The sequence below is a fragment of the Burkholderia sp. AU38729 genome, assembly GCF_020419725.1.
In the GTDB taxonomy this organism is placed as follows: Bacteria; Pseudomonadota; Gammaproteobacteria; order Burkholderiales; family Burkholderiaceae; genus Burkholderia.
Genome location: NZ_JAIZQO010000001.1, coordinates 1 through 57671, shown reverse-complemented (window position 1 = coordinate 57671; position 57671 = coordinate 1). Strand labels below are relative to the sequence as shown.

At 66.6% G+C, this 57671-nt stretch carries 42 protein-coding genes, 1 pseudogene and 1 riboswitch (1 of these 44 running past the window's edge); of the genes and pseudogenes, 20 read left to right on the top strand and 23 right to left on the bottom strand.

The genetic code is table 11. The features are described from left to right. Both LGM56_RS00215 and LGM56_RS00210 read right to left on the bottom strand, forming a co-directional pair. On the bottom strand, positions 1 to 5 hold the 5' end (the start) of the coding sequence (locus LGM56_RS00215) for an ATP-binding protein (RefSeq protein WP_089441638.1). The gene continues 1318 nt to the left of window position 1, outside the view; the window shows 5 of its 1323 coding nt (coding positions 1-5); its start codon is at positions 3 to 5; its stop codon lies beyond the left edge, outside the window. Next, positions 2 to 742 carry a response regulator gene (locus LGM56_RS00210; RefSeq protein ID WP_089426714.1) on the bottom strand — a complete coding sequence of 247 codons (741 nt, stop codon included), beginning with the start codon at positions 740 to 742 and terminating at the stop codon, positions 2 to 4. The genes LGM56_RS00215 and LGM56_RS00210 overlap by 4 nt, the downstream gene beginning before the upstream one ends. A gap of 227 nt (positions 743 to 969) precedes the next feature. Between LGM56_RS00210 and LGM56_RS00205 the strand changes: the two genes are divergently transcribed. Next, positions 970 to 1551 carry a thioredoxin family protein gene (locus LGM56_RS00205; RefSeq protein ID WP_226202094.1) on the top strand — a complete coding sequence of 194 codons (582 nt, stop codon included), beginning with the start codon at positions 970 to 972 and terminating at the stop codon, positions 1549 to 1551. 55 nt (positions 1552 to 1606) lie between these two features. Here LGM56_RS00205 and LGM56_RS00200 read toward each other — a convergent pair whose 3' ends face one another. Then, positions 1607 to 2245, bottom strand: a complete 639-nt coding sequence (locus LGM56_RS00200; RefSeq protein ID WP_226202092.1) for an FMN-binding negative transcriptional regulator — start codon at positions 2243 to 2245, stop codon at positions 1607 to 1609. A 123-nt stretch (positions 2246 to 2368) separates the two neighbouring features. On the opposite strand from LGM56_RS00200, the gene LGM56_RS00195 reads away from it, so the two are divergent. Continuing rightward, positions 2369 to 3883: a PLP-dependent aminotransferase family protein gene (locus LGM56_RS00195; RefSeq protein WP_226202090.1), complete on the top strand. Its 1515-nt coding sequence runs from the start codon at positions 2369 to 2371 to the stop codon at positions 3881 to 3883. 194 nt (positions 3884 to 4077) lie between these two features. Continuing rightward, positions 4078 to 6306 (top strand): penicillin-binding protein 1A, encoded by a 2229-nt coding sequence (locus LGM56_RS00190; RefSeq protein WP_226202088.1) that lies wholly within the window; start codon positions 4078 to 4080, stop codon positions 6304 to 6306. A gap of 46 nt (positions 6307 to 6352) precedes the next feature. On the opposite strand, the gene LGM56_RS00185 is transcribed toward LGM56_RS00190, so the two are convergent. From LGM56_RS00185 to LGM56_RS00175, 3 genes are all read right to left on the bottom strand, one after another. Next, complete coding sequence (locus LGM56_RS00185; RefSeq protein WP_226202086.1) at positions 6353 to 8269, bottom strand: WG repeat-containing protein; 1917 nt, start codon at positions 8267 to 8269, stop codon at positions 6353 to 6355. Positions 8270 to 8600: 331 nt separating this feature from the next. Next, positions 8601 to 9701 (bottom strand): adenosine deaminase, encoded by a 1101-nt coding sequence (gene add, locus LGM56_RS00180; protein WP_226202084.1) that lies wholly within the window; start codon positions 9699 to 9701, stop codon positions 8601 to 8603. A gap of 46 nt (positions 9702 to 9747) precedes the next feature. Next, entirely contained in the window at positions 9748 to 11097 is a 1350-nt protein-coding gene (locus LGM56_RS00175) for an NCS2 family permease (protein ID WP_226202082.1), read from the bottom strand. Positions 11098 to 11191: 94 nt separating this feature from the next. On the opposite strand from LGM56_RS00175, the gene LGM56_RS00170 reads away from it, so the two are divergent. Next, the gene (locus tag LGM56_RS00170) at positions 11192 to 12103 is read left to right on the top strand and encodes a LysR family transcriptional regulator (protein ID WP_226202080.1); all 912 of its coding nucleotides are present in this window, start codon (positions 11192 to 11194) and stop codon (positions 12101 to 12103) included. A 6-nt stretch (positions 12104 to 12109) separates the two neighbouring features. On the opposite strand, the gene LGM56_RS00165 is transcribed toward LGM56_RS00170, so the two are convergent. The 4 genes from LGM56_RS00165 to LGM56_RS00150 all read right to left on the bottom strand — a co-directional run bounded on the left by LGM56_RS00165 (position 12110) and on the right by LGM56_RS00150 (position 17547). Further along, positions 12110 to 13162, bottom strand: a complete 1053-nt coding sequence (locus LGM56_RS00165) for a nucleoside hydrolase (RefSeq protein WP_226202078.1) — start codon at positions 13160 to 13162, stop codon at positions 12110 to 12112. A 10-nt stretch (positions 13163 to 13172) separates the two neighbouring features. Continuing rightward, the gene (locus LGM56_RS00160; protein ID WP_226202076.1) at positions 13173 to 14285 is read right to left on the bottom strand and encodes a porin; all 1113 of its coding nucleotides are present in this window, start codon (positions 14283 to 14285) and stop codon (positions 13173 to 13175) included. Between the two features lie 160 nt (positions 14286 to 14445). After that, positions 14446 to 15747, bottom strand: coding sequence for a hypothetical protein (locus tag LGM56_RS00155; RefSeq protein WP_226202074.1), 1302 nt, complete (start codon positions 15745 to 15747; stop codon positions 14446 to 14448). A 372-nt stretch (positions 15748 to 16119) separates the two neighbouring features. Continuing rightward, positions 16120 to 17547: an MFS transporter gene (locus LGM56_RS00150; protein ID WP_226202072.1), complete on the bottom strand. Its 1428-nt coding sequence runs from the start codon at positions 17545 to 17547 to the stop codon at positions 16120 to 16122. Positions 17548 to 17757: 210 nt separating this feature from the next. Here LGM56_RS00150 and LGM56_RS00145 point away from each other — a divergent pair, with 210 nt between their 5' ends. Continuing rightward, positions 17758 to 17982, top strand: a complete 225-nt coding sequence (locus LGM56_RS00145; protein WP_226203259.1) for a hypothetical protein — start codon at positions 17758 to 17760, stop codon at positions 17980 to 17982. 454 nt (positions 17983 to 18436) lie between these two features. Here LGM56_RS00145 and LGM56_RS00140 read toward each other — a convergent pair whose 3' ends face one another. Together LGM56_RS00140 and LGM56_RS00135 are read right to left on the bottom strand one after the other, a co-directional pair. After that, the gene (locus tag LGM56_RS00140) at positions 18437 to 19027 is read right to left on the bottom strand and encodes a hypothetical protein (RefSeq protein ID WP_226202070.1); all 591 of its coding nucleotides are present in this window, start codon (positions 19025 to 19027) and stop codon (positions 18437 to 18439) included. A gap of 15 nt (positions 19028 to 19042) precedes the next feature. After that, positions 19043 to 23683, bottom strand: coding sequence for an RHS repeat-associated core domain-containing protein (locus LGM56_RS00135; protein ID WP_226203207.1), 4641 nt, complete (start codon positions 23681 to 23683; stop codon positions 19043 to 19045). A gap of 466 nt (positions 23684 to 24149) precedes the next feature. Here LGM56_RS00135 and LGM56_RS00130 point away from each other — a divergent pair, with 466 nt between their 5' ends. Further along, complete coding sequence (locus tag LGM56_RS00130; RefSeq protein ID WP_226202068.1) at positions 24150 to 26597, top strand: DUF3772 domain-containing protein; 2448 nt, start codon at positions 24150 to 24152, stop codon at positions 26595 to 26597. Positions 26598 to 26702: 105 nt separating this feature from the next. Here LGM56_RS00130 and LGM56_RS00125 read toward each other — a convergent pair whose 3' ends face one another. Beyond that, entirely contained in the window at positions 26703 to 28214 is a 1512-nt protein-coding gene (locus LGM56_RS00125; protein ID WP_069252500.1) for an aldehyde dehydrogenase family protein, read from the bottom strand. 620 nt (positions 28215 to 28834) lie between these two features. Here LGM56_RS00125 and LGM56_RS00120 point away from each other — a divergent pair. From LGM56_RS00120 to LGM56_RS00110, 3 genes are all read left to right on the top strand, one after another. Next, the gene (locus tag LGM56_RS00120; protein WP_226202066.1) at positions 28835 to 30415 is read left to right on the top strand and encodes an amino acid permease; all 1581 of its coding nucleotides are present in this window, start codon (positions 28835 to 28837) and stop codon (positions 30413 to 30415) included. Between the two features lie 155 nt (positions 30416 to 30570). Continuing rightward, complete coding sequence (locus LGM56_RS00115) at positions 30571 to 31839, top strand: NAD(P)/FAD-dependent oxidoreductase (RefSeq protein ID WP_226202064.1); 1269 nt, start codon at positions 30571 to 30573, stop codon at positions 31837 to 31839. A 116-nt stretch (positions 31840 to 31955) separates the two neighbouring features. Next, complete coding sequence (locus tag LGM56_RS00110) at positions 31956 to 32630, top strand: TetR family transcriptional regulator (RefSeq protein ID WP_011353990.1); 675 nt, start codon at positions 31956 to 31958, stop codon at positions 32628 to 32630. A 75-nt stretch (positions 32631 to 32705) separates the two neighbouring features. Here LGM56_RS00110 and LGM56_RS00105 read toward each other — a convergent pair whose 3' ends face one another. Continuing rightward, positions 32706 to 34499: a phospholipase D-like domain-containing protein gene (locus LGM56_RS00105; RefSeq protein ID WP_226202062.1), complete on the bottom strand. Its 1794-nt coding sequence runs from the start codon at positions 34497 to 34499 to the stop codon at positions 32706 to 32708. A gap of 104 nt (positions 34500 to 34603) precedes the next feature. Continuing rightward, positions 34604 to 35362 carry a DeoR/GlpR family DNA-binding transcription regulator gene (locus LGM56_RS00100; protein WP_226202060.1) on the bottom strand — a complete coding sequence of 253 codons (759 nt, stop codon included), beginning with the start codon at positions 35360 to 35362 and terminating at the stop codon, positions 34604 to 34606. 208 nt (positions 35363 to 35570) lie between these two features. Here LGM56_RS00100 and LGM56_RS00095 point away from each other — a divergent pair, with 208 nt between their 5' ends. From LGM56_RS00095 to nadE, 3 genes are all read left to right on the top strand, one after another. Continuing rightward, on the top strand, positions 35571 to 35756 hold the full coding sequence (locus LGM56_RS00095) for a hypothetical protein (protein WP_006480515.1): 186 nt from the start codon (positions 35571 to 35573) through the stop codon (positions 35754 to 35756). 181 nt (positions 35757 to 35937) lie between these two features. Next, positions 35938 to 36807: a DMT family transporter gene (locus LGM56_RS00090; protein ID WP_226202058.1), complete on the top strand. Its 870-nt coding sequence runs from the start codon at positions 35938 to 35940 to the stop codon at positions 36805 to 36807. A 242-nt stretch (positions 36808 to 37049) separates the two neighbouring features. Next, on the top strand, positions 37050 to 37898 hold the full coding sequence (nadE, locus tag LGM56_RS00085) for an ammonia-dependent NAD(+) synthetase (protein ID WP_089475574.1): 849 nt from the start codon (positions 37050 to 37052) through the stop codon (positions 37896 to 37898). Positions 37899 to 37967: 69 nt separating this feature from the next. Here the strand turns inward: nadE and LGM56_RS00080 are convergent, their stop codons facing one another. The 3 genes from LGM56_RS00080 to LGM56_RS00070 all read right to left on the bottom strand — a co-directional run bounded on the left by LGM56_RS00080 (position 37968) and on the right by LGM56_RS00070 (position 42201). Then, on the bottom strand, positions 37968 to 39644 hold the full coding sequence (locus LGM56_RS00080; RefSeq protein ID WP_226202056.1) for a S10 family peptidase: 1677 nt from the start codon (positions 39642 to 39644) through the stop codon (positions 37968 to 37970). A gap of 75 nt (positions 39645 to 39719) precedes the next feature. Then, the gene (locus tag LGM56_RS00075) at positions 39720 to 41327 is read right to left on the bottom strand and encodes a protease pro-enzyme activation domain-containing protein (RefSeq protein WP_226202054.1); all 1608 of its coding nucleotides are present in this window, start codon (positions 41325 to 41327) and stop codon (positions 39720 to 39722) included. A gap of 247 nt (positions 41328 to 41574) precedes the next feature. After that, complete coding sequence (locus tag LGM56_RS00070; protein ID WP_226202052.1) at positions 41575 to 42201, bottom strand: LysE family translocator; 627 nt, start codon at positions 42199 to 42201, stop codon at positions 41575 to 41577. A 134-nt stretch (positions 42202 to 42335) separates the two neighbouring features. Here LGM56_RS00070 and LGM56_RS00065 point away from each other — a divergent pair, with 134 nt between their 5' ends. Further along, entirely contained in the window at positions 42336 to 42800 is a 465-nt protein-coding gene (locus LGM56_RS00065) for an Lrp/AsnC family transcriptional regulator (RefSeq protein WP_122476857.1), read from the top strand. Between the two features lie 129 nt (positions 42801 to 42929). On the opposite strand, the gene LGM56_RS00060 is transcribed toward LGM56_RS00065, so the two are convergent. Further along, positions 42930 to 43841 (bottom strand): LysR family transcriptional regulator, encoded by a 912-nt coding sequence (locus tag LGM56_RS00060; RefSeq protein WP_089498073.1) that lies wholly within the window; start codon positions 43839 to 43841, stop codon positions 42930 to 42932. A gap of 140 nt (positions 43842 to 43981) precedes the next feature. On the opposite strand from LGM56_RS00060, the gene speB reads away from it, so the two are divergent. The 3 genes from speB (at position 43982) to LGM56_RS00045 (ending at position 47993) form a co-directional block, all read left to right on the top strand. Further along, positions 43982 to 44938: an agmatinase gene (speB, locus tag LGM56_RS00055; RefSeq protein ID WP_011353980.1), complete on the top strand. Its 957-nt coding sequence runs from the start codon at positions 43982 to 43984 to the stop codon at positions 44936 to 44938. 54 nt (positions 44939 to 44992) lie between these two features. Further along, positions 44993 to 46318, top strand: coding sequence for an MFS transporter (locus LGM56_RS00050; RefSeq protein ID WP_226202050.1), 1326 nt, complete (start codon positions 44993 to 44995; stop codon positions 46316 to 46318). A gap of 172 nt (positions 46319 to 46490) precedes the next feature. Beyond that, a complete protein-coding gene (locus tag LGM56_RS00045) occupies positions 46491 to 47993 on the top strand; it encodes a purine-cytosine permease family protein (protein WP_226202048.1) in 1503 nt (500 codons plus the stop codon). A gap of 106 nt (positions 47994 to 48099) precedes the next feature. Here LGM56_RS00045 and metE read toward each other — a convergent pair whose 3' ends face one another. Then, the gene (gene metE, locus LGM56_RS00040; protein ID WP_226202046.1) at positions 48100 to 50394 is read right to left on the bottom strand and encodes a 5-methyltetrahydropteroyltriglutamate--homocysteine S-methyltransferase; all 2295 of its coding nucleotides are present in this window, start codon (positions 50392 to 50394) and stop codon (positions 48100 to 48102) included. A gap of 68 nt (positions 50395 to 50462) precedes the next feature. Here metE and LGM56_RS37000 point away from each other — a divergent pair. Then, positions 50463 to 50630: pseudogene (locus tag LGM56_RS37000) on the top strand (LysR family transcriptional regulator); the annotation flags it as partial. Between the two features lie 101 nt (positions 50631 to 50731). On the opposite strand, the gene LGM56_RS00030 reads toward LGM56_RS37000, so the two are convergent. Both LGM56_RS00030 and LGM56_RS00025 read right to left on the bottom strand, forming a co-directional pair. Beyond that, on the bottom strand, positions 50732 to 51454 hold the full coding sequence (locus LGM56_RS00030; RefSeq protein ID WP_089458900.1) for a CbtA family protein: 723 nt from the start codon (positions 51452 to 51454) through the stop codon (positions 50732 to 50734). Between the two features lie 13 nt (positions 51455 to 51467). Then, complete coding sequence (locus LGM56_RS00025; RefSeq protein ID WP_006488502.1) at positions 51468 to 51677, bottom strand: CbtB domain-containing protein; 210 nt, start codon at positions 51675 to 51677, stop codon at positions 51468 to 51470. 32 nt (positions 51678 to 51709) lie between these two features. Continuing rightward, positions 51710 to 51852, bottom strand: a riboswitch (cobalamin riboswitch). A gap of 45 nt (positions 51853 to 51897) precedes the next feature. Here LGM56_RS00025 and LGM56_RS00020 point away from each other — a divergent pair. The 3 genes from LGM56_RS00020 (at position 51898) to LGM56_RS00010 (ending at position 55317) form a co-directional block, all read left to right on the top strand. Then, a complete protein-coding gene (locus LGM56_RS00020; protein WP_226202044.1) occupies positions 51898 to 52485 on the top strand; it encodes a histidine phosphatase family protein in 588 nt (195 codons plus the stop codon). Between the two features lie 185 nt (positions 52486 to 52670). Next, complete coding sequence (locus LGM56_RS00015; RefSeq protein WP_089496182.1) at positions 52671 to 54263, top strand: inorganic phosphate transporter; 1593 nt, start codon at positions 52671 to 52673, stop codon at positions 54261 to 54263. 310 nt (positions 54264 to 54573) lie between these two features. Further along, positions 54574 to 55317, top strand: coding sequence for a 2OG-Fe(II) oxygenase (locus tag LGM56_RS00010; RefSeq protein ID WP_089498072.1), 744 nt, complete (start codon positions 54574 to 54576; stop codon positions 55315 to 55317). Between the two features lie 273 nt (positions 55318 to 55590). On the opposite strand, the gene LGM56_RS00005 is transcribed toward LGM56_RS00010, so the two are convergent. After that, the gene (locus LGM56_RS00005; RefSeq protein ID WP_226202042.1) at positions 55591 to 57015 is read right to left on the bottom strand and encodes a DHA2 family efflux MFS transporter permease subunit; all 1425 of its coding nucleotides are present in this window, start codon (positions 57013 to 57015) and stop codon (positions 55591 to 55593) included. Between the last annotated feature and the right edge of the window lie 656 nt (positions 57016 to 57671).

Genomic DNA, 57671 nt, shown 5'->3' with positions numbered 1-57671 from the left:
CTCATGGCGCACCGTCGACGGCAGTCACGGCCGACGAGAACACATAGCCCTCGTTGCGCAGCGTCTTGATGTAGCGCGGTTCGCGCGCGCCGTCGCGCAGGCGCTGGCGCAGCCGGCTCACGAGCAGGTCGATCGACCGGTCGAACGGATCGGACTGCCGACCCTGCGTGAGATTGAGCAACTGGTCGCGCGTCAGCACGCGTTGCGGGTTGTCGAGAAATACGCGCAGCAGCCGGTATTCGGCGCCGCTCAGCGCGACCAGCGTGCCTTCCGCGTCGAGCAGGTGGCGCCCGGTCGTGTCGAGCCGCCATTCGCCGAACGCAAGCATCTCCGCGGTTTCCGTCACCTGCATGCCGGGTGGCAGCATGCGCGCGCGGCGCAGCACCGAGCGGATCCGCGCGAGCAGTTCGCGCACCGCGAACGGCTTGGCCAGGTAGTCGTCGGCGCCCATCTCGAGGCCGATGATGCGGTCGGTTTCCTCGCCGCGGGCGGTGAGCATCAGCACGGGCACCGTGCGGAACTTGCCGGCGCGCAGGTCGCGGCACAGCGTGAGGCCGTCCTCGCCCGGCATCATCAGGTCGAGCACGATCAGGTCGGGCGCGCCGTCGTCCAGCACGTTGCGCATCTCGCGGCCGTTCGCGGCCAGCGACACGCGCATGCCGTTCTTCTCCAGGTAATCCGCGATCAGTTCGCGGATCGCGCGGTCGTCGTCGACGATCAGCACGTGGTCGATCTTGTCCATGAGTCGTGGTCGGTGTCGAGGTAGTCGGGCAGGTGATGTCCGCTTTTATACCGCACGGCGGGCATCCGTTTGTATCCCAATGTATCGCGCCGCCGTGACGACACACAACATTGCACACGCGCGGCGCGCCGGACACATCGCAGATACGTCGGCGCCGCTTAATGGGGCCTGTCGAAACCCGTCCGGCCGCCGCCACCGCGCGGCGGCCTCCCGCTCAGGAGAACGCCATGCTGCCCCGACTCAAGATCGCCGCCCTCGTCTTCGCCCTTGCCGCCACGGCCGGGCTCGCCGCCTTCGCGGGCACCCGCGACGACGCGGGCATGCCGACTTCGCAGGCCGGCATGGCCGCACCCGATTTCACCGGCATCGACCGCTGGCACAACAGCGCGCCGCTGACGCTCGGCCAGTTGCACGGCAAGGTCGTGCTCGTCGACTTCTGGACGTACTCGTGCATCAACTGCATTCATACGATTCCGTACGTGAAGGAGTGGAACCGGAAGTATCGCGACCAGGGGCTCGTCGTGGTCGGCGTGCATACGCCCGAGTATCCGTTCGAGCGCGACGCGGGCAACGTCGCCGACGCGATCAAGCGCTTCGGCATCCAGTATCCGGTCGCGCAGGACAACCGCTACGACACGTGGCGCGCGTACGGCAACCAGTACTGGCCCGCGCTGTACCTGATCGATGCGAACGGGAAGGTCGTCTATACGCGCTATGGCGAAGGCGGGTACGACAAGACCGAGGCCGCGATTCGCGGCGCGCTCGCGCAGGCCGGCGAAGGCGCGAAGGGCGCGACGCGCACGCAGTGACGGGCCGGCGTGCGGGCGTGGCGCTTGCCCGCGCATGCCTGCCCGTCGCGGGCGCTCACCCGCGCTTCGCGTCGGCCGCCGCGATCATCGCTTCCCCGATCGCGAGGCTGCCGTTCGCGACCAGCGCGTCGCCGGCGCCGCGGATATCGGCCTCGTCCTTGTTCTGCCCGAGCTTGCGCTTCCCGACGAGCCGCGTGATCTCGATCTGCAGCCCGACGATCGCCTGCAGCATCGCGTCGAGATAATCCGCCGGCGCGTCGCCCATCTTCCACGGCACCGGCTGCGACGCCTCGTGCGTGCGCGTCAGCCGGGCGACCACGCCGCGCACGAACTGCGCGTCGTCGCGCACCGTGATGCGGCCGTGCGCATGCACGACCACGTAGTTCCACGTCGGCACCTGCCGGTGTGCGACATGCTTGCTCGGAAACCAGGTCGGCGAGATATACGCGTCGCCCGCGCGGAAGATCACGAGCACCTCGTCGCCGTTCGCGACGTCCTGCCAGACCGGATTCGCGCGCGAGACGTGCGCATGCAGTTCGCCGAGACCGCCGTCGCCGGGCAGCAGCTCGAACGGGATGTGATTCGCGTCGAGCCCGCTCTTGCCGTGCGTGATCAGGCTGCCGAACGGATGCTGCACGATCAGCTCGCGCAGCGCGTCGGGGTTGGGTTCGTTGAAATCGGCGGGGACATACATGGCGGCTCCACGGTCAGGCGGGGGTGGGAATGGATCGGGCGCTGGCCCGTCATGCGCCGATTGTGGCGCCAAACTGGTTTATTCTGTAGAGCCGGTTTGAAACAATTTCAGCAGACCAGAATCATGGCAAGAACGGCCCGGAACGTCGACATCCCGTCGCTCGGCGCGCTCGATCGCGCGGCCGGCGACCTGAGCCGCCAGCTCGCGCAGGCGCTGCGCGACGCGGTGCGGCGCGGCGACGTCCACCCGGGCGACGCGCTGCCGTCCACACGGCTGCTCGCCGCGTCGCTGCAGGTGGCGCGCGGCACCGTCGTCGACGCGTATGCGCAGCTCGTCGCCGAAGGCTTTCTCGAATCGCGCGGCGGCGCGGGCACGCGGGTCGCGAGCGCGCTCGCGCTCGCCGAGCCGCCGCCCGTCAACGCGCCCGAACCGCCTGCCCGGCACCGCCCGCCGGCACGTATCGGCCTGCCCGAGCCGGCCGCCACCTTCGCGCGGATCGCCGGCGAATTCCGCCCGCTGCCGGCCATGCCGTTCGCGATCTCGGTGCCGATCGGCCTCACCGCGCCCGACGACATCTGGCGCCGGCTCGGCAACCGCCTGCGCGCGCGCGGCGCCGGCGCGCCGTCCGGCTATGCCGATCCGCAAGGCGCGCTGCCGCTGCGCGAGGCGATCGCCGACTACGTGCGCCGCTCACGCTCGGTGCGCTGCCATGCCGACCAGGTCGTGATCACCAGCGGCACACAGCAGGGGCTGCATCTCGCGAGCCAGGTGCTGCTCGGCGCGGGCGATCAGGCATGGGTCGAGAATCCGGCCTATCGCGGCATCACCGCGCTGCTCGACAGCACCGGGCGGCGCGACGCGATGGTGCGGGTGCCGGTCGACGCCGACGGTATCGACGTCGACGCCGGCATCCGTCTCGCGCCGCATGCGCGGGTCGCGTTCGTCACGCCGTCGCACCAGTATCCGCTCGGCATGCCGCTCAGCATGGCGCGGCGCAATGCGCTGCTCGCCTGGGCCCGTGGGCAACGCGCGTGGGTAGTCGAGGACGATTACGACAGCGAGCTGCGCTACGAAGGCCACCCATTCCCATCGCTGCAAGGGCTCGACCCCGACCGCGTGATCTACCTCGGCACCTTCAGCAAGATCCTGTTTCCGTCGCTGCGGCTCGGCTACGTGATCGCGCCCGACGATCTCGTGCCCGCGTTCTGCGGCGCCCGCGTACTGATGGATCGTCATGTGCCGACCGCCGATCAGCACGTGCTGGCCGCGTTCATCGCGGAAGGCCACCTCGACCGCCACATCCGCCGCGTGCGCGGTGTGTATGCGGAACAGCGCGCGCTGCTGATCGACACCCTCGGTGCGCGGCTGCCGCGCGAACGCGCGTGGGTGCAGCCGGGCGATCAGGGCATGCACGTCGTGCTGTGGCTCGCGGAAGGGATCGACGACCTCGACGTGGTCGAGCGCGCCGCTAAAGCCGGCGTCGCGGTGCGCGCGGTGTCGCCGATGTTCGCGCCCGGTACCGCCCGCCCGGGCCTCGTGCTGGGCTTCGGCGGGTTCGGTCGCGCGCAGATGGAGGCGGCCGCGCAGCGGTTGGCGGAGGTGGTCGCAATGGCCGCCGACGGCGCCGTGCCACGCTGACCGGACGGCTTCGAGCGCGGGCGGCGCCGGCCGCGATTCGTCGGGAGAATCACGCCAGGCCGCGCCGTAAAAGGTTGTCGATGGGCAACAAACGTAATCGTCTGTAAATCCTGCAAGCAAACGGCCGTTTTGGCGGGCGTCGCACGTGTGCCGTTTGCTAGGATCGCGCCTCTTCCATCCGCGCTCCTGCCGCCTTGAATCGCTTCGTGCCGCTTCTCCGAGACGCGTGGCTCCGTTGCCGCGCCCGCGTCGTACCGTTCGCCGCCGTCTGCGGCGCGCGCCTCCGCGCGCTGGGCGCCGGCGCGCTGCATCGCCTGCGCCATCCGACGCGTCGCGGCGTCGCGCTGACGCTCGCCGCGATCCCGGTGCTGGGCCTGCTGGTGCTGCTCGCGTTCGTCCCGTTCACGCCGAGCATCGGCGACATCCGCAAGGCGCGCATCGACCGTCCCGCGCGCGTGCTGTCCGCCGACGGCCAGCTGATCGCCGAGTTCCGGCCCGTCAACCGCGAATGGGTGCCGCTCAAGCAGATCTCGCCGCACATGGTCGACGCGCTGATCGCGACCGAGGACCACCGTTTCTACGCGCATCACGGCATCGACGTGCGCCGCACGCTCGCGGCCGGGCTGCACACGTTCTCGGGCGACCGCCAGGGCGGCTCGACGATCACGCAGCAGCTCGCACGCAACCTGTATCCGGATGAAGTCGGCCGCGCGCCGACGCTCACGCGCAAGGTGAAGGAGCTGATCACGGCGTTCAAGATCGAGTCGGTGTACAGCAAGGACGAGATTCTCGAGACCTACCTGAACACCGTGCCGTTCCTGTACAACGCGTACGGCGTCGAAATGGCCGCGCGCACCTACTTCGGCAAGTCGGCCGACCAGCTCGACATCGTCGAAAGCGCGACGCTCGTCGGGATGCTGAAGGGCAACAGCTACTACAACCCGGTGCTGAACCCGGAGCGCGCGGCACAGCGACGCAACATCGTGCTCGACCGGATGGCGCGGATGCACATGCTGACGCCGCAGCAGCTCGCGAAACTGCAGCGCCAGCCGCTGCGCGTCGACTTCGAGCCGCAGTCGGGGCAGCCCGGCCTCGCCCCGCACTTCGCGGTGCAGTTGCGCAAATGGCTGATCGCGTGGGCCGATCGCAACAACTACGATCTGTACTCCGATGGACTCGTCGTGCGCACGACGCTCGATGCGCGGCTGCAGGACATGGCGACGCAGGCGCTGACGCGGCAGACCGAACGGCTGCAGGCGATCGCCGACAGCGCGTGGCGCGGCCCGTCCGGCTGCGGGCTGCGCAACGACCTGTTCCGCGGCTTCATCCGCCAGACGCCCGACTATCGGCAGGCGCGCGACACGGGGCTGACCGACGTCGTCGCGCTGAAGCGGCTCGGCGCCAATCGCGATTTCATGCGCGCGCTGTGCGAGCGCAAGACGCAGGTGCAGGCCGGCTTCGTCGCGATCGATCCGTGCAACGGCGCGATCCGTGCGTGGGTCGGCAGCCCGGATTTCGGCAGCGAGCCGTTCGATCACGTGTCGCAGGCGCGGCGCCAGCCCGGCTCGACGTTCAAGCCGTTCGTCTATGGCGCCGCGTTCGCGGACGGCATGCGGCCGGGCGATACGTTCGTCGACCGCCCCGTCGCGATCCCGATCGACGGGCGCGCGGTCTGGCGCCCGACCGATGCCGAGCCGCCGACCGATGAGCCGATGACGCTGCGCGATGCGCTCGCGCTGTCGCGCAACCGCATCACCGCGCAGGTGATGCAGCACGAAGGCGCCGCGAAGGTCGCGCAGCTCGCCCGTGCGATGGGCGTGCGCGAGAGCCCGCTCGACGCGGTGCCCTCGCTCGCGCTCGGCACGAGCCCCGTCACGCTGAAGGAGATGGTGTCCGCGTACGGCACGATCGCGAACCGTGGCGTCTACGTCGCGCCGCAGATGATCACGCGCATCGAGGACCGCGACGGCAAGGTGCTCGCCGTCTTCGGCAGCGCACCGCCCGAACGTGCGTTGCCCGAGCCCGCCGCGCAGACGCTGGTCGACGTGATGCGCGATGTCGTCGATCGCGGCACCGGCGCCGACATTCGTTCACGGTATGGCATTCGCGTCGACGTCGCCGGCAAGACGGGCACGACGCAGGACAACGCGGACGGCTGGTTCATCCTGATGCATCCGCAGCTCGTGGCCGGCGCGTGGGTCGGCTTCGACGACGGCAGCGTGACGCTGCGCAGCGACTACTGGGGCGCGGGCGCGCACAGCGCGCTGCCGATCGTCGGCAGTTTCTACGAGGCGGCGCTGCGCGCGAAGGCGATCGATCCGCACGCGCAGTTCTCGCCTGATTTCCGGCCGCGCAGCGCGCCGGCGCCGCGGCGGCGCACGCCGCATCCGGGCCTGTTCGACTGGCTGAAGTTCTTCCGCTGATCGGGGTGCCGGCGCACCACGCCGGCCTCCACGACAACGGCTTGGCCTATCGAAGCGTCGTCGTCGCTTGCCCGTCCGCGTACAGCCATACGGGCACGCCGTCGTCGCGCAAGGCGGCGACCGGTTCGCCCAGGCTCCAGCTCCGCGCGACCGCGACACGGCGGACGAACCACGGCATCAGCATCGCGTGTCCTGCGGCGGCGGCGCGATCGTCGTCGAACAGCGCATCGTCACCGATGCGCGTGTAACGCGCCGGATGCAGCACGGTGCCGTCCGCGCGAAGCACCGTCGCACGCACGTCGTTGCCGCCCTCTTCCTCCACACACGCCAGCCAGCCGTGATCGGCGCCCCAGAACAGGCCGGCCACGTCGTCGTAGCGCCCCTGCACGAGCGTCGCGCCCGTCTCGAGATCGCAGATCGCGAGCTGCACCGGCTCGCCCGGCAGGACACCGATCGCGTAACGCGTGAACAGCTCGCCCGGCACGGCTTCGTCATCGGGCAACCACGGCAGCGCGCCCATGTTGACGAAGTCGAACGGCGTCAGCACGCGGCCCTGCCCGTCGACGATCGCGCAACGCCCGTCGTCGCGCCGCACGATATGGCGGATCGCGCCGAGCTCGGTCAGCATGTCCGTCCGTTCGTCGTCGGTCAGCCTGGCGACTTCCGCATAATGCGGCTCGACGACGACGCGGCCTTTCGCGTCGACGAGGCCGACGTGACCGTTGCGCCGCGCGACGAAGGCGCCGCATTCGGACGACCATTCGAGCGCGTCCCACTCGGGCTGCGCGCGCCATTGCCCGTCGCGCCCGATCAACCCCCACCGTTCGCCTTCGGATACCGCCGCGACGGTGCCGTTCTCGAATTCATGCGTATCGTCGAAACGCGGCGGAATCGCCCACGCACCGCGCGTGTCGACGAAGCCCCAGCGGCCGTCCAGGCTCGCGGACGCGACTCCGCCCGTGAAATCGCCGAAATCGTCGAGCGACGGTTCGAGCACCCACGTGCCGTCCGTACGCACGAGCCCGAATCGCTCGCCGACACGCACGCAGGCGACATCGCCGCTGAAATCCCACACGGCGTCGAACGACGGTTCGCGCACGATCCGCATCTCGTCGCCGTCGCGGTCGACATCGCCATCGGCGAACAGCAGGCCGACCTTCCCGTCGCGTTCGGCCCACAGGAGCCGGTCGTCGCGCGCGCCGCTCGTCCACAGGTTCGTCCACTCGGGCGGCACGATCACGTGCCACGCATCGTGGGTTTCACGTCGCACACCCCACAGCCCGTTGCGTGCGCGAAAGCTGAACGTGCCGTAGCCGAGCCGGCCGCCGTGCACTTCGCCGCCATCGAACAGCTCGGCAAACGTCACGCCGCGCGGCGGCTCCTGACGAACGAAATAGTGATGCAACAGGCCGCCGAACCCGAAGCCCCACGCCCAGTCGCGCCAGTCGGGCGGCGACTCGATCTCGAGCGCATCGCGCACGCCGCGCACGTCGCGGAAATCCATGCAGTTCGCGACCTGCCACCACAGCCGCGTGCAGGTATCGCGCTCCTGGTCGATGTAGTCGTTCGGATCGCCGCCGTCGAGCCACGACAACTCGTCGAGATTCGCGGAAAACCGGGGTGCGCCGTGCGCGTTGCCGAGCGCATCGATCGATTCGCCGAGATGCCGGACGACCGCATCGAACTGGCGTGCGAGCGCCGGATCGTCGCCGGGCAGCGGATACGCGACGACGAACGACGCGAGCCGGCTGAGTCGCGCAAGCGCGGCGCGCGCGTCGCTGGTGAGATTCGGCGTGCCGGCATCGCCGAACACGCGCTGATCGGTGATCGCGTCGCCCGCGCCGCCGTCGGCGAGCAGCACGCGCCACAGCAGCGGAAAGTGATTGTTGGATTCCGCGAGCGCGATCGTTCGCGCGTCGTCGCCGTCACCGGCCTGGAGATACAGCCATGATCGATTGCCCATTGGAAGGGTCGCCCTCGTCTTTATTGTTGCTGTTGTCGTGTCGGCGCTCATTATAGGAGCGCGCGATGACGAAGACGGTTGCCCTGTAGAACGCCAGACGCCGGATTAGTCCACCCGGACGAAGCGGACTTGCCGCGCGCCGCGCACCATCGTCGTCATCGCTCAACGAGGGGGAGCCCGCATGACCCACGGTGCAGTCGCGATCGCGATCCTGCTGTACCGCTACGCGGAATTGCTCGACGCCGGCGGCCTGCCGGGCGTCGCGAAGCTGTTCCGGCACAACGAGTCGCCGGCCGGTTGAAGCACCGGCCGGCGTATGACGCCGCCGCGCTCAGCCAGCCGCGAGCGTGGCAGCCAGCACGTCGAACTCCGACGCCCACGCCGCACGCCACGCGGCCTTCGTCGCGTCGTCCACCCACGCGCCGTCGATCCCGTTCAGCATGAACTGCTTCAGCTCGGCCACGGTGAAGCCGAAATGGCTGAACATCAGCTCCCACGCCTCCGACGGATTGACCTTGTGCAGCGTCGGATCGTCGGTGTTCGGATGGATCTTCAGCCCGAGGCCCGGCATCTTGCGCATCGGGTGAAGTTCCGCCCACTGATCCGGCGGCAGCGTGCGCAGGTAGTACGAATTCGTCGGCACGACGGTGAAGACGATACCGCGCTCCGCATAGCGCGCGCACAGCTCCGGGTTGTCGACGATCGTATAGCCGTGATCGACGCGATCGACCTGCAACAGATCGACGGCCGTCTCGACGTTGCGCCACGGCATCCCGAACTCGCCCGCATGCGCGGTCGTGCGAAAACCCGCCGCGCGTGCATTGCGGTAAGCCTTCCAGAACAGCTCCGGCGGCCGGTCGTTCTCGCGATAGTCGATCCCGAGCCCCGCCACTTCATCCGCGCGGTTCGCCCTCATCCATTCGACGAGCGCCACCGCTTCGTCGGGATCCTGCTCGCGGTCGATGCTCGGAATCAGGCGCGCGCCGATCCCGAAGTCGCGTGCGGCGTCGCGAATCCCCGTCACGATCGCGGCCTGCGCATCCGCGTACGCGATACCCGACACGCGCACCGTACCCGTCGGATTCCAGAAGAATTCCGCATGCCGGACGTGGTGCGCGGCCGCATCCTCCAGATACTCGTACGCGATCCGCCGCAGGTCGTCGGGCTGCGTGAGCAGATACCGGTCGAGCGCGCGCAGCACGTGCAGCACGCCGACCGGCTTCTCGCCGCGCGCATAGAACGCGTCGATCTCCGCGCGCTCGATCGGCGCGCCGCTGCGTGCCGCGAGCGCGACGAACGTGTCGTGCCGCACCGCGCCGAGCAGGTGGCAATGCAGCTCGACCTTCGGCAGCGCGTGGAAGAAGGCCCGATGGGCCGGCGTGATCTCGATGCCCGTGCGCGCGGCCGGGACGTTACCTGGTGTTGCCTTCATTGCAGTCTCGTTTTGGGTAGTGCCGATGCGTCGCGAAAGCCGTCTCTCAGTGCGGCTTCACGACGGTCCAGAAGTAGTAGCCGAGCGGAAGCGCGAGCACGACGAGCCCCCACGACACGTCGCGCAAGCGGCCGGCCAGCAGCTTGACGAGCACGTAGCACAGCAGCCCGCCCGCGATGCCGGTGCCGAAGCTGTTCGACATCAGCGTGAGCAGCACCATCGACATCACGGGCAACGCATCGGTGAAGTCGTCGAAATGCGTATGGCGGATCGTCGCGAACATCGACAGCCCGATCAGGATCAGCGCCGGCGCGGTCGCCTCTTTCGGGATCGCGAGCGCGACCGGCACGAACAGCAGCATCGCGGCGAACAGCACGGCCGCCGCCAGCGACGACAGCCCGCTGCGGCCGCCGGCCTCGACGCCCGCCGCCGATTCGATCAGCGCGGTCAGCGCGGGAATGCCGAACACGGGCCCGAGCGTCGCCGCGAGCGAATCGACGAGGAACGGCCGGTTGATGTTCGGCAGGTTGCCCTGTTCGTCGAGCAGGTTCGCCTTCGCGCCGACCGCGAGCGCGGTGCCGAGCGTCGAGAAGAATTCCGCCGCGAAGAACGCGAACAGGTACGGCGCGGCCGCGAGGCTCAACGCGCTGCCGATGTCGAGCTTGAACGCGATCGGCGCGATGCTGTGCGGCAGCGACACGAACGACGCGGGCAGATGCGTGACGCCGAGCGGCACGCCGGCCGCGGCTGCCACGAGGATCGCGATCAGGATCGCGCCGGGCACCTTGCGCGCCTGCAGCACGATCGCGACCGCCAGGCCGATCAGCGCGACGAGCGCGCCCGGCCGCGAGAAATCGCCGAGCGCGAACGCGTTGGTCTTCGCGTTCGCGACGACCATCCCCGCGTTGCGCAGCCCGAGCATCGTGACGAACAGCCCGATCGACGCGCCGAGCCCGAGCTTGATCTGCACCGGAATCAGCCGCACCACGACGCCGCGCGCGCCGAGGATCGTCAGCAGGAAGAACAGCACGCCCGACACGCAGGCGATGCCGAGGCCCGTTTGCCAACCGACGTGCTCGGTCGTCGCGAGCGTCACGCCGATGATCACCGAGCCGCCGATGCCGGGGCCGACGAGGAACGGCAGGTTCGCGTAGAGCCCCATCAGCGTGGTGAACAGCACGAACACGATGATCGTCGCGGTCGTCGCCGCACCGCGCTCCATGCCGCCCGTCGCGAGCAGCGACGGGATCACGACGAGCAGGTACGCGGCCGCGAGAAACGACGTGACGCCCGCGATCGTCTCGGTGCGCACGCTCGTGCCGCGCGCGGCAAGCGCGAAGCGGCGTTCGAGCCAGTTGACCGGCGCGCGCGCCGGCATCGTGTCAGTCGCTGACATGGTGGTTCTCCTGTGATTCCGAATATTGTCCTGTGTCGATTCACGCAGCGCGGTCTTATACTGCCGCGTACCGCATCCCGACCGTTATTGCCCGATGTCGTCCGACCGCTCGTCGCTGCTGCCCGCGCTCACGCTGCGGCAGGTCCAGCACTTCGTCGTGCTCGCCCACGCACGCAGCTTCACGCAGGCCGCGCAGGCGCTGTCCCTTACGCAGCCCGCGCTCACCGCGTCGATCCGCCAGATCGAGTTCCTGCTCGGCGGGCGCCTGTTCGCGCGCTCCGCGCACCGGCTTACGTTGACGTCCGCGGGCGAAGCCGTGCTGCCGCTCGCCGAACGCCTGCTCAACCAGGCGCGCGGCACCTTCGACGACATGACGCGGCTCATCGGCGAACGCATCCAGACCGTGCGCATCGCGTTTATCCCGTCGGTCGCGGGCCGCCTGCTGCCCGCGCTCAATGCACTGCGCGACGCGCATCCGACGCTGCGCTTCACCCTCACCGACCTGCCGAACAGCGCGCTCGTCGAAGCCGTGCGCGACAGCGTCGCGGATCTCGGCATCGGCGTGCGCGAACCGGACAGCGACGACGGCACGCTGCGCTACCAGCAGCTCTTCGAGGACGAGATCGTGATCGTCGTGCGGCGTGACGATCCGCTTGCCCGCGCGAAGAGCGTCACGTGGGCCAGGCTCGTCGACCGCGAGCTCGCGGTGTTCGTGCGCGGCAGCGTCAGCGAATCGCTGCATCGCACCGGCGGCGCCGAGAAGCTGCGCCTGAACGTCACGTACCGGATGGAATACACCGAGCCGCTCTACGCGCTTGCGCGCAACGGCCTCGCGACCGCCGTGCTGCCGAGCCTTTACACGATGCATCTGCACGATCCCGAACTCGTCGCGCTGCGCGTCGACAAGCCGCGCGTCACGCGCGCGATCTCGCTGATCTCGCTCACCGGCGACGATCGCGGCCCGCACGTGCGGGCGTGCCGCGAGTGGATTGCGAAGCACATCTGAACGCCTTCAGGGCAGCTTCGCGATGCGCTCGACGAGCGTCGCGTAGAAGCGGTCCGCATCGACCTCGTTGATCCACGTCGCGTTCGCCGCACGGCCGCTGCGCCCGTTCCAGTCGACGACCGTCTCGCCGAGCGTCCACTGCCCGGTCGTCTCGACCATCACGTTCACCTTGCGTCCGCCGAACAACGTCGGATCGACGAGATAGCCGACCGCGGTCGGGTCGTACATCGGCGCGTCTTCGACGCCGCGCCGCTTCTTGTTGTACGCGAGCTCGGCCTCCATGATGTCCGCGACGATCGCGCCGCAGCGATTGCCAAGCGCGCGGAACGGCGCGACGCGTGCCGGCGTGATCGGCGCTTTCACCGCGACGTCGCGCGGCAGCACGACGATCGGCACGCCGCTGCCGAATACGACTTCGGCCGCCTGCGGATCGACGTAGAGGTTGAATTCGGCAGCCGGCGTGATGTTGCCGCGCTCGAAGAACGCGCCGCCCATCAGCACGATCTCGCGCAGCGCGCTGCGAATCTGCGGCGCTTCGACCAACGCGGTCGCGAGGTTCGTCAGCGGGCCGAGCGCGCACAGCGTCACGCTGCCCGGCGCCGCGCGGCTCAGCGTATCGACGAGATAAGCCACCGCGTGACCGGCGGCAAGCGGTGCGCGCGGCTCGTGCAACTCGACGCCTTCGAGCCCGGTCTTGCCATGCACGTTCGCCGCCGTCACGAGGTCGCGCACGAGCGGACGCGGGCAGCCTGCATAGACGGGCAGCGTCTTCGTGCGGCCGGCCCAGTCGCGAATGATCCGCGCATTGCGTTCGGTCAGGTCGAGCGGCACGTTGCCGGCGACGGCGGTCAGCGCGCGCACGTCGAGCCTATCGTGCGCGCCCAGCGCGAACAGGATCGCGATGGCGTCGTCCTGCCCCGGGTCGGTATCGATGACCACCGTGCGGCGCGCGGCGTCGCCGCCGGCCGCGAACGCGCCCGTTTCAGGCAGCAGCGCGGTGCCGGCCAGCGCGGCGGACAGTTTCAGGAAGGTGCGGCGGGAGGCGATCGGATGGGTCATGGTCGGGCGCTCAGAAAACATGCCGGACGCCGAGCGTCGCCATCATCTGGCGTGTGCCGGTCGACCGTGCGTACGCGAAGATCTGCGCATGGTCCGCGTCGCCGGCCGCCTGCTGCGCGATCACCGTCAGCGCGACGTCGGTGCGTTTCGACAGGAAGTAATCGGCCTGCAGGTTCACCTGGTGCCATCTCGGCCGCTTGTCGATCACGTCGTACTTGCCGTTCGTGAACGCATACGCGGCGCCGAGGAAGAGTTGCGGCGTCATCGTGTAGACGACGTTCACGCCGAGGTTCTGCAGGTGCAGGTGCGAATTGTCGAGGTAATCGTAGCGCACGTCGGTCAACATCGCCGCGAACTGCGCGCGGCCGATCGTGTAGAAGCCGCCCGTGCCCGCGATCCGCTGCCGGCTCGCGTAAGCCGCCGGCGACATCGCGCTCTTGCTGAAAATCAGCAGCGGCGACGCATAGTCGTTCGCGATCGCGCCGTCCTGGTTCGTCGCACTGTACGGATGGTTGTACTGCGCGTAGACCACGCTCCAGCGCAGCGGGCCCTGCTCGTAGCCGAGCCCGAAGCTGTACGCGCTGTTGTTCGCGAAGCCGGTCGCGTTGCTGAACCCGTACAGCGCGGTGAATTTCAGGCCGTAGTAGACGGGGCTCACGTACTTCACCGAGTTCTGCACGCGGATGTCGTTGTAGCCGTTGTCGTTGTCGCCGATGTTCACGCCGTTGCTCGCGATGATCACCGGCCCGATGTAGTCGTGGATCGCGTCGTACTGGCGGCCGAACGTCAGCGCGCCGTAGGTGCGGTCGGCCAGGCCGACGTAGGCCATCCGCCCGAACTCGCGGCCGTTCTGCGCGGCCGTGCCGGTCATCACGTTGAAGCCGTTCTCCAGCTGGAAGACCGCGGACAGCCCCTGCCCGAGATCCTCCTTGCCCTTCAGCCCCCAGCGCGGGTTCTGGTTCGTGCCGGACAGCGCCTGCCAGGCGTTCTTGCCGCCCTGGTTGGTCGCGAACCCGACACCGGCCGAGATGAGACCGTACAGCGTGATGCTGCTTTGCGCACCGGCATGCGTCGCGAAGGCGCCGAGCATCGCGAGCGGAGCGAGCTTGTAGAGAGTTTTCATCGGGTCGTGTGATCGGTGGTGGTCCAGGCGCGGCAGGGTTCCGCGAAACTGGCCTCGACTATACGAACCCGGATCGGATAATAAAAGTTTGCTTTTATTATGGTTCAATAAAACGGATTTATTCTCATCCGCATCGCTCCCGTGCCCGCCTCGCCGGCCATCAGTCCGCCGTGTCGCCGCCCTTCGGCAGCTTCGACCATGCCTTGCGCCCCGGCAACGGCGACCACGCCGGCCGCGTCTTGCGTGCGCTGTCGATCACGACCAGGTAGCGGCCCGCGATCGGCGTGATGTCGCGATCGCGGCGCAGCACCCACAGCGACTTGCCGGCCTCGACGCGTGCCTGGTAGTCGTCGTCGAGCAGGCCGTGCCGGTCGAAGAACGTATTCAGCGACGCGGGAATGCGCACGCATCCTTTCGAGTGCCGGATGCCGAGCAGCGCTTCGAGGCGATCGGGATCGGTCGCATGCATCTGGAAGCGCATCGGCGACACGCCGCCCTTGCCCCACCCGCGCTCGCCGTCCACCCAGCCGAAGTCGTAGATGCGCATGTCGCGGTGCCCATAGCCGCGAATGCCGTTCTCGTTCGTCGTGCCTTCCGCGCGGAAATCCATGTTGTCCGGCGAGTGATGGAACACGCCGAGCGGCGTCAGGAAATGGTCGTACGTGCCCGGCAGCCCGGTGCCGACCGGCGATGCGCCGATCATCATCCACGCGTTGGCCGGCGTCGCGCGGAAGTAGATGAACAGCGCCTGGACGTTCGGCGCGCGGTCGACCATCGCGATGTATTCGCCGGCCAGGTCGCCGAGGTCCGCATCGACGAGCGCCTTCTGGAGACGCTCGCCGTACGCGCGTTGCTCGTTTGCCGGTACGTTCAGGCGCCGCGTGACCTCCTGCGTGAAGCGCTTGCGCATGTCGATCGCGCGCGCCGTCGCATTTTTTGCCTCTTCGGCCGACAGGGGCGGATGCTGGCGCGGCGGTGTCGGTGCGGGTGCCTCGGCCTCGCTGGCGGGCGCAGCGGAAGCGGCCGATGCAGGTGCGGCGGTGGAAGCTGCGGATGCGCCCGATGCACTCGATGCCGGGCTGGCAGGCTCCACGGGATGCGCGTGTGATGCGGCAGGCGCGGGCTTGGCCGCCGACGCACCCGACGATGCATGCGCCGCCGAAGCGGGATGCACTCGGGAAGCTGCCGACGCGGGTGACTCGACTGATGAGGATGACGTAGCGACGGGCGCCGATACGTCGGACGCCGCAAAGGCAGGCCGCTCGACGAACACGGAGATCGACAGTGCCGCGGCGATTCCAATACACGCCGTGGCGACACGGGCAAGACAACGCGGCTTCGCAAATCGCCGCGTGAAGCTGAAAGGCATCATACGTTCGAAGCCATCGGCCGATCCGGCCGCCGCATGCTGCTGTTGCGGGCGGCGCATCTTCCGCGCGAGCCATCGACACGTCCGGCGCATCGTGTGCGCCCGGCGCCGACGCCTCTTCGCGGCGGAGCCGTTCGCTATTGCAACGCGGTCGGTCCGATGGCGGCTAATGAGTCGTCAGGCCCTTCATTTTACGCGTCCCGGCAAGAATCGGCATGGGCGAACGTCGTGGTTTTGCGCTTCGTCACGCTTTGTTTCAACTCGTTGCCGCTTGCTTGTTCGTTACGTGGCAGTCTGATTTATTGGGCGTTCGCGATCTAGACAGAAAGCGGTGTGATTCGCCACGGCACGACTGGGTCTTCAAATCAATTCGGATGCCAGATCACTCCCGATACGCGGTACATGCCGTATGCGCGATGCAATCGCCATCGCACGCACCATGCTGCATGCGTGCGCAACCCCCGTTTACTTCGAAATGGTTTCGAGCGCGATGCCCTTCGTGCGCGGCCCCATGAACCCGATCGCGGCCATCACCATCACCATCGCGCCCGCGATGAACGCGAACACGCCGAACGTGCCGAATCCCTTCAGCACCGCCGCGATCACGAACGACGAGAAGATCGCCGAGAAGCGGCTCCACGAATAGACGAAGCCAACGGCCCGTGCGCGGATCGACGTCGGGAACAGCTCGGCCTGATACGCGTGGAAGCTGTACGACATGATGTTGCTGGCGAGCGTGAGGCCGATGCCGAGCACGATCAGGAATGCGCCCACCGTCGTCTGGCTGAACAGCAGGCCGCAGACGACGATCGCCGCAGCCATCGCAACGATCACCGACTTGCGCTCGAAGCGGTCGGCGATCACGAGGCCGATCAGCGGGCCGATCGGCGCGGCGAGCGCGATCACGCTCGAATACATCAGGCTCGACGTGATCGTGATGCCCTGCTTGATCAGCAGCGTCGGCACCCAGTTCGCGAAGCCGTAGAAGCCGACCGTCTGGAACACGTTGAAGATCGTCATCATGATCGTGCGGCTGCGATACGGCTGCACCCACATGTCGCGGAAGCTGCCGCGCGGCGGCACGGGCTCGGCAGGCGCGGGCGGCGGCAGCGGCCGGCCGTATTCGGCTTCGACCTTCGCCTCGAGCGCACGCATGATGCGATCGGCTTCTTCGACCCGGCCCTGCTGCGCGAGCCAGCGCGGGCTTTCCGGCAGTTCGCGGCGAATCCACCATACGAACAGCGCGCCGTGTGCACCGATCAGCACGACCCAGCGCCAGCCGTCGAGGCCGAACGGGGCGTGCGGCACGAGCAGGTACGCGAGGAACGCGACCACCGGCACCGCGACGAACCCGACCGCCTGCTCGCAAGCGAATGCACGGCCGCGGATCTGTTTCGGCACGAGTTCGGAGATGTACGTGCCGATCGTCACCATCTCGACGCCGAGGCCGAGACCGACGACGAAGCGCCAGAAGTTCAGCCCGGCGGCCGTGTCCTGGAACGCCATCACGACGTTGGCGGCCGTGTACCACAGCAGCGACCAGGTGAAGATCGCGCGGCGGCCGAAACGGTCGGCGAGGAAGCCGCACGCGATCGTGCCGATGAAGAGCCCGGAGAACAGCGCGGCGATGAAGCTCGCGACGCCCGTGGTGCCGAACAGGCCGTGCGTCGTCGCGGACAGGATTCCGCTTTTCACGAGGCCGGGGGCCACGTAGCCGCTATAGAGCAGGTCGTAGAGCTCGAAGAAGAAGCCGAGGCTCAGCAGGACGACGAGCTTCCAGACGGTGCGGGTGGGCGGCAGGCGGTCGAGACGGGCCGAGATGGAGCCGGGGTCGATCGCCGCGACGCGGGTGGCGCCCGCTGCGGCGAGCGGGTCGGGCTGGGTGGATGCCATGGTGGCAAGTCTCCGGATTCTTGATTGTCTTGGCGCTACCAGAGGGGCGTTGGCGAGCGGCTTCGCGCATTTTAGCGAGGCGAGCGGCGGAACACATCAGTCATCTGACGCGCGGTCGCGCGCCGCAACGCATAGGAGCAGCCTTGATCAAGCCGAGCCTATCCGAACCTTTGTGTGTGAGGCATAAACTGATGGCCAAGGAGCCACTTTATGCCACGCAAACGCAAGGAAGAAGTGACGATTGAACCGGGCAAGGGCTTGAACCTGGACCCGGAACTAATCAAGCAACTGGTGCCCGGAACGCTGGACCGGTGCGACGTCCACCATCGGGACGTTCAGTTCAGAAACGACAGCACCAAATCTTTCGCTCATCAGGTAATGAAAACCCAAGTCTGCGCGGACATCAAAATCGTACCGGTCGTCTTTAGTGATTGAAGACGACACCATCCGAAAATTTTTCGTGCGCCTTCCCGCGCGACGGGTTTGCATACGAGGGGAAGTATCCGACGCCTACACTCGTGGTGTCCTGATAGTACTTGTCGTACAGTGCGCCATTCAGCATGCCGATCGGACATCCCGGATCTGCTCTTTGAGACAGAACGTAATACTTCACGGCAGACAGTTCCTCGCCCGGCAAATCCAACTATCGCTAATCCCAAGCATCAGCAGATACACATACCGCGTCGCGCCGCCCTCGCTGCTTTCATAAACAAGTTGGCCGCCTTCCCAGCCGAACATCGTCCGCACACCATCAACGTCCTTGCCGATCCTGTGCCCGAAGGCACAGTAAAAATGCCGGGGCCCATGCGGCCGCGCAGTCTCGTCGACACGCGCGATTCAACTCAACATCCCTGCCAATGGCCGTACTTAATGAATTAGCAACAACGGTTCACGTAAATTGAAAGGTAATAATACCCTGCGCACTTGGCCTGCTTTTCGTTTGAAATTCGTTGCTTATGAACGTGTACACCACACCATCTGAAAAAATCCCAGGCTCCTCATCAAACACGACATCAAAATCATCTCCATTTATTGCAAAAATACATTCATGTCCCTCAACATCCTCTTTATCTTGTAGCCACGCAGGAATTCCGTATATCTTTGATTCGAAATTCTTATTTGAATCAACCTCATTGACGACACTCAAATCAACCCTCTTTGCTTGAGAGGTCAGATCAGAATATTCATTCCTCTCCACGCCACCATTATCATGAAAAATCACAACAGAATGATTGTCGCCATCCGCAGTCAATTCCTCCCAATGTCGAAACGGATCATCCGTGAAAAATGGCGTGAACATTGATATCCACCCATTCATCGATTCATTTATCCACTCAGCAGGAATCGTCAAAAGATGGAGGAGATTATTGCCACTTCCGTCCTTTGGCCAAGGATAACCAATGGGCAACAGACACCCTCCGCCAGCATGAGCTTTATCAAGGCCGACAACATCACTAGAGAAAATGATTTTCTTAATCATGAAATTTCCCTTAATTTAATCACAACAACACATTCCCTGAAGGAATTTATTAGACTTCTTTCGCAATCGCCTTGCTTGAGCCGCACTCATCCCAGCCTTTCTCAGCGCCCCTTGCCAAACGTCCATTTGTTGTTTGGTAGGCTTCCCATCAGGACCAAAATCAAACTCATTCTTCCCATTGGTATTCAAGTGCAATTTCGACAAAATTGCTTCTTGGCGATGAACATTTACGTGCTGCCCTCTCGTTAAGGCAATTGATGGGTTATTCTCCATCCGCCCCCCGCGCTTGCAGCCCATTTGCTCAAGTGCCTTGTTCCTCACAAGTTCATGGGCATCCAGCTTGTCGCCTGCGTGTACTTCCGCGGTGAGGTCGCCATATGTTCCCAATTGGCCAGCAGCTGCCAGACCAAGAGGATCAACCCACGCCACCGGATTAGGCGCGTACTGGTAAACATTGATCCCCCCCGCCAACCCGATCGGATCCTTGCTGACGAACCGCCCACTGTTCGGATCGAAGTACCGATTCCGGTTATACCTCAGCCCCGTCTCCGCATCCTCCTGCTGCCCTTGAAACCGAATCGGGTTCCGCGGCGCGATGCCCGCCCGCTGCGACACCCTCGCGATAACCTCCCTCGCTTCGCCCCAGGCCCGATACGCCGCCTCCCACACTACCTCGCCGGCCTCGTCCGTCATCAGCAACGGCGTACCGATCTGATCACAGTGGTAGTAAAACAAATGCGCGTCCGACTGCCGTTCCGGCACACGTTGCAGCGGATCATTCTCCGGCACATACGGCTCGCCTTCCCGCCACACTGGCGTCTGAATCCCCGCCACCGGCTGAGCCGTCACATATTGGGCAAGCGGGACAAACGATTCCGGCTCGTACACATACTGCGTCGCGCCGCTCTCGCTGCTTTCATAAGCAAGCTGATCGCCATCCCAGCCGAACACCGTCCGCACACCGTCCACGTCCTTGCCGATTCGGCGTCCAAACGGATCGTAGAAATACCGCGCTTCATGCTGCCGCTCAGACTCCTCGACACGCGCGATTCTCAACCGGTTGAATCCGTCCCACTCGTACTGCTGCCTCCCCGACGGCGAACGCTTCCCGATCAAATTCCCGCGAGCGTCGTATTCGAAGTGCGTGCCAGCGTATTCCTTCAACAGATTGCCGAGCACCTTCGGCACTTCGGGCGGCAACGTGCTGTCCACGCTGTCCGGCACCACCGGGCTCGCTTTCGCCAGCCCCGGCGTGCGCGCGTGCTTGGGGCTGCCTGGATCAACGATGTTGCTTGCAGGGTCGAACGCAAAATGCTCCGCGCCGAGCGGCCCGATCGCCGCAATGAGGCGGCCGATCGGGTCATAGCGATAACTGATCAACCCCTTCCGGCTGTCCTCGATATGCTCGAGCTGTCCAACGGCATCGTACCGATACCGGCGCTCGGCCAGCGCAGCCGGCGCGTTCGATCGCCGAACCGCCTGCCGGGCAATCCGGCCGGCCGGATCGTATTGCGTCTGCTGCGCCAGTTTGCTCGACAGCGTCCGCCCCGTTTCGCGGTGCAGATCGTCACGCTCGAACTGGATTCGCTCCTCGCCATCGAGCACGAGCCCGTGTACGTGACCAGAGCCATAGGTCAGCCAGTCCAGCACATGCCCATCGGGTCGAACCGTCTTGATCCGCGTGCCGATTTCATCGTATTCGTGATGCCAAACGTAGCTGCGCGATTCGCCGAACAACCGGTAAGCGTGATGCTCGCGAACCGGATTACCGACCGGATCGAAGAACACCTGCATCCGGCTATGACTGTTGCGCGCCTCGATGAGCCGTCCGCTCGCGTCGTACGCGAACCGCTCCTCGCTGGCCCCCGAGATCCGGCGCGTAATCCGGCCGGCCTGATCGAACTCGAGTTCCGTCACCTGCCCGGCCTCATCGATCTTCACCGGCTGCAGCGTGCCTTCGGCGTATCCGTACGTCGTCCGCTTGCCGTCGAAACCGATCTCTTCCAGCAAGCGCCCCGCAGGATCGTAGTGGAACTGATAGGTCGCGCGATTCGCATCGGTCAATGCAGTCAAGCGACCGAGACGATCATAGCGATATGAAAGCGTATAGCCGAGCGCATCGACGCGGCTTGCCACACGCCCCGCCACGTCGTACGAAAAACGCGTGACGCGCTCCATCGGATCGGTTTGGGACAGCAACCGGCCTTCCGCATCATTCGTGAATCGAACAGTACCTGCCGCCGACGATATCTCGCTCAACCCGCCATTCTTGCCATACTGGTAGACCGTGGCATTGCCCGCGGCGTCGATAGACTGCGCGAGTCTCCCGTCGCCGTCGTACGTCCACTTCGTCACCTTTCCCGAGCAGTCGGTGTACTGCAGCAATTGCCCGGCGTCGTCATAGACGAGCGAAGTCGCACCGCCCTTGGCATCGATCGTCTTGATCGGCATCCCTGCCGCGTTGTACGCGTACTTCGTCTCACGCCCGAGCGGGTCCTTCTGCCCCACGAGATTGCCCGCGTCGTCATACGAACGCTCCCACACGTACCCTTCGGGATCCTTGAGCCGAACGAGCTGATCCTTGTCGTCGTACTCCATCGCGACAACCGCCCCATCGACGCGATAATGCTTCGTCAAGTTCCCGCGCGCGTCGTAGTCCATCTCCTCGATGCCGCCGTCGCGATGAACGTGCATCACCAGGTTGTTGTCCTGGTCGCGCCGCATCCACTCCTCGGTCCCATCCGGATACGCGATCCGGTACATGTACCCGCGGATGTTGTAGTAGTACCGCGTGACGTTGCCCAGCGCATCGGTCACATACGTCAAACGGATATTCGGATGCCACATCAGGCGAATGTCGTGACTGCCGTCATCGGCATATTCACGCACGCACCGTGCGTTCGTATTGTCGTCGCGCTCGGCCCCCTCCCACTCGAGGTTCATGCCGCGGCCCGTGCGATCCGTGTAGCGGGTAATCAGGTGGCGATGGTACGCATACTGGCGTGCATTACCGTAGCGATCAGTTGCCCGAACCAGGTCGCCGTTCTCGTCGTATTGGTACTGCGCGAGTGTCCTGCGGGTGTTCGCATCGACGATCTGCTCGATCGTTGCGATACGCCCGCGGCTGTCGTGACGAAGCGCGAGCGTATGCCCCGCGGAGCTGACGAGCCGCGCCAGGCGATTCGCGTCGTCGTAATCGAGCGCGATCGTATTTCCCGCGCGGTCCTTCTGCAAGGCGAGGCGGAACGAATCGCCACGCTTCTCGTAGACGTGAAGCAAATCGTGACCGTACGCGACAGTCACCCACGTGTCGTCGAGCCGGCTCAGCGTGACGCCTTCCACACGGTCGTCATGAACGGCACCTGCCGCGAGCGCCGGATATTCGATATTGCGGCCCGTTGAATCGCTGTAGATCCACTTGCCGCCCCGAACGTCGATCCGCGTCATGTACGGCGACAGCCAGCGCGCCCCCAGTTCGCCGTCGTCGAATCCGGCCAGCCGGGACCGATAGACCCGCGTCCACACGACGGGCATCGCACCCGGCAATTCAAAATCGGCATGGGAAAACGTTTCGTCACCGAACGCATAGCTGATCGAACCGCTCGATGCGCCCACCCCGCACTCTTCGCAATGGTCGACGCCGGAGCCCTTCGCCTTGGCCTCCTTCTTCGCCGCTGCAAGCGGCACCTGCGGCCGCCGGGCCTCCGCTTCCGTCGTGCCCTGCGACTTGATCGATGCCGTCCGCATCGCTTCACGCTTGTGCCGCAGTGCATTGATCAGCTTCAGCAGCAGCCACATCAGCTTGCCTTCATCGCTGCCCTTCAGTTCGTTGATCTTGCCGACCACCACCGGTGCCAATGTGCGCAACGACGCCGCAATCGAGCGAATCGGCGCGACGTACTTCTCGGGAACGAGCCCTGCCGCCGTGCTGCCGGCCGAGTTGGCATTGCGCTTGCCGAGTGCCACACCGGACTCGGACAGATAACCCCACGCCCCCTTTACCAGGTCCTTGCTGAGCCATCCGCTCCTCTTCATCAACTGCCGGTATTCGGCGGCTTCCCGTTCGTTCTTCGTCGGATCGAACAGCTTGCCCGCCACCACCGCGTCGATGCCGTCGGCCAGACCCGTGAAGATCTCCTGCGCTTTCGCCGCGCAGTGATCGATCAGGTCGTTGACCACGGCCTGCAGCTTCGTCAGGAAATCCTCGACCTCGGTCGAAAACGACGCCTGCACGTGCGTGACGACGATCGACACGACCGCGGCCCCGATGTCGCGCTTGTGAATCAGAAGCTGGTTACGGATCAGCGCCAGCAGCGGCCGTGCCGTGAGGCGCATCGGCGCCAGTACCGGCGGAAACGGAATCACGCCGATCAGGTTGATCGCCAGCCCGAGATAGTCGAGCAGTTCACCGCCACGCTTGCGGATGATCGAGACGATGTCGGTCAGCGCGTCGGCCAGCGCCATGAGGTTGTTGAGGACCGGAATCATGCTGGCCACGGTCGCCAGCCGGTCGACGTTCACGTAGCCGTCCGTCACGCGGATCAGCCACGCGTTGAAGCCTTCGCCGGACGCCACGACGTCGTCCGGATGCACATCGGTCAGCCACGGGGTGGCCTGCTCATATTCCGCGCCCGGCGGGAGTTTTTGATCTGCCATGCTCTCAGGATTCTTCTCGTTGTTCGTTTTTTCGGCCCGCGGCAGCCGTCCCTGGTTCATCTCGTGGACGTCGTGCCAGCGACCCGCGGCATTGTACCGACGAATGGACGACTGGAAAATGAAAGGTCACGGCTCTCGAACCCGCACCCGAAACGGGCCATCGCACCCTATTTGTTGGCGCTTGCCCCCGAATGTTATGTAAATTCGGTAACCATCTATCTGGCCAATCGATGTCATCGAGCGCCACGAACCGCGGCCTTTCCTGCGTCGCACGATCAACGCAAGCCCGGTAAACCGGGGCACAAGCCGCCGGGTCGTGGCCCGTCACCCCGCACCGCGCCCCGATTCCGCCCCCGCAGATTCGGACATCGCTCGTCCCCACACCCCGGTAACATGCTACCGGGCCAACCACCGGCTTCCGGGCGCCTTTCGGCGACCTGAATTGTCGGCAAATCGTAAGCATTCCATGTTCATACAACGACTATCCACCTACGCTCGCCGGATCGCCCTGATCGCGCTGCTGCAGTTCGTGGCGATCGCGACCGCGTCGGCGTTTCCGGCGGCCGCCTCGGCACCGAACGCGAGCGGCGTCGTCGCGCCCGTTCCGGCCATCTCGCTGAACGACGCCGTCGCACAGCTCAAGCAGATGCAGGCCGAACTGGACCGCATCAAACAGCAGACCTCGAACGCGTCCAACAGCAAGGAGCTGGACGGGCTCAGCGACTCGACGCAGGAGTTGAGCACCGATGTCGAGAAGCTGCAGAGCGATCTCGTGCCGCAACGTGCGCAGATCCAGGGGCAGCTCGACGTGCTCGGCCCCCCGCCCGCCGACGGCGCCGCGCCTGAAACGCCGGCCGTCGCGAAGCAACGGGCCACGCTGAACGCGCGCAAGACGCAGCTCGACGCGGCGCTGAAGCAGGCCGCCGACCAGAAAGCCAGCCTCACGAACCTGAACGAGCAGTTCGCGAAGCTGCATCGCGGCCTGCTGAAGAACCAGCTCGCGTTCCGTTCGGGCGGCATTTTCAGTGCGCAGTTCTGGCTGCCGCTGTTCCATCTTTCACCGGACGACGCCCAGCGGCTCGGGGATTTCGACGAAGAAATGCTCGACATGCTGCGCTCGTCGTGGGTGCCCGGACAAAAGGCGATCACGGTGCTGCTGCTGGTTGCCGCGTTCGCGGCATGGATCGGCGGCCGCCGGCTCATCGAGCGCGGGCTCGCGTGGTTCTGCGTGAACCGCCTGCCGGCCACCCGTTTGCGCCGCAGCGCGCTGGCGTTGTCGACCGCGCTGTCGACGCTGCTGGCAACCGCCATCGCCGTCCAGATCTTTTACCTCGCCGTCGCGCGCCAATACGACCTCACGCCGGCGCTGAACGATCTGTGGGACCAGTTCGCGAAGCTCGCCGCGACCTGCGCCCTGATCGCCGGGCTCGGCCGTGCGCTGCTCTGCACGAAGCATCCGTCATGGCGCCTGCCCGCGCTCGCCGATCCGGTCGCGCTCGCGATGAAGCCGTTCCCCGGCATCCTGGCCGCGCTGCTGCTGGTGTCCGGCACGCTCGAATCGATCAACCGGATCGTCGACACCAGCCTGTCGGTCACGCTGTTCGGCCGCGGGATCGTGTCGCTCGTCGTCGCGGTGACGGTCGGTGCATCGCTGCTGCGCTCGAACCGTGCGCGCAGCGCGCTCGCGGCCGCCGGCGAAGCGCCCGAGCAGCGCTCGACGCTCGCCGGGCTGATCCATGCCGCCGTCACGCTGGCCATCATCGCGACCCTGATCGCACTCCTGATCGGCTACATCACGGTCGCGCGCTTCATTACCTACGAGCTCGTGTGGTTCGAGATCGTGCTGGGCGCCACCTACATCCTGATCCAGTTGACGCGCGACGCGAGCGAAAGCCTGTTCTCGTCGAGCCTGACGACGGGCCAGCAGATCAAGCACCTGTTCGCGCTCGAGGATCGCCACCTCGACCAGGCCCGCACGGTCCTGTCCGGCTTCGGCACGAGCCTGCTGATGCTGATCGCGGCCATCGCGCTGCTGACGGGCGGCTTCGGCACGACGCCGGGCGACCTGATGGACAGCGCGGTCGCGATGATCGGCAGCCAGCGGCTGCAGAGCCTGAACATCATGCCCGACCGGATCATGAACGCCGTGATCGGGTTCGCGATCGGCTTCTACCTGCTGCGCTCGCTGCGCCGCTGGCTCGACAGCGAGTTCATGCCCGCGCTCGGCATGGATACCGGGATGCGCGTGTCGCTGATCACGCTGTTCACCAACGTCGGCTACGTGCTGCTCGTGCTGATGACGCTCGGGCTGCTCGGCGTCCGGTGGAACAACCTCGCGTGGATCGTCAGTGCGTTGTCGGTGGGTATCGGGTTCGGCTTGCAGGAGATCGTGAAAAACTTCGTGTCGGGGCTGATCCTGCTGACCGAGCGCCCGGTGAAGGTGGGCGACATGATCAGCATCGCGGGCGTCGAAGGCGACATCCGCCGCATCAACGTGCGCGCGACCGAGATCCAGCTCAGCGACCGCTCGACCGTGATCGTGCCGAACTCGCAACTGATCTCGCAGAACCTGCGCAACGTGACGATGGGCAACAGCACGCAGGGCGTCGCGACGCTGGTGCTGACGTTCCCGCTGAACACCGATCCCGAGCAGGTGCGCGACCTGCTGCTCGAAGCCTATCGCTCGCATGCGGCGATTCTCGAGAAGCCGGCGCCGTCGGTCACGTTCAGCCAGCTCACGCCGGACGGCATCACGCTGAGCGTGACGGGTTACGTGTCGAGCCCGCGGATCGCCGGCTCGACGAAGAGCGACCTGCTGTTCGAGATCCTGAAGCAGTTGCGCGCGGCGGGCATCACGCTGTCGAGCCCGCAGATGCTGGTCGTGCAGAACATGCCGGCGGCGGGAGACGCATGACGCGGCTCGCACGCTTGCCGTCGCGCAGATGAACGAAGGGCCGGCACCGCCACGCGGCAGCCGGCCCTTTCTCCTTCTACGCAGCGCCCTCCCGGGCGCCCCGCATCACACGTCGAACTTCACGCCCTGCGCCAGCGGCAGCTGACGGCTGTAGTTGATCGTGTTCGTCGCGCGGCGCATGTAAGCCTTCCACGCATCCGAACCCGACTCGCGGCCGCCGCCCGTTTCCTTCTCGCCGCCGAACGCGCCGCCGATTTCCGCGCCGCTCGTGCCGATGTTCACGTTGACGATCCCGCAGTCGCTGCCCGCTGCCGACATGAACTGCTCGGCCTCGCGCATGTCGTTCGTGAAGATCGCCGACGACAGGCCTTGCGGCACCGCGTTGTGCAGTTCGATCGCATCGTCGAAGTTGTCGTAGACCATCACGTACAGGATCGGTGCGAACGTTTCGCGCTCGACCACCGCCGATTGCTTCGGCATCCGCACGATGGCCGGACGCACGTAGTATGCATCCGCGTGACCGACGTCGACGCGCTCGCCGCCCTTCACTTCACCGCCCTGCTCGCGTGCATCGCCCAGCGCCTTCTGCATCGCATCGAACGACGCGCGATCGACCAGCGGGCCGACCAGCGTGCCTTCTTCGAGCGGGTTGCCGACCTTCACCGACGCGTAGGCCTTCTCGATGCGCGGCAGCAGCTGCTCGACCAGGCTGCGATGCACGATCAGGCGGCGCAGCGTCGTGCAGCGCTGGCCGGCCGTGCCGACCGCCGCGAACGTGACCGCGCGCACCACGAGATCCAGATCGGCGCTCGGCGCGACGATCATCCCGTTGTTGCCGCCGAGTTCGAGGATGCCGCGCGCAAGACGCTGGCTCAGCACCTTCGCGACTTCCTGGCCCATCCGCACGCTGCCCGTCGCGCTGACCACCGGCACCTTCTTCGATGCCGTCAGCACCTCGCCGACATCGCGCATGCCGAGCACCAGCTGGCTCAGCTCCGCCGGCGCGACGCCCGGGTGGGTCTTCTCGAACTCGCGGATCGCCTTCTGCAGCAGCACGTGGCATGCGATCGCGGTGAGCGGCGTCTTCTCGGACGGCTTCCACACGACCGAATCGCCGCACACGAATGCGAGCGCGGCATTCCAGGCCCACACGGCGACCGGGAAGTTGAACGCCGAGATCACGCCGCACACGCCGATCGGGTGCCACGTTTCCATCATCCGGTGGCCCGGGCGCTCCGACGCGATCGTGAGGCCGTAAAGCTGGCGCGACAGACCGACCGCGAAATCGCAGATGTCGATCATTTCCTGCACTTCGCCGAGGCCTTCCGACGTGATCTTGCCGGCTTCGAGCGTGACGAGGCGGCCGAGCTCGGCCTTGTGCTCGCGCAGCACGTTGCCGAACACGCGCACGAGTTCGCCGCGCACCGGCGCCGGCACCGTGCGCCACTTGAGGAATGCGTCGTGCGCGGCGTCGATCTTGCGCTCGGCGTCGGCGGGCGTGTCGACGGCCAGCGTCGCGAGCGTCGCGCCGTCGAGCGGCGAACGCGCGGTCAGCGCATTGCCTTTCCACTGGGCGAGATCGATATCGAGCGCGGCAAGAATGTCGTTGAATTGCATCACTTCCTCTTCAGGGACAGATTGATCGGTGCGGCGGCAACGCCGCCCGCGTGATTCGATTGGAGCGCGTTCGCGCGCCCTGTGCAAGCGGATGCGCCGCGCGGCAGGCCCGGTGCGCCATTGGGCGCATCGCGCCGCGCCGCCGCCGGAAGCCCGCCGGACGGCGCGCTCCCGCCTCGCAGGGCACGATCCATGAAACACATTGTCGGTGGCCACAAGTCGGGCCGCTATTGATATTAACTCACGACTTCATTCCGAAAACGCAACACCCGGGCGAGATGACGCCGTGCGTTTCTTCGCTCATATCAGACTTGTCCAAGGCCTGTGACCGGACATTGGCGATGCCGTGACGGTGCACAAGTTGATGACAAAGCCGCATCACCCTGTTCTGAAATATCGTTTGCCGCCCGCGCACCGGGCACACACAATCGTGGCGACGTCGAGGTGCAACGCACCCGGCGCGCCGCCGGCCGCCACCACGGCTGCCGGACGACAGACGAAGGCGACACGCATCGCGGCCCGCTCACCCGGCCCGTTTCAGCACCGCATCACCGCGGCCGGCAACGCGTCGCGCTTCGTCACCGAAAAAACAATCCCGGAGACAGCGCCCAGCGCCCGCCATGCATTCAGATGCCCGCCCCGATTCGCCCCGCCCCTCCGGCTCGCCGCCCGCGAAGCCGTCCCTCCACCGTGCGCTGCAGGCACGCCATCTGCGGATGATCGCGATCGGCGGCTCGATCGGCACGGGCCTGTTCGTCGCGTCCGGCGCGTCGATCTCGCAGGCCGGCCCCGGCGGCGCCATGCTCGCGTACATGGTGATCGGCCTGATGGTCTATTTCCTGATGACGAGCCTCGGCGAGATGGCCGCGTTCATGCCGGTATCGGGCTCGTTCGCGACCTACGGCGCGAAGTTCGTCGACGAAGGCTTCGGCTTCGCGCTCGGCTGGAACTACTGGTACAGCTGGGCCGTGACATTGGCGGTGGAGCTCGTCGCCGGGCAGCTCGTGATGAACTACTGGTTCCCGCATGTGCCGGGCGTCTGGTGGAGCGCGCTGTTCCTCACGCTGATCTTCGCGCTCAACGCGCTGTCGGTGCGCGGCTTCGGCGAAGCCGAATACTGGTTCGCGCTGATCAAGGTGCTGACGGTGCTCGCGTTCGTCGGCGTCGGCCTGCTGATGATCTTCGGGATCATGCAGGGCGGCCCGAGCGCGGGCTGGGGCAACTTCACGATCGGCGACGCGCCGTTCGCCGGCGGCTGGGCGACGATGCTCGGCGTCGCGATGATCGCGGGCTTCTCGTTCCAGGGCACGGAGATGATCGGCGTCGCGGCTGGCGAATCGGAAAACCCGCGCACGACGATCCCGCGTGCGGTGAGCCAGATCTTCTGGCGCATCCTGCTGTTCTACGTGCTGGCGATCTTCGTGATCGGCGTGCTGATTCCCTATACCGACCCGAGCCTGCTGAAGAGCGACGTGACCGACATCGGCGTGAGCCCGTTCACGCTCGTGTTCCGCCACGCGGGCCTCGCGTTCGCGGCCGGCGTGATGAACGCGGTGATCCTGACGGCCGTGCTGTCGGCCGGCAACTCGGGCATGTATGCATCGACGCGGATGCTCTACAACCTCGCGGTCGAAGGCCGTGCGCCGAAGATCTTCGCGAAGCTGTCGGCGGGCGGCGTGCCGCGCAATGCGCTGTATGCGACGACGGCCGTCGGCGCCTTGTGTTTCCTCACGTCGCTGTACGGCGACAAGACCGTGTACCTGTGGCTGCTGAACACGTCGGGCATGGCCGGTTTCATCACGTGGCTCGGCATCGCGGTCAGCCACTACCGCTTCCGCAAGGGCTTCCTGAAGCAGGGCTACCGGCTCGACCAGTTGCCGTACCGGTCGAAGTGGTTCCCGTTCGGCCCGCTGTTCGCGTTCGCGCTGTGCGCGGTGATCGCGCTCGGCCAGGATTACCAGGCGTTCCTCTCCGACAAGATCGACTGGGTCGGCGTCGCCGCGACCTACATCGGCCTGCCGTTCTTCCTCGCGATCTGGCTCGGCTACGCGATCGTGCGCAAATGCCGTCTCGTACGCTACGAAGACATGGAGATCGCTCCCTGGATCGAACGCAACGCGACGCCCGAGCCTGCGCCCCAAGCTGAAACCGGCTACGCGGGCTACGTCGCCCGTCCGGCCAACCCGACGCCGGGCACCTGATCGCGCGGCTCGGCCTGGATCAATCCGGATCGCACCGGCCGCCATGCGAGTGCGGCAGCCGGTGCCCACACAACCCCCATTCGACGCGGCGCGCACGTTCAGGCAAGATCGACGCGCGCCGCTGTTTTTCCGCCGTCAAGAGTCAACGAAATCGCATGCAGAACTTCTACGAAGCCACCGTTACCCGCCAGCCCTACCCGCAACTGACCGGCACGATCGACACGCAGGTCTGTATCGTCGGCGGCGGCCTCGCCGGCCTGTGCACGGCGCTCGGCCTCGTCGAGCGCGGCGTGCATGACGTCGTCGTGCTCGACAGCGAACGCGTCGGCTTCGGCGCATCGGGCCGCAACGGCGGCTTCGTCTTCGGCGGCTACAGCCTCGACAACGCCGACCTGCTGCGCACGCTCGGCCGCGACGAAGGGCGCCGGCTGTACCGGCTCACCGTCGACGCGGTCGACCTGATCCGCGCGCGAATCGCGCGCTACGACATCGACTGCGACATCGTCGACCAGGGCGTGATGCTCGCGAACTGGTTCGACGATCCGTCCCGGCTCGACAGCGTGCGCTCGCTGATGAAGGACGAGCTCGGCGTCGACTGGGAGCCCGTTTCGACGGACGCGCTGCGCACGCGGCTGAAGACGCAGCGCTACTACGGCGGGCTGTTCGAGCCGAATGCCTTCCACTTCCATCCGCTCAAGTACGTGCTCGGCGTCGCAGCGGCCGCGTCGCGCGGCGGTGCGCGGGTGTACGAACGCTCGGCCGCGCTCGGCATCGCGCGCGAGGGCGCCGGGTACGTCGTGCGCACGGCGCAGGGCACGGTGCGCGCGAAGGACGTCGTGTTCGCCGGCGGCGGCTACGCGCGCGGCGTGTCGCCGCGCATCGAGCGCGCGGTGCTGCCGATCGCGACCTACGTGATCGCGACCGAACCGCTCGGCGCGCGCCTGCCGGACGCGATCGACGCGCCGTACGCGATCTACGACACGCGTTTCGCGTTCGACTATTACCGTCCGCTGAAGGACACGCGCATCCTGTGGGGCGGCCGGATCTCCGTGCTCGACCGCGGCCCCGACGCAATCGCGCGCCTGCTGCGGCGCGACCTGCTGCGCGTGTATCCGCAACTGGAAGGCGTGAAGGTCGACTACGCGTGGGGCGGGCTGATGAGCTACGCGCGGCACAAGATGCCGCAGATCGGCCGCGACGCGGACGGCGTGTGGCACGCGATCGCGTTCGGCGGCCACGGGATGGCGCCGACCACGGTGGCCGGCGAAGTGCTCGCGGCCACGCTGGCCGAAGGCCGGCCGGTGCCGGAAGGCTTCAACGCGTTCGGGCTCACGCGCACGTTCGGGCTGGCGGGCCTCGCTGCCGCGCAGCTCACGTACACGGCGTACCAGGCCCGCGACGCGCTCGCGTCCTGCCGCCGCTGAGCGGCGGCCACGGCGGCCGAAACCGCCCTGCCGATTAGAGCGGAAGGTCGGCCGGGCGGGAATTTCCCACATGCTAGAATGGCTTTTCCAAGCCGCCGAAGCCACAATAAGTCCACATGAAAGCAGGAAGCAAGGCCGCCACGTCCGACACCCGCGCGCTTCCGTCCGATGCGCGGCGCAAATACGATCCCGAGCAAACCAAGCGCAACATCCTCGACGTCGCCACGCAGGAGTTCTCCGCGATGGGCCTCGCCGGCGCGCGCGTCGACGCCATCGCCGAGCGCACGAACACGACGAAGCGGATGCTCTATTACTACTTCGAAAGCAAGGAAGGCTTGTACGAGGCCGTGCTGGAGAAGGTGTACGGCGACATCCGCGCGCTCGAGCAGGAGTTGCACGTCGGCGACATGGAGCCGCGCGAGGGCATGCGCCGCCTCGTCGAATTCACGTTCGACTATCACGACAAGCATCGCGACTTCGTCCGCCTCGTGTCGATCGAGAACATCCACGGCGCGAAGTATCTCGAACAGCTCAAGTCGTTCAAGAACCGTAACGTCAGCATCATCAAGACGCTCGAGGAACTGGTCGAGCGCGGCGCGGCGAGCGGCGCGTTCCGCAAGGACATCGACGCATTCGACCTGCACCTGCTGATCAGCTCGTTCTGCTTCCACCGCGTGTCGAACCGCTACACGTTCGGCGCCGCATTCGGCCGCGACCCGTCGGCGCCGCGCCTGCGCGCGCGGCACCGCGACACGATCGCCGACGCCGTGCTGCGCTACGTCGCCGCATAAGCGGCGGCGGCGGCCGGTTTCGCTTCCAGACTCGAGCCGGGCGCGCGACATCCGCGCCCGGCGCTCCCTCGTGAGTCAGTCCGTCGGCGCGGTCGACGCCAGTGCGATCCGCGCCTTCTCTTCCGGGCTTCCCGCCACGTAATACTTCTTCGCCCAGCTCGAATCGGGTGCAAGCGCGAGCCGTGCATGCGTGCCCGTGCCCCCGTCCGTGCCGTGCTGCTTCGCATCGATCGCCAGTGCCCGCGCGCGGTAGTGCTCGTACAGCCGCAGGAATTCCGCGAGATAGATCGCCGCGATCCGCTGGTCGCGGATCTCGAGCAGGTTCTCGTCGTTGTACTGCTCGGAATTTCGGCTCATGTTCGCCGAGCCCGTATAGACGACCGGATTCGCACCTTCCGCATCGATCACGATGAACTTGTGATGGATCACGACGGGCGGAAAGGCCGGCGCCGGCTCGCCCGGAAACAACCGCAATTCCGGCTCGAAACCCTGCGGCACGGTGGCCGGCGAGAAATACGCGGCATCGATCACGTCGTGGTTGTCGCGGCTGCGGTGGTACAGCTCGAGGTTCGCGAGCGTCGCGGCATCGAGCGTCTGGCCGCCCTGCTGCCCGGCATCGGCCTTCGTCGCGCTGCCGACGTTGATCTTGTTCACCAGCCCGAACATCATCAGCCCGCGGTCGCCGGCCGCGAAACACGCGTCGCGCAGCGCCGCGTCGGTCGGCATGAACAGGCAGAAGCACACCGAATGCTTCGCGGCCGCGATCGCGGCGACGATCGTGTCGATCTCGGTGCGCTGCCCCGCCGGCTCCGGCGAAAACGCGAGCCGCACCTGCGCGCTGCCGATCGTCATCGGTGCCGACCAGCCCGCCGACAGCTTCGCCGTCTCCGCGATCGACGGATTCCCGGCCAGCGCATGCGCGCGATCGTTGTACAGCGCGGCGAGCGCGGGCGAGTCGAATGCGTGCAGCACGTTCGCCTGCTCCGTGAGCCCTTCGGTCGTGAAGTTCGCGGAACCGGTCAGCACGCGCGAGGGCGCCGCATTCGACGACGCATCGGTCACGATGAACTTGTCGTGCATGATGTGCGTCTTGTCGCGCGGCGCGAGCGTCGCGAGACCCTGCAGCGCGTCGACGGCCGGCTGGTTCGGCGACGGCAGCGGCGGCTTGCCCTTGCGCGCCGTCGTATGCGCGTCGTAGACGATCGCGAGCGACGCTTCACCGTGCGTGCGCCCGAACGCTTCGAACGCGGGCAGCGCCCACAGCGTGTCGGTCAGGTGATAGACGGCCGACGCCGCGCGCGACGCGGGGTCGAGCATCTCCGCGAACACCTGCTCCATGTCGTTCGCGAGCCACGTGCGCAGCTTCAGCGCCTGCGCGGCGCTCGGCGCCGCATTCGGCGCGAGGCCCAGCGCCGCCACCTGCCTCGCGAAGGCCTGCGAGCTGACCACCGCGCGGTTGAACCACGTGCCGATGCCGTCCTCGATATGCGCGGGCAGCACGACGTCGCACACGCCGGCTTGCGCGTCGAGCACCTGCAGGTTCGCCGGCGTGCCGACGACCGGATACACGTCGTAGCGGAACGCCGCGCCGCGATCCTGCGGATCGATGCGTGCATCCCACCACATGAATTTCTGGATCGGCGCCTGGTCGGTCGGCGCATCGCCCTGCGTGTGTGCGGCCGGGCCATCGAACGTCAGGCGGTTCGGCAGCCAGCTGTTCGGCGCGCGCGTCTTGCCGTCGGCCGACCAGAAGCCCGGCGTGCGCCGGATCGCGAAGCCGAGGAAATCGGATCGCGACGCCGCATCGGGCCAGTCGAAGGCCAGCAGGACCAGGGTGGGGGAAAGATAGCTGCGCACGCTGACGGTCATTCGTTGCTCCCTGGCCTGCGGCCGGTCGAGGTGAATGGGTCAGTCTTGACGGCGGTTCTTCCCTGCGGATGACGGTTCGATGAACCTTGTATGTCGGACGCGCGTCAGTCGCACACGAGCAGCTCGATCCCGCGCGCGGTCAGCGCACGGCGCACGACCTTGTCAGGTGCGCGCTCGGTCACGAGATAGCGGGCGGCGCCGGTGCCGTTGATCCGCACCGGCGTCACGCGGCCGAATTTCGAATGGTCGGCGACGATCATCGCGGTGCCGGCCGCCGCGATCATCCGGCTGCGCACCTCGGCCGCGAGCCGCGAGTAGTCGGTGCATTCGCCGTCGGACGTGATGCCGCCGGCGCCGACGAACGCGAAATCGACGTGGTACTGCGCAAGCTGCTGGATCGTGTCGAGCCCGAAGGTGGCGTCCTCGTCGTCGGACAGCTCGCCGCCGAGCAGCGTCACGCGGTTGCCGTTGCGCCGCGCGAGCACGAACGCGGTACGCCAGTCGTTCGTGTAGATCGACAGCCGGTGCCGGTCGGCGAGCGCGAGCGCGACCGCATGCGGCGTGCTGCCCGAGTCAATCAGCACCGACGCATCATCGGGCACGAACTCGGCCGCGCGCCGCCCGATCGTGCGCTTCGCCTCCGCGTTCGCGGCTTCGCGCTCGGACAGGCTCGGCTCGCGGCGATCCGCGGCCAGCGCGCCGCCGTGCGTCATCACGAGCAGGCCGCGTGCGGCCAGTGCGTTCAGGTCGCGCCGCACGGTCTCGCGCGACACGTCGAGCGAGCGGACGAGTTCCGCGACCGACAATGCGCCCGACCGTCCGAGTTCCGACAGGATGAATTGATGACGTTGTTCCGCCAGCATCGCGTGTGCGCCCGAGGCGACTGGTTATGGGTAAGCCGACCATTGTATTACGGCCGTTTGACCGGCATTTGACTGCGGCGGGAAACCCGCCGGGCCGCGTTTCCCGAAAGCGAAATTCTGTATTGCCTGACGCGCGCGAATCGGCGCGGCGCCGGTTGCTACACTTTGCGCTTCGCCGAACGACCGACCAAGCAAAGGGGCTCGCGCCATGTATCGCAAAGGCAGTGTGATCGAAATCCAGTTTCCGCCCGAACGTCTCAACGACGCGGCCGGCGATCCTTACTGGATCGACCTGACGCTCGACGAGGCCCGCCGGCTCTACGAACAGCTCGCCGCGCGCTTCGCGACCGACGCACGCGCCAACCAGCCGCTCGACACGTTCTCGATCGACTGATCGCGGCGGCTTCACGCTCGCCCGCTCCGCATCCCGGGGCGGCGCCCCGCCTTCTCCCGGCACAGCCGGCCGCCTACGCGGCACGCGGCATGAGTGCAGGATTCGACAAGACGCCCGCGTCGCTTCCCCCGATACTGGCCGACTTCACGATTCTGTCCGGCCGCGTCGCGGCCCGCCACGCATGCTGACCTCGCTCGTCGCCGCCGCCTTCGTCGCCCTCTGGTCCACCGGCTTCATCGTTGCGCGGGCAATCAAGCCCTATGCCGATCCCAACCTGTTCCTGCTCGCGCGCTTCGCGGGCACCGCCGCGCTGTTCGGCGCGGTGGCGCTCGTCTCGCGCGCGCCGTGGCCGGCCCGGCGCGAATGGCCGCGCCACCTGATCGCGGGCGCGCTGCTGCAGGGCGTCTATCTCGGCGCGAGCTACTGGGCCGTCGCGCAAGGGCTGAACGCCGGCGTCATGGCGCTGCTCGGCGCATTGCAGCCGCTCGCCACCGCCGTGCTCGCCGTCCCGCTGTTCAACGAGCGCCTGCCGGCGCGCGGCTGGCTCGGGATGGCGCTCGGCCTCGCCGGCGTCGCGCTCGTGCTGGCGCCGAAGGTCACGGGCGGCGTCGCGCCGCCGCCGGGCGCCGCGCCTGCGTGGCTGGTCGTTGCCGTCTCGGTGCTCGCGGTCGGGTCGATCACCGCCGGCTCGCTGTACCAGAAAGGCAAGCTCGCTCAGAGCGACCTGCGCACGGCGGTGGCCATCCAGAACTTCGGTGCGGCCATCGTCGCGGCCGTCTTCGTCGCACTGCTGCACGAGACGCGCTGGATCGGCGCGCCGGCGCTGTGGGTGTCGCTCGTGTGGGGCGTCGTGTTCCTGTCCGGCGGCGCGGTCACGATGCTGATGTGGATGCTGCGGCGCGGCAACGCCGCACGCGCGACGTCGCTGCTGTTCCTCGCACCGCCGCTGGCCGCGCTGCAGGGCTACTGGCTGTTCGGCGAGACGCTCGCGGCAATCCAGCTCGCCGGCTTCGCGCTCGCGCTGGTGGGCGTCGTGCTCGCGCGGCGCTGACGCGGCCGACCGTGTGGGAGCACATGCAACCGCGCCCACACCAGCCGCCACGCATATCGAATACCGGCCGCTCGAACGCCCGTTACGCGGCATCGTCGCACCCGCCCGGCGCACCGTGCACCACGACGACGCGGCCCGTCTCGCCGATGCAACGCGAAATCGCCGGATCGCACGCCCAGCGCGGCACCGCGCCGCGATTGCGCTTATGATGGGCGCCTTGATTTCGTTCCGGAACTCCTTTCATGACATCCGCCGATTACGCCAGCCGCCAACGCGCGATCATTGCCGAACTGAACGTCGCCCCGCACTTCGACGCCGAGGCCGAAATCGCCCGCCGCGTCGAGTTCCTCGCGCAATACCTGCGTTCGACCGGCCTGCGGACCTACGTGCTCGGCATCAGCGGCGGCGTCGATTCGTCGACGGCCGGCCGGCTCGCCCAGCTGTCGGTCGAAAAGCTGCGCGCCGGCGGCTACGATGCCCGCTTCATCGCGATGCGCTTGCCGAACGGCGTGCAGAACGACGAAGCCGATGCACAGCGCGCGCTCTCGTTCGTCCGCGCGGACGAAGAATTGACCGTCAACGTGAAGCCGGCCGCCGACGCGATGCTCGCCGCGCTGGTCGCGTCCGGCCATGCGTTCGAGACGCCGGCCCAGCAGGACTTCGTGCACGGCAACGTCAAGGCGCGCGAGCGCATGATCGCGCAGTACGCGGTGGCCGGCGCGCGGCGCGGCATCGTGATCGGCACCGATCACGCGGCCGAGTCGCTGATGGGTTTCTTCACGAAGTTCGGTGACGGCGGCGCGGACATCCTGCCGCTCGCGGGGCTGAACAAGCGTCGCGTGCGCGCGGTGGCCCGTGCGCTCGGCGGCGACGAACTGATCGTGATGAAGGTACCGACGGCAGACCTCGAGGAACTGCGCCCGCTGCGCCCCGACGAGCACGCGTACGGCGTCACCTACGACGAGATCGACGATTTCCTCGAAGGCAAGCCTGTCGCCGACCACGTGTACGAAACCGTGCTGCGCTTCTACGACGCGTCGCGCCACAAGCGCGCGCTGCCGTACACGATGTTCGACTGGCCGGCCGCGTAAGCCGGCCAGGTTAAAAAAACGCCGCGCGCACCGTCATGGCTGCGCGCGGCGTCTTACTGACGGGCACCGCTACGCGTGTCCGCCCGTCTTCGTCGCCTGCAGCGCACGAATCCGCATCCGCGCACCCGTATCGCTGACCGTCGCGTCGTACATCGCCGAGAGATCGCGCTTGAGCGCGGTGCGCGAGCCGCCGTCGAGATACACCATGTGCCCCGACGGATAGAAACGCGCGGACAGGTTCTGCCGCACCTTCTGATCCTCCAGCGGCATCTGCTGCAGGTCGATCACGGTCTGGTAGAACGGCGTGACGAAATCGTAGAGGCCGTTCGCCGACAGTACCTTCAGGTCGACGTTCAACGCCATCACCGCCGCGAGATCGCCGGCCGTGTAGAGGATCACGTTCCCCTGCGCATCGATGCCCTGCTGCGCGCCGGTCGGGTCGGTGTGATGGAAATCCCAGTTCTGGAACGCCTGGTCGTTCAGGTCGGTGAACGCGGAACTCGACGTGAACTTCAACTGCTCGTTCAGGTAGCTGTTCCACATCGCCGTATAGACGCCCGTCACGGCCGTCATCGTCGGATCGTTGCCGCCGGAGTTCGGGTCGATCTTGCCGGCGATGCCCGACGAGATCCCGGTCACACGGCCGTCGTACGAACCGAGCGCCAGCCCCTGTGCCTGCAGCAACGTCGTCAGGAACAGCGAATTGCCGCGCGCGTTGTAACCCGCAATGTCGAGCCCCCACGTCTGCAGCGTCGCCGTGTCGATGCCCGTGTATTGCGACAGCTTCTTCACGGCGGCCGGGTCGGCATGCGGCACGTTGCGCAATGCGGTCAGGTAGTCGGTGCGTGCGAACTGCGCGACTTCCTCGACGAACGCGCCGAGATCGGCGGGCGCCGGCGTGACGCCGAGTTTCTTGTGATACCACGCATCGGCCGCGGCGGTCGGCAGCGCGCCGACCGGGTTGCCGGCCTGCCGGTAGTCGAGGATCGACGACTGCAGCGTGATGCCGTTCAGGTCGACGCCGTCCTCGTGCAGCTTGTACGCGAGCACGCAGCTGCGCGCGGTGCCGTACGATTCGCCGAACAGGTATTTCGGCGAATTCCAGCGGTTGTTCTTCGTCAGGTAGCGCTTGATGAACTGCTTCAGCGAATCCGCATCCTGGTCGACGCCCCAGAAGTTGCGATTCTTGTTCGGCGCAACCGCTGCCGAATAGCCGGTGCCGACCGGGTTGATGAACACCAGGTCGCTGTGGTCGATCATGCTGTCCGGGTTGTCTTCCATCTGGTACGGCGCGGGCGGCGTGAAGCCCGGCATCGACGTCTTGATGCGCTTCGGCGCGAACGACCCCAGCAGCACGAACACCGACGACGAGCCCGGCCCGCCGTTATAGAAGAACGTCACGGGCCGCGTTTCTTCCTTCGCGCCGTCGGCCGTGAACGCGACGTAGAAGAGCTTCGCGGCCGGCTGCGAACTGCTCGGGTCGACCGTCACGAGGTGGCCGGCCGTCGCCGTGTACGCGATGCGCTTCCCGTCGATCAGGATCGTGTGATGCGTGATCGCAGCCGCCTCGGTCGTGTCGGTCACCGAGTCGTCGGGGCCATTGCCGTACGCGACCGGATCGAAGAACGGCTGGTCGCGCCCGTGGCTCAGCGCGACCGGGTTGATGGTCGGCGGCACGCCATGCGAGTTGTGGTCGCCGTGATGCAGCGGATACACGCCGCCGGAAGATGCGGAATCGATGCCCATCGTGCTGCTCCTGGAGGTGAGAAAAAGGCGCGGACAGGAAGCCCGCGCCATACGGAAAGACGTGTAACGCGGCCGTCAGCTCGACGGCTTGCGCGTCAGGATCGCGGCGAGCTGCGCGCCGTTCGGGCTGCCGAGGCCCGTACACGCATCCCAGCCCTGCGCGGCCGCGTACGTACCGTTCGATCCTTGCGTGATGTCGCGCAGCGCGCCCGGATTCTTGTAAAGCACCGGATTGATCCAGCCGGCAGTCGCACCGCCCGCCGCCGCACTCGCCGCCGCATTGATCCGTGCAATCAACGCGGCCCACAGCGGCGCGACCGCGCTCGTGCCGCCCATCACCGTGGCCGTGCCGGCGATCGACACTTCGTAGCCGGTCTGCGGCGACGCGTCGCCGGCCACGTCCGGCACGCCGCGTTTCGCGAGCGGCGTGCTGCTGCCGTCGGCGCGCGTGAGCTTCAGCCCCTGCTGCCACGCCGGCAGGTCGAACAGCGTGCTGACGCCGCCCCCGCCCGCGCCGCCGCCGGCCGCCTCGTCATTCCACGTGACCTCGCTGCGGATGCCCTGCCCGGGCAGCGCGTCGAGCTGCGTGCCGCCGCAGCCGAGCACGTACGGGCTCGAGGCGGGGAAGTCGACATGATCGGCGCCGTCCTGCAACCCGTCGCCCGAACCGCTGTCGCCCGATGCCGCGCACACCGTGATGCCCTGCGCGGCGGCCGCCTGCAGCACGCGGTTGAACGCCTGCGCGGACTGCGCCTGCCAGATCGCCTCCGGGCCGCCCCAGCTGATCGAGATCACCGACGGCTTGTGGGTCGTGTCGCTGACGGCCGCGTTGACGGCCTGGATGAAGCCCGCGTCGCTGTTCGGCGCGAAGTAGACGGCAATCTTGGCGGCCGGCGCGATCGCGCCGGCGATCTCGATGTCGAGCGCGACTTCGCCGTCCGGGCCGCTCGGGTCGCCGGTCGGCGTGTTGCGGCCGGTGCCGACGTTCACGTCGACGAGCGTCGGCGGCGTCGTGATGCCGAGCCCGCGGAAATACTGCTGGATGTCGGCCGCGCGGTAGCCGCCGCCGAGCTCGATGATCGCGATGCATTGCCCGGCGCCATCGCCGGCCGGGAAGCCGTACAGCGAGGCCAGTTGGATCGGGGTGAACGTGACGCTCGATGCGCCGCCGCGCGCGGGCTTGAACGGCGGCCGCAGCCGGAAGTGCGGCCGCGCCTGCGGACGGCTGTCGAGGCCAAGCACGGCCGTGACGGCATCGCCGAGCTCGTCGGGCAGCGCGATCGGGCCGGAGCGGCCGCGATACTGGCCGATCGACCGATGCTCGAAGCGCTCGAGCTTGACGCTGAACGCGGCTTCGAACTGCTGGATCGTGCCGGACAGCACGACCACGCTTTCAACGGGATCGACGCGATCGACCGTCAGCTGATGACGATGCGCGAAGTCCTCGGCCTTGCGAATATCGTCGGGATTGGCGGAAAAGCGTTGCGCGAAGGTGGCGCGCGACACCGGTTTCGCTTGCGCGTCGCCGGTGGCGAGCTGGTGAAGCAGCGTATCGAGTTGCCCTTCTTCCTGCCGCCGCAACATGATCGTGACGTGGATGCGTTCTGCCGGATCGCACGGGCCGAGGCACTTGGACTCGGCGACGATTCGGGGTTCACGGTCGGCGTGAAGATGCCTTGCCATGTTCAGACCCTCCTTGGTACCGCGTTGCACGGAACAGCCAGGAAATCGGACAGGGCCGGCGGGAGACGGTTCCGTTCGGTCGGTCGGTTCGCGCAGCGCGAAGTAACAGGGAGTTTAGAACAGTCAGACGATTTGCGCGCATGCCCTTCTGCGACGGGGCGCGCGCACGGGCCGGCGTTGCGCCCGGCCTGCATCGAGTGCGGCAACGCACCGCGCGACCTGCGGCGGCGCGCCGCCGCCTCGGCACTCAGTCCATCGACAGGCGCAGTGCGAAGCCGATCAGCGCCGCGGAAAACGTCCAGCGCTGCACCGTCTGCGCGAGCGGATGCGCGCGCATCCACGCGGCGATCCGCGACGCGCCGAACACGCACGCGAGGTCGAAGCACACGCCGGCCGCCACCAGCAGCGCGCCCAGCTCGAACATCTGCAACATGACCGGCCCGGCCTCGGGACGCACGAACTGCGGCAGCAGCACCGAGCAGAACAGCAGCGCCTTCGGGTTCAGCAGGTTGGTGAGCAGGCCCTTCACGAACGACTGGCGCAGTTCGCCCGCCGAGGCCGCCGCATCGCCGTCGCCGAGCGCGAACACGGGCGAGCGGAACACCTGGATCGCGACATAGGCGAGATAGAGCGCGCCGCCGTAGCGGATCACTTCGTACAGCCACGGCGCGCTGCGAATCAGCGCCGCTACGCCGCAGGCGGACAGCGTCACGTGCGCGGTGCGCGCGAGCGACAGGCCGGCCGCCGCCGCCATCCCCGGCCGCACGCCGCGGCCGATGCTGGTCTGCAGCACGAGGGCCATGTCCGGCCCCGGCACCGCGTAAATGGCCGCCAGCGCGGCGAGATAAATCAACAGCAAATGCGTGGAAATCATGGTCTGCCTCTGTCCTCTTACGACGATATGTTGCCGCCTGAGTGCGAGGGATTATTGGCCATCTTTGGTTCAGGATTGGCGATCCGTAGGGGAATCCGCCACAATCACGCAATCCATAAAAGGATTCCGCCAACATGACCGAACTCGACAAAACCGACCGCGCCATCCTTGCCGCGGTGCAGCGCGACGGCCGCCTGCCGATCGCGCGCCTGGCCGATTCCGTGGGCCTTTCCGAGACGCCCTGCGCGCGGCGCCTGAAGCGACTCGAAAACGACGGCTACATCGAGCGCTACCGCGCGCAGCTGTCACGCCAGGCGCTCGGTTTCGGCGTCGTCGCATTCGTGCTCGTGCGGTTCGCGACGCACGATCGCAAGACCGCCGATCGCTTCGAGCGGGAAGTCCTTGGCATCGAGCGGATTCTGGCGTGCCACAACGTGGCGGGCACGGCCGACTATCTGCTGCAGGTCGTGGCGCGCGATCTCGACGACTACGGCACGTTCCTGCGCGAATCGCTGCGGATGCTGCCGGGCGTGACGTCGATCGAATCGGCGCTGTCGCTGCGCGAGGTCAAGCACGACGCGGGGCTACCGATGCCGTGATGCCGGCGGGCGGACGGCACACGCAAGCCGCACCCGGCGCTCCTCGGTTCGTCACGTCGACGCCGATCGATGTGGGCCGCGTCGGGCTGCCCCGCCGCAACACTCGTTCACATTGTTGAGGCCGGCAGCCTATGCGATGTCGGGCGGCTGGTGCGCGCGTTCGAGATCCTCGAGAAACGCTTCCACGAGCGGATTGCCGCGCCCGTTGCGCGCGACGACCATGTGGAACGTCACGTCGTAGCGCAACTGCTCCGGATTGAGCGGCGTGAGCAGCCCTTGCGCGACGTAAGGCGCCGCGAAGTGCTGCGGCAGGTAGCCGAGGTGGTGGCCGGACAGGATCAGCAGCGCGACGGCCTCCATGTTGTCGGCGGTCGCGGTCACGCGGTCGGGCGTCGTCGACATCTGCGCTTCGGGCAGCGGATACGAGCGCCACGCCCATTCGAAGCCCGCGACGTCGGCCGGCGTCAACTCGCCGGCGCCGTCGAACAGCGGATGGCCGCGCCCGCAGTACGCGACCTGGCGCTCGATGAACAGCGGCGTGTAGTGCAGCGACGGCACCCGGTGCCAGAAGTAGCCGACCGCGATCTGGATCTCGTCGCTCAGCAGCTTCTCCTCGAGATCCCCCGGCGCGCGCACGGAAATCGAGAAACGCACGGCCTCGTCGCGGGTGCGGAACGCGGCGATCGCCTCGGCGATCCGCGCGTTCTGGCTCACCGGCGTATGGCCGATCAGGCCGATGTGCAGCGTGCCGACCAGTTGGCGGTCCATGTGCCGCGCGGCCATCCCGAATTCGTCGAGCGCGGCGAGCAGCTTGCGGCTCATCGCGTGAAACCGCTCGCCCTTCGGCGTGAGCCGGAAACCGCTGCGGCCGCGCTCGCAGAGCCGGTAGCCGAGCCGCGTCTCGAGCGACGAAAGCTGCGCGCTGATCGTCGACTGCCCGACGTTCAGCACCGCCTGCGCGGCCGAGACGCCGCCCGCGTCCGTGACCGCGAGAAACACGCGGATCAACCGCAGATCGAGGGTCGACAGATTCCCCAGCACGTTCATCCCCTTCCATACATCGATGAAAATCGATGTTTACGTCGATATCTTCGCATTCTTCTTTGCGGGCCGAGCGCGTAAAACTGTGCGTCAGGCCGCGTCGCATGATACGGCAACCCCACATCGGAAGAGACAGCCCCATGAACGACCACACCCATTTCCAGCCGCTCGGCGGCAATGAAATGCCGCGCTGCGGCGGCATCGCGACGATGATGCGCCTGCCGCACGTGGCGAGCGCCGAAGGCCTCGACGCCTGTTTCGTCGGCGTGCCGTTCGATCTCGGCACGTCCAACCGCACCGGCGCGCGCTTCGGCCCGCGCCAGATCCGTACCGAATCCGTGCTGCTGCGCCCGTACAACATGGCCACGCGCGCCGCACCGTTCGATTCGCTGCAGATCGCCGACATCGGCGACGTCGCGATCAATCCGTACAACCTGCACGATTCCATCGCGCGCATCGAAGCGGCGTACGACGCGATCCTCGAGCACGACTGCAAGCCGATCACGCTCGGCGGCGACCATACGATCGCACTGCCGATCCTGCGCGCGATCCACCGCAAGCACGGCAAGGTTGCATTGATCCACGTCGATGCACACGCCGACGTGAACGACACGATGATGGGCGAAAAGATCGCGCACGGCACGCCGTTCCGCCGCGCGGTCGAGGAAGGCCTGCTGCACGGCGACAAGGTCACGCAGATCGGCCTGCGCGGCACCGGTTACGCCGCCGAGGATTTCGACTGGTGCCGCGAGCAGGGCTTCCGCGTCGTCCAGGCCGAGGAATGCTGGAACAAGTCGCTCGCGCCGCTGATGGAAGAAGTGCGCGCACGCGTCGGCGACACGCCCGTCTACATCAGCTTCGACATCGACGGCATCGACCCGGCCTACGCGCCGGGCACCGGCACGCCGGAAATCGCGGGCCTCACGGTGCCGCAGGCGCTCGAGATCATCCGCGGCGCGAAGGGGCTGAACATCGTCGGCTGCGATCTCGTCGAAGTCGCGCCGCCGTACGACCCGTTCGGCACCACGGCGCTGCTCGGCGCGAACCTCGCGTACGAGCTGCTGTGCGTGCTGCCGGGCGTCGCGTACCGCGACTGATCCCCGCGCCGCCACCTATTCCAAATCAGAGGATTCAGAGGAGCACACATAAAGATGGGGACTTCCGTCAAGCAACCCAAGCGGGCGGCGCTCGCGTCGTTCGTCGGCACCACGATCGAGTGGTACGACTTCTATAGCTACGCGACCGCCGCCGCCATCGTGTTCGGGCCGCTGTTCTTCCCCGGCGAAAACCGCTTCATCAGCCTGCTCGCGTCGTTCGGCTCGTTCGCGGTCGGCTTCTTCGCGCGGCCGCTCGGCGGCGTGATGTTCGGCTACCTCGGCGACCGCTTCGGCCGCAAGCGCTCGCTGCTCGCGACGCTGATGCTGATGGCCGTGTCGACCGTCGCGATCGGCCTGCTGCCGACTCACGCGCAAGCCGGCGTGATCGCACCGATCCTGCTCGTGCTGATGCGCGTGCTGCAAGGCATCGCGGTCGGCGGCGAATGGGGCGGCGCGGTGCTGCTCGCCGGCGAGCATGCGCCGGAAGGCAAGCGCACGTTCTTCGCGTCGTTCGCGCAGCTCGGCAGCGCGAGCGGCCTGATCCTGTCGATGCTCGCGTTCGGCGCGATCAGCACGCTGTCGAAGGAAGACATGATGAGCTGGGGCTGGCGCGTGCCGTTCCTGGCAAGCTCCGTGCTGCTGATCGTCGGCTTCGTGATCCGCGCGAGCGTGTCCGAGTCTCCCGAGTTCGAGGAAGTCAAGAAGAGCGGCAACATCGCGCAAAAACCGCTGCGCGAAGCGCTCAAGTACTGGCCGCTGCTGCTGCTCGCGATCGGCGCGAACGTGTATGGCATCGCCGGCGTGTATTTCAGCAACATCTTCATGATCAGCTACGCGACGCAGTTCCTGTCGCTCGACCGGTCGATGGTGCTGCATTGCATGACGATCGTCGCCGTGCTGCAGTTCGTCGTGCAGCTCGCGGCCGCGTTCCTCGCGCAGCGCTTCGGCACCACGCGCGTGCTGCTGATCACCGGCGCATGGGCCGCGATCGTCCCGTTCGTCATGCTGCCGCTCGTGCACATGGGCACGCCGCTGTCGATCACGGTCGGCGTCGGCCTCGCGACGCTCGCGGAATCGGGCTACTACTCGGTGGTCGCGGGCTTCGTCAGCGGCATCTTCGTCGCACGCATCCGCTACACGGCGATCTCGATCGCGTACCAGGTGTGCGGCGCGCTCGCCGGCGGCCTCACGCCGCTCGTCGCGACCCTCATCGCGCAGAACAGCGCGCCGCAATGGTGGCCGCTCGCGCTCCAGTACACGAGCGCCGCTATCCTGTCGTCGCTGTGCGTGTGGCTGATCTCGCGTCGCGTGAGCATCGACGATGCGGGCGCGACAAATCAGAAGGAAACGCCGCTGCCGCGCGGCGCACGCACCGCGTAACCGCTCGCAACGGGCAGGCGCCTCGCCTGCCCGTTTTTCGTTGCACGCGTCGGCGGTGCGTCGCACCGCCTCCCGGTTCCACGCTATTCATCGCTTGCCACGCAGACGTCGCGGCAGGCTGGCGCACGCGGTCGCCCTGCCGAACCGCGCCCGACCCAGGAGACAAGTCGTCATGACCCGCCCCGACACGCTCGATCTCGGTCGCACCGAATCGGCCGGCCTTGCGATCGAGCACCACTCGATCGACTACATTCCCGAACACGAGCGCCACGCGAAACTCGCCAGCCAGGGGCCGTTCTGGTTCCTCGGCAACTTCCATTTCTTCACGATCTCGATCGGCTTCGTCGGACCCGGCATGGGCCTGTCCGCCGGCTGGACGACGCTCGCGGGTGCGCTCGGGATCATGTTCGGCACGATCTTCATGGCGTTTCACGGCTCGCAGGGGCCCGAGATGGGGCTGCCGCAGATGATCCAGTCGCGCGCGCAGTTCGGCTATCGCGGCGTGATCGTCGCGCTGCTCGCGACGTTGTTCGTGTTCGTCGGCTTCAACGTCGTCAACGTGTCGTTGATGGTCGACGGCGTGCACAACGTATTCGGCATCGATGGCGGCTTCGTCGCCATCGCCGCCGTGACGACAGGTGCGCTGCTCGCCATCTACGGCCATGACCTGATGCACCGGACTTTCACGTGGGCGCTGATCGCGACACTGCCGCTCTATGCGCTCGTGACACTCGCGCTCGCGTTCGGCCATGCGACGCCGGCACCCACTACCGTTGCACCGGTTGCCGCTCCGGGCTTCAACTGGATCGCGTTCGCCACGCAATTCGCGATCGCCGCGAGCTACAACATTTCGTATGCCCCATATGTGTCGGACTATTCGCGTTATCTGCCGAAAAACACGCGCCGCGCGAAGCTGATCGCCGTGATCTTCGCCGGCGCGTCGCTGTCGGGCACCTGGATGATCGGCCTCGGCGCGTGGCTCGCGCAGAAGCTGCATGCGGCCGATGCGCTGGTCGCGATGAACGACGTCGGCTCGTCACTCGTGCCGGGCCTCGGCAAGCTGATCGCGATCGTCTCGCTGGTCGGCTTCCTGCCGATCATCGCGCTCAACGCGTACAGCGCGATGCTGACCGTACTGACCGCCGCCGATTCGATCGTGCCGATCCGGCCGACGCGCCGCGCGCGCGTGGCATCGATCATCGCGATCAGCACGTTCGTGCTGGCCTGCGTATTCGCGATCCGCGGCAACGGCATCGCGCTGCTGCAGACGTTCCTGACGCTGATGCTCTACTTCCTCGTACCGTGGACCGCCGTGAATCTCGTCGACTATTTCTTCGTGCGCCGCGGTCACTATGCGATCGCGCACTTCTTCATGCCGAACGGGCTCTACGGCGCGTGGCAACCGCGCGGCATCGTCGCCTACTTTGTCGGCTTCGCGGCGATGGTGCCGTTCTTCTATATCTTCGACGCCGAAGCAAACCGCGAGATTTTCGTCGGGCCGTTCGCTCGCATGCTCGGCGGCGTGGATATCGCGTGGCTCGTCGGCCTGGTGGTCGCGGGCGCTGCGTACTGGCTGCTGTCGCGGTCGCTCGACCTCGCACGCGAACGCCGCATCATTGCCGAGACGCCCTCTCCTGAAACGCCCGCCGAGCCCCTCGAACACGAGCGCGCATGATCACGCACTGCCCGTGACACCGGGCCCTCCCGTCACGGCATAAGTCACGCCGCCGGCCGCGCCGCCCGATCATCGAGCGCGGCGGCCGGCACGCAACCTGCGCGCGTTATTGCACCGCGTTGCGCAGCGTCTTCGCGGCGGCGACCATGTTCGTCAGCGCCGGAATCACTTCCGCCCACTGGCGCGTCTTCAGGCCGCAGTCCGGGTTCACCCACAGGCGTTCCGCCGGAATCCGCTCGGCCGCCTTCTTCATCAGGCCGACGATGTGCGCCTGCGTCGGGATGTTCGGCGAATGAATGTCGTACACGCCCGGCCCGATTTCGTTCGGATACTTGAAGGTGTCGAACGCGTCGAGCAGCTCCATGTCCGAGCGCGATGTCTCGATCGTGATCACGTCCGCATCCATGTCGGCGATCGACGCGATGATGTCGTTGAACGCCGAATAGCACATGTGCGTGTGGATCTGCGTATCGTCCTGCACGCCGTTCGCGGCGATACGGAACGATTCGACCGCCCACTTCAGGTACTCGCCCCACTGCGCGCGGCGCAGCGGCAGCCCTTCGCGCAGCGCGGCCTCGTCGATCTGGATCACGCGCACGCCGGCCTTCTCGAGATCGAGCACTTCTTCACGGATAGCCAGCGCGAGCTGGTAGCACGACACCGAGCGCGGCTGGTCGTCGCGCACGAACGACCAGTTCAGGATCGTCACCGGGCCGGTCAGCATGCCCTTCATCGGCTTGTTCGTCAGCGACTGCGCGTACGTGATCCATTCGACCGTCATCGCCTTCGGGCGGCTGATGTCGCCGAACAGGATCGGCGGCTTCACGCAGCGCGAACCGTACGACTGCACCCAGCCGAACTGGCTGAACGCGTAGCCGTCGAGCTGCTCGCCGAAGTATTCGACCATGTCGTTGCGCTCGGCTTCGCCGTGCACGAGCACGTCGAGTTCGAGCGACTCCTGTTCGCGTACGCTGCGTTCGATCTCGGCCTGCATCGCCGCGCGGTAACCGGCTTCGTCCAGCGCGCCGGCCTTGAACTGGCTGCGGGCCTGACGGATTTCGCCGGTCTGCGGGAACGAGCCGATCGTCGTCGTCGGGAACGCCGGCAGGTTCAGGCGCGCCGACTGCTTCGGCGCGCGCTGCGTATAGGGGCTCGCGCGGTTGCCGAGCTGCGCGTCGATCCGGGCGATCGCGGCCTTCACCGCCGGGTTGTTCACGCGCGGCGACTGGCGGCGCGAATGAATCGCGGCGGCGTTCGCGGCCAGCGCGTCGGCCACCTTGTCGCGGCCCTCATTCAGTGCGGTCGCGAGGACCTTCAGCTCGTCGAGCTTCTGCAGCGCGAACGCGAGCCATGAACGGATTTCCGCATCGAGCTTCTCTTCGCTCGCGAGATCGACCGGCACGTGCAGCAGCGAGCACGACGGTGCGATCCACAGGCGATCGCCCAGTTGCTTCGCGAGCGGCTCGAGCCAGTCGAGCGTCGCGTTCAGGTCGGTCTTCCAGATGTTGCGGCCGTTGATCGCGCCCACCGACAGCACGCGCCCGGCCGGCAGGTCACGCGCCAGCGCGTCGACTTCGTCGCGTGCGTTGATCGCATCGACATGCAGGCCGTCGACCGACAGCGAACGCGCGAGCGCCAGATTGCCCTGCAGTTGGCCGAAATACGTCGCGAGCAGCACCTTGATGCGGCGCGTTTCGAGCGTGGCGTACGCGGTCCTGAACGCTTGTTGCCATTCGTCGTCGAGTTCGGTGACGAGGATCGGCTCGTCGATCTGCACCCATTCGACGCCCTGCGCGGTCAGCGTGTCGAGCAGTGCGCCGTACACCGGCAGCAGCTTCGGCAGCAGTGCGAGGCGGTCGGAATCGTCCTTCGCCTTGCCGAGCCACAGATACGTGACGGGGCCGAGGATCACCGGCTTCGCAGCCACGCCCCGTGCCTGCGCTTCCGCCAGTTGCTGGAGCAGGCGCGACGGGTCGAGCGAGAAGTTCGTGTCCGCGTGGAATTCCGGCACGATGTAGTGATAGTTCGTATCGAACCACTTCGTCATTTCACCGGCCGCGACGCCGCCGCAGCACGCGGCATGCGCGTCCGCCGACTGCGCCGAACGGCCGCGTGCGACACGGAAATAGTTGTCGAGCACGTCGCCGTGGAAACCCTGCACGCGCTTCGGCAGGTTGCCGAGCGTGAAGCTCATGTCGAGCACCTGATCGTAGAACGCGAAGTCGCCGATCGGCACGAGGTCCAGACCGCGCTGGTCGTTCCAGTGACGCTGGCGCAACTCGGCGCCCAGCGCCTTCAGCTCGTCGCGCGACGATTCGCCTTTCCAGTAGCGTTCGAGACCGAACTTGAGTTCGCGCTTCGCGCCGATGCGCGGAAAACCGAGGTTGTGTGTCGTGACCATGAGCTGCCGTCCAGAAGAGAAATTGCATGTCCGGGAGCCATGATAGGGATTTCAAATCATGAAATAAAATGGAATTATTTCATTTATCCATTAAAGTTATTCATGCACCTGTTGCGCGAGCGATATCCATGCTGGAACGATTCCATCTCGTCGTCATTCGTGAGGTCGAGCGCCAGGGCTCGCTGACCGCGGCCGCCCATGTGCTGCACCTCACGCAATCGGCGCTCAGCCATACCGGCATCGATCGACTATCTGGCCGCGTTCGTCGCGCTGGCGCGCGAATCGACGTGGAGCGCGCCACGCATGCTGCGCTAGGCACGCCCCGTTGCAATGTGCGTCAGGCGGCGCGCATGCCGATGCGTTCGCCGCGCTCGACCCACGCGCCGAACAGCAGGCCGATCGTCGTCCACATGATCACCTGCATGCCGATGGCCGCCACGCGGAACTTCCACAGCAAGGCCGCCGGGAACTCGGCCGGCAACTCGCTGACCGACGGCAGCCCGATCTGCACGGCCGCGATGATCGCGACGAACACGAGGCCGGCGACGATCGACGCGTTCCACTGCCCGAGCTTCGCCAGCAGATGGCGGCGCACGCTGACCGAGAACACCATCGTCGCGACCGAGATCGCGATCATCAGGAAGAACAACCCCGTGCGATAGCCGATCGTGTCGGGGTCGCCGACCGACGGCGGATTCGCCGGGTACTTGAGGTTCGGCACGATCACGAGCGAGACGAACGACGCCAGCGCGAGCCACGCAGCCAGCGGCCGTGCCGGGAGGCGGCTGCCTCGGCCATACGCATACGCAAAGACGAGCGAGAACAACCCGCCGAATGCCGCGCCGTAGGTCACGACGCCCGTCAGCAGACCGAGGCCGGCTTGCGTGTGGCGGCTGACCAGTTCGGGTTCCGGTGCTTCGCCTCGGGCGGCTTCGGTTTTTTCCTCGAAGGAGATTGCCTGATCGACTTGCGGTTCGCCGACGATTTTCGCGAAACCGAACGTGAGGAGGCCTGCGGCGATGCCTGCGAGCATCCCGCGCATGAGCAGCTTTCCGACCATCGTGAACTCCGCGTCAGTGGCAGGGGAAGCCGAGCAGATGGCGGCCGTCGTGGACGAACTCGTGGACATACATGCCCGGCACCAGCGACGTCGCGCCTTGTTCCGCACCGACGAAATACAGCGCGAGCAACAGGATCAGGCCGACGAACACGGCCCACGGCAACAGTTCGCGGACGGGGATGGGTGCCGGCACGACCGCCGGCTTCAGCACTGCTTCGCTCATGGATGCACCTCAGGGGAATCGCGCCCCGACAAATGTTGGATGGGTACGAAGGCAGGTCTGGCTTCCGGGATCATGGATCACCGGTTACAGTGGCGCGACCGCGCCGGAATTGCACCGGCTTCCGCGTTTCGTATCGGGCGAATTGTACGCGCGAACGTTCGCGTATTGAAGCGGCGACGGGTGATCGAATTCGCTCGTCCCGGATCATCCGCACAACGACATGAACATGCCTGCCTCGCTGCGCCTGATCGCGCACGCCTCGACCCGGGCAATGCGCACCGGTACGTTTCCCGACGACGACCCGCTCGACGCGCACGGGCTCGCCGACGCCGCGGCGCTGCACGACCGGTGGGCACGCGTGACCGGCGCGCGCGTGCTGTGCAGCCCGGCCCGCTGTGCGGTGCAGACCGCCGATGCGCTCGGCCTGCGTGCCGCCATCGATGACGCGCTGCGCGACATCGACTACGGAAACTGGCGCGGCAAGCGGCTGCACGACCTCGCGCGCGACCTGCCTGACGAATTGGGCGCGTGGATCGGCGATCCCTCCGCGTCCCCGCACGGCGGCGAATCGTTCGATGCAGCGATGCGCCGCGTCGGCACATGGTTGAACGCGCTGCAACACGGCCGCGACATCGTCGCCATCACGCATGCGCCGATCGTTCGCGCGGCCGTCGCGCATGCGCTGCGAATGGATCCCGGCGCGGCAATCCGCATCGACGTCGCACCACTGTCGTGCACGAGATTCGCTGCGTCGCCGCACGGATGGACGTTGATCGCCGCCGACGACCGGCGCGACACTGCGACGTAGCCGCTCGCCGTGTTGCATTCGCAATATCGGGCACGACACGAGCCGACGTGTCGCGTCGTATCGCGATTGCCTGGCGACGTTCACCTTACGCCGCTGCAAGACACGCCGTTCGTTGTCCCTGCTGTCATCAAACTGACTGCTAGCCGAAGCTAGGATCAGTCGCGGTTCCCTTACGAGATACCGTCATGAATCAGCCTGCTTCGTCTGCCCCGAACAATTCGGGTTCCGTCGAGCGCACCAAGCAGCTCGGCTACGCCGTCTTCCTGCTGGTGCTCGCGATCGGTGCGGTGTATATCGCCACGCACCTGATCGACGATCTGTCGCCGATGCGCGAAGGATCGCTGTTCCCGTACCTGATGCTCGGCGCCGCGCTGCTGATCGCGCTCGGCTTCGAATTCGTCAACGGTTTCCACGACACCGCGAACGCGGTGGCCACCGTGATCTATACGCACTCGCTGACACCGAACGTCGCGGTGATCTGGTCCGGCCTGTGGAACTTCCTCGGCGTGATGATCTCGAGCGGCGCCGTCGCGTTCGGCATCCTGCAACTGCTGCCGGTCGAGCTGATCCTGCAGGTCGGCAGCGGTGCGGGCTTCGCGATGGTGTTCGCGCTGCTGATCGCCGCGATCGTATGGAACCTCGCGACCTGGTATTTCGGGTTGCCGTCGTCGAGCTCGCATACGCTGATCGGGTCGATCATCGGCGTCGGGCTGATGAACCAGCTGATGCACGGGCCGTCCGGCACGAGCGGCGTCGATTGGGGCCAGGCGCTTGGCGTCGGCAAGTCGCTGCTGCTCTCGCCGCTCGTCGGCTTCCTGTGCGCGGCGCTGCTGCTGCTCGTGCTGAAAACCCTCGTGCGGATTCCGGAGCTGTACAAGGAGCCGCCGAAGGACCAGCCGCCGCCGTTCTGGATTCGTTGCCTGCTGATCCTGACCTGCACGGGCGTGTCGTTCGCGCACGGCTCGAACGACGGCCAGAAAGGGATGGGGCTCATCATGCTGATCCTGATCGGCACGGTGCCGACCGCCTATGCGCTGAACAAGGCCGTCACGCCGGCCGAGACGCAGACCTTCGTGGCGGTCGCGAACCAGGCCGCCGCGACGTTCGGGAAGTACACGAACGGCGTTGCACCGTCCGCGAACCCGCGTGCCGACGTCGAGCTTTACGTCCAGCATCGCGAACTGACGCCGGCCGTGATCCCCGCCGTACAGCAGTTGTCCGCGTCGCTCGCGACCGCGGTCGGTGCATCGGGCTCGATGGCGGCCGTGCCGCAACGCGACGTCGACAACGTACGCAACACGATGTATCTGGTCTCCGAAGCCATCCGCCTGATCGAGAAGTCCGGCCGGCCCGCGTTCGCCGCCGACGACAAGCTCGCGATCGACAACTATCGCAAGCAGCTCGACCACGCGACCAAGTTCATTCCGACGTGGGTGAAGGTGGCGGTCGCGATCGCACTGGGCCTCGGCACGATGGTGGGCTGGAAGCGGATCGTCGTGACCGTCGGCGAGAAAATCGGCAAGCAGCATCTGACGTACGGACAGGGCGCATCGGCCGAACTCGTGGCGATGCTCACGATCGGCGCGGCCGACGTGTACGGATTGCCGGTGTCGACGACGCACGTGTTGTCGTCGGGCGTCGCAGGCACGATGGCGGCGAACGGATCGGGCTTGCAGTGGGGCACGGTGCGCAGCCTCGTGCTGGCGTGGGTGCTGACGCTGCCGGCGTCGATCGTGCTTGCCGGCGGGCTCTATTGGCTGTTCCGGTCGGTGGCGTAAGCGGTGATGCAGCGGGTGGCCGGGCGGAGCCGGCTACCTGCTGGAGAAGATTCGCCCCTTGTCCCTCGCTGTCCCGTCTCTCCGTCTCGCCAACTCGACTCGTCGAGGCATTCGGTGCGTCCATGCCGTCGCGAACGCTCACCCTCTTCCTTTCCCGAATTGAAGCGCAAGATCTGGAGCGCGCCGGCGCATCGACATCCGTAGACTGGGCTCATCAACATTTACCGTGGACTCGACCGTGCGGACGACGTGCCCGAAGCATTCCGCACGACTGCATGGCGCTACATTGCTGACGAACCGAGCTATGCCCGTGAACATTGCCGACCTGCAACCTGCCGTCGAATCACTGGAAATTGCGCAACGCGTCGATGCGATCGACTGGACGACTGTCGATGCCGATCTCGATCGCTACGGATGCGCGCGCGTGCCGGGCCTGCTCTCGGCCAGCGAATGCGCGACGCTCGCGTCGCTCTATCCTCACGATGCGCTCTATCGCTCGCGCGTCGTGATGGCGCGGCACGGGTTCGGTCGCGGCGAATACAAGTATTTCGCGTATCCGCTCCCCGCGGTCATCGCCGAGCTGCGTGCGACGCTCTACCCGCATCTCGCGCCAATCGCGAATCGCTGGAACACGGCACTCGGGATCGACGTCCGCTATCCGGCAGACCACGCGGTCTTCCTCGCTCGCTGCCATGCAGCAGGACAGACGCGACCGACGCCGCTGATCCTGCAATACGGCGCCGACGACTACAACTGCCTCCATCAGGACCTGTATGGCGAGCATGTCTTTCCGCTCCAGGTCGCGATCCTGCTGTCGGCGCCCGGCCGTGATTTCACGGGTGGGGAGTTCGTGCTGACGGAACAGCGACCACGCATGCAATCGCGCGCGGAAGTGGTGCCGCTGACACAAGGCGACGCCGTCATCTTCGCCGTGCACGGCAGGCCCGTGCAGGGAACGCGCGGCGTCTATCGCGTCAACCTGCGCCACGGCGTCAGCCGGATTCGGAACGGCCATCGCCACACGGTCGGCATCATCTTCCATGACGCGCAGTGACGGCGAGCGGAATACGCACGATGCTCGCAGGCCATCCGTCACGCAGACGGATTTGTGCGGGAAATGCCGCGCATCCGGCATGCCAATCGCTCGTTACCCATCCGGATTCTTTGCAAACGGACATCGGCGCGCGACCAGTTCATCCATCCAATCCGGCAAATGATCGCTTTCGATTCGCTGCAGACCGTCGCGACTCGTCGGATCGACGTCTCAAGTGAGCGACAGGAAGCAGAAGCACTCACCTGTCGCAGCACAACGTCGATGGGACCCGACCTACCCGCGCGCCACATTCGCCCGCAATCGATCACCCGCATCGGAGGCGAGCCGTGCGTAGCCCGGCAACGTCAGCAATGCGAGCACGCCCGCTGCGACGAATGCCCAGCGAAAGTCGTCGAGTACGTAGTGCATGCCGGCCACATCGCCCCGCACCAACGCTGCGAGTCGAAGCGACAACGCACCGAACGCGATGCCCATTCCGATCGTCATCTGCTGAGCAGCGCTCCACAACGTGCTGGCCGCGCTTGTCTGCTGGGCCGGGATATCCGCATAGGCCAGCGTCGCGAGCGTCGTGAACTGCATCGACCGCGTCAGTCCGTAGACAAATACGACGAACAGCGTGATCGCCAGTGGCGTCGATGCAGTCAGCCAGCCGCACGCGATCGTGAAGAGGCCGACTATCGTCACGTCGACGAGTGCGACGCGCCGAAAGCCGTAGCGGTCGAGAATCCACGACGTTCCCGCCTTCATCCCGAGATTGCCGAGCGCACTCGCGAGCAGCAGCAGGCCGGACTGGAACGGCGACAGCCCGAAACCGATCTGGAACAGCAGCGGCAGCAGGTACGGCACGGCATTGATGGCCATCCTCGTGATCGACCCGGTGATCACGGTCACCGAGAACGTCGGCACTTTCAATGTCGTGAAGTCGAGCAGCGGATGTGCACAACGTTGCGCATGCCACCAGGCGGCGATGCCGAACACCACGCTCGCGCCCACCAGGACGGCTGCGCGCGTAAAGTGGACGTCCTGCTGGCCGGCCGCTTCGGTGCCGATCAACAGACAGGTCAGCGCACCTCCGGCGAGTACGAAGCCGCCCCAGTCGAGCGGTCGTTGCTCGTCGGCCCGCGTGTTCCGGACGATCAGCCAGGTGCAGACCAGTGCGGCAATGCCGAACGGGACGTTCAGCAGGAAGATCCACCGCCATGATGCATAGGTCGTGATGAAGCCGCCGATCGGCGGCCCGACGACAGGAGCGACGATGCCTGGCCACGTGATCGTCGCGATCGCGCGCATCAGCTTCGCCTTCTCGGTGCTGCGAACGACGATCATGCGCCCGACCGGCACCATCATCGCCCCGCCGACGCCTTGCAGCAGGCGCGCAGCGGTGAATGTCACGACACCTTCGGACAACCCGCACAGCACCGACGCACCGGTAAAGACGACGATTGCACTGGCGAACACCGTGCGCGAGCCATACCGGTCCGCGATCCAGCCGCTGATCGGGATGAACACTGCCAGTGCCAGCATGTAGGCCGTCATCCCGAGGCTCAGCGCATTCGGCCCGACACCGAACGAGCGCGCCATTTGCGGTAGCGCGGTCGCGATCACGGTCGTGTCGAGGTACTCCATGAAGAACGTTGCGGCGACGAGATACGGCAAGAAGTCGGTCGTCCGACCACTTTGTGCAGGGCTATCAGTCATGAACGGTGCGGGAGACGGGATACGGCGGACCCCGACCGCCGGCGGTTGCCTGGAAGCACCGGGGATCGGGACGAACGGTGATATTACCCCGAAGGGCTTGCACCCCGCTCTGCAGGGCATGTCGCGCGAATGGACTTTATGCGCATAGATTTTTGTGATGATTTAGCGCTGAGTTTGTTGTGTGTGCCGGCGATCACGTCGATACACCGCGTCGAAGGACCGGTAGATGGTGCAAGATGCCTTTTGCCCGAACACATCAATTGCCAGCCATTTTCGACAAAACATCGCCCATCGTCAGCCATCATCGCGCCATTCGTGGATAAATCGACGTCTGATGGGGACTAATGGGAGGCCGATGGATGTGTGGTCCAGAGAGAGTGTCGGGAGAACATTGGAGGCCTGGGTCGACGCATTCGCCCCCCGGTTTCCGCCAGATCGAGGTGTGGCGCTGGGAAACGTGCCTGGAGGTAGGAGTGACGCGGAGCTGTATCCAGCCTGCTGTCCATCCCGCTCGCAAAGCATTTCCGCCGCTGAAATGCAAAAACCCCCGCCTTTCGGGCGGGGGTTTCTGGCTTAGGGAGCCTGACGATTACCTACTTTCACACGGGAATCCGCACTATCATCGGCGTAGAGTCGTTTCACGGTCCTGTTCGGGA

Coding starts and splice junctions, on each gene's coding strand:
- LGM56_RS00210 (WP_089426714.1), bottom strand. CDS start 742: ATGGACAAGATCGACCACGTGCTGATCGTCGACGACGACCGCGCGATC.
- LGM56_RS00205 (WP_226202094.1), top strand. CDS start 970: ATGCTGCCCCGACTCAAGATCGCCGCCCTCGTCTTCGCCCTTGCCGCC.
- LGM56_RS00200 (WP_226202092.1), bottom strand. CDS start 2,245: ATGTATGTCCCCGCCGATTTCAACGAACCCAACCCCGACGCGCTGCGC.
- LGM56_RS00195 (WP_226202090.1), top strand. CDS start 2,369: ATGGCAAGAACGGCCCGGAACGTCGACATCCCGTCGCTCGGCGCGCTC.
- LGM56_RS00185 (WP_226202086.1), bottom strand. CDS start 8,269: ATGGGCAATCGATCATGGCTGTATCTCCAGGCCGGTGACGGCGACGAC.
- add (WP_226202084.1), bottom strand. CDS start 9,701: ATGAAGGCAACACCAGGTAACGTCCCGGCCGCGCGCACGGGCATCGAG.
- LGM56_RS00175 (WP_226202082.1), bottom strand. CDS start 11,097: ATGTCAGCGACTGACACGATGCCGGCGCGCGCGCCGGTCAACTGGCTC.
- LGM56_RS00170 (WP_226202080.1), top strand. CDS start 11,192: ATGTCGTCCGACCGCTCGTCGCTGCTGCCCGCGCTCACGCTGCGGCAG.
- LGM56_RS00165 (WP_226202078.1), bottom strand. CDS start 13,162: ATGACCCATCCGATCGCCTCCCGCCGCACCTTCCTGAAACTGTCCGCC.
- LGM56_RS00160 (WP_226202076.1), bottom strand. CDS start 14,285: ATGAAAACTCTCTACAAGCTCGCTCCGCTCGCGATGCTCGGCGCCTTC.
- LGM56_RS00155 (WP_226202074.1), bottom strand. CDS start 15,747: ATGCGCCGGACGTGTCGATGGCTCGCGCGGAAGATGCGCCGCCCGCAA.
- LGM56_RS00150 (WP_226202072.1), bottom strand. CDS start 17,547: ATGGCATCCACCCAGCCCGACCCGCTCGCCGCAGCGGGCGCCACCCGC.
- LGM56_RS00145 (WP_226203259.1), top strand. CDS start 17,758: ATGCCACGCAAACGCAAGGAAGAAGTGACGATTGAACCGGGCAAGGGC.
- LGM56_RS00140 (WP_226202070.1), bottom strand. CDS start 19,027: ATGATTAAGAAAATCATTTTCTCTAGTGATGTTGTCGGCCTTGATAAA.
- LGM56_RS00135 (WP_226203207.1), bottom strand. CDS start 23,683: ATGGCAGATCAAAAACTCCCGCCGGGCGCGGAATATGAGCAGGCCACC.
- LGM56_RS00130 (WP_226202068.1), top strand. CDS start 24,150: ATGTTCATACAACGACTATCCACCTACGCTCGCCGGATCGCCCTGATC.
- LGM56_RS00125 (WP_069252500.1), bottom strand. CDS start 28,214: ATGCAATTCAACGACATTCTTGCCGCGCTCGATATCGATCTCGCCCAG.
- LGM56_RS00120 (WP_226202066.1), top strand. CDS start 28,835: ATGCATTCAGATGCCCGCCCCGATTCGCCCCGCCCCTCCGGCTCGCCG.
- LGM56_RS00115 (WP_226202064.1), top strand. CDS start 30,571: ATGCAGAACTTCTACGAAGCCACCGTTACCCGCCAGCCCTACCCGCAA.
- LGM56_RS00110 (WP_011353990.1), top strand. CDS start 31,956: ATGAAAGCAGGAAGCAAGGCCGCCACGTCCGACACCCGCGCGCTTCCG.
- LGM56_RS00105 (WP_226202062.1), bottom strand. CDS start 34,499: ATGACCGTCAGCGTGCGCAGCTATCTTTCCCCCACCCTGGTCCTGCTG.
- LGM56_RS00100 (WP_226202060.1), bottom strand. CDS start 35,362: ATGCTGGCGGAACAACGTCATCAATTCATCCTGTCGGAACTCGGACGG.
- LGM56_RS00095 (WP_006480515.1), top strand. CDS start 35,571: ATGTATCGCAAAGGCAGTGTGATCGAAATCCAGTTTCCGCCCGAACGT.
- LGM56_RS00090 (WP_226202058.1), top strand. CDS start 35,938: ATGCTGACCTCGCTCGTCGCCGCCGCCTTCGTCGCCCTCTGGTCCACC.
- nadE (WP_089475574.1), top strand. CDS start 37,050: ATGACATCCGCCGATTACGCCAGCCGCCAACGCGCGATCATTGCCGAA.
- LGM56_RS00080 (WP_226202056.1), bottom strand. CDS start 39,644: ATGGGCATCGATTCCGCATCTTCCGGCGGCGTGTATCCGCTGCATCAC.
- LGM56_RS00075 (WP_226202054.1), bottom strand. CDS start 41,327: ATGGCAAGGCATCTTCACGCCGACCGTGAACCCCGAATCGTCGCCGAG.
- LGM56_RS00070 (WP_226202052.1), bottom strand. CDS start 42,201: ATGATTTCCACGCATTTGCTGTTGATTTATCTCGCCGCGCTGGCGGCC.
- LGM56_RS00065 (WP_122476857.1), top strand. CDS start 42,336: ATGACCGAACTCGACAAAACCGACCGCGCCATCCTTGCCGCGGTGCAG.
- speB (WP_011353980.1), top strand. CDS start 43,982: ATGAACGACCACACCCATTTCCAGCCGCTCGGCGGCAATGAAATGCCG.
- LGM56_RS00050 (WP_226202050.1), top strand. CDS start 44,993: ATGGGGACTTCCGTCAAGCAACCCAAGCGGGCGGCGCTCGCGTCGTTC.
- LGM56_RS00045 (WP_226202048.1), top strand. CDS start 46,491: ATGACCCGCCCCGACACGCTCGATCTCGGTCGCACCGAATCGGCCGGC.
- metE (WP_226202046.1), bottom strand. CDS start 50,394: ATGGTCACGACACACAACCTCGGTTTTCCGCGCATCGGCGCGAAGCGC.
- LGM56_RS00030 (WP_089458900.1), bottom strand. CDS start 51,454: ATGGTCGGAAAGCTGCTCATGCGCGGGATGCTCGCAGGCATCGCCGCA.
- LGM56_RS00025 (WP_006488502.1), bottom strand. CDS start 51,677: ATGAGCGAAGCAGTGCTGAAGCCGGCGGTCGTGCCGGCACCCATCCCC.
- LGM56_RS00020 (WP_226202044.1), top strand. CDS start 51,898: ATGAACATGCCTGCCTCGCTGCGCCTGATCGCGCACGCCTCGACCCGG.
- LGM56_RS00015 (WP_089496182.1), top strand. CDS start 52,671: ATGAATCAGCCTGCTTCGTCTGCCCCGAACAATTCGGGTTCCGTCGAG.
- LGM56_RS00005 (WP_226202042.1), bottom strand. CDS start 57,015: ATGACTGATAGCCCTGCACAAAGTGGTCGGACGACCGACTTCTTGCCG.